Source organism: Pararhizobium antarcticum, assembly GCF_001885585.1.
Taxonomy (GTDB): Bacteria; Pseudomonadota; Alphaproteobacteria; order Rhizobiales; family Rhizobiaceae; genus Pararhizobium; species Pararhizobium antarcticum.
Genome location: NZ_LSRP01000095.1, coordinates 1 through 50,338, shown reverse-complemented (window position 1 = coordinate 50,338; position 50,338 = coordinate 1). Strand labels below are relative to the sequence as shown.

General features: G+C 59.1%; 46 protein-coding genes and 2 tRNA genes. 37 read left to right on the top strand and 11 right to left on the bottom strand.

Features of this window, described 5'->3' with window-relative positions:
* From AX760_RS15515 to AX760_RS15485, 7 genes are all read left to right on the top strand, one after another.
* Positions 1 to 333 (top strand): chemotaxis protein CheW (locus AX760_RS15515; RefSeq protein WP_175552075.1); only part of this gene is annotated, 333 nt, incomplete at its 5' end.
* 17 nt (positions 334 to 350) lie between these two features.
* On the top strand, positions 351 to 2,051 hold the full coding sequence (locus tag AX760_RS15510) for a methyl-accepting chemotaxis protein (RefSeq protein WP_071833827.1): 1,701 nt from the start codon (positions 351 to 353) through the stop codon (positions 2,049 to 2,051).
* A gap of 195 nt (positions 2,052 to 2,246) precedes the next feature.
* Positions 2,247 to 4,190: a methyl-accepting chemotaxis protein gene (locus tag AX760_RS15505; RefSeq protein ID WP_071833826.1), complete on the top strand. Its 1,944-nt coding sequence runs from the start codon at positions 2,247 to 2,249 to the stop codon at positions 4,188 to 4,190.
* 2 nt (positions 4,191 to 4,192) lie between these two features.
* Positions 4,193 to 4,687 carry a chemotaxis protein CheW gene (locus AX760_RS15500; RefSeq protein ID WP_071833825.1) on the top strand — a complete coding sequence of 165 codons (495 nt, stop codon included), beginning with the start codon at positions 4,193 to 4,195 and terminating at the stop codon, positions 4,685 to 4,687.
* A gap of 14 nt (positions 4,688 to 4,701) precedes the next feature.
* Positions 4,702 to 5,553 (top strand): CheR family methyltransferase, encoded by an 852-nt coding sequence (locus AX760_RS15495; RefSeq protein WP_071833824.1) that lies wholly within the window; start codon positions 4,702 to 4,704, stop codon positions 5,551 to 5,553.
* Between the two features lie 9 nt (positions 5,554 to 5,562).
* Positions 5,563 to 6,642, top strand: coding sequence for a protein-glutamate methylesterase/protein-glutamine glutaminase (locus AX760_RS15490; protein ID WP_071833823.1), 1,080 nt, complete (start codon positions 5,563 to 5,565; stop codon positions 6,640 to 6,642).
* 191 nt (positions 6,643 to 6,833) lie between these two features.
* On the top strand, positions 6,834 to 7,556 hold the full coding sequence (locus AX760_RS15485; protein WP_071833822.1) for a ParA family protein: 723 nt from the start codon (positions 6,834 to 6,836) through the stop codon (positions 7,554 to 7,556).
* 214 nt (positions 7,557 to 7,770) lie between these two features.
* Here AX760_RS15485 and AX760_RS15480 read toward each other — a convergent pair whose 3' ends face one another.
* Positions 7,771 to 8,178: a type 2 periplasmic-binding domain-containing protein gene (locus AX760_RS15480; RefSeq protein ID WP_175552074.1), complete on the bottom strand. Its 408-nt coding sequence runs from the start codon at positions 8,176 to 8,178 to the stop codon at positions 7,771 to 7,773.
* A 1,049-nt stretch (positions 8,179 to 9,227) separates the two neighbouring features.
* Between AX760_RS15480 and AX760_RS15475 the strand changes: the two genes are divergently transcribed.
* On the top strand, positions 9,228 to 11,147 hold the full coding sequence (locus tag AX760_RS15475) for a methyl-accepting chemotaxis protein (RefSeq protein WP_071833820.1): 1,920 nt from the start codon (positions 9,228 to 9,230) through the stop codon (positions 11,145 to 11,147).
* 178 nt (positions 11,148 to 11,325) lie between these two features.
* On the opposite strand, the gene AX760_RS15470 is transcribed toward AX760_RS15475, so the two are convergent.
* Positions 11,326 to 11,400, bottom strand: a tRNA-Thr gene (locus AX760_RS15470).
* A gap of 192 nt (positions 11,401 to 11,592) precedes the next feature.
* Here AX760_RS15470 and AX760_RS15465 point away from each other — a divergent pair.
* The 10 genes from AX760_RS15465 to AX760_RS15420 all read left to right on the top strand — a co-directional run bounded on the left by AX760_RS15465 (position 11,593) and on the right by AX760_RS15420 (position 17,594).
* A complete protein-coding gene (locus AX760_RS15465) occupies positions 11,593 to 11,787 on the top strand; it encodes a hypothetical protein (protein WP_139276093.1) in 195 nt (64 codons plus the stop codon).
* Positions 11,788 to 11,932: 145 nt separating this feature from the next.
* A complete protein-coding gene (gene murA, locus AX760_RS15460) occupies positions 11,933 to 13,225 on the top strand; it encodes a UDP-N-acetylglucosamine 1-carboxyvinyltransferase (RefSeq protein WP_071833818.1) in 1,293 nt (430 codons plus the stop codon).
* A 105-nt stretch (positions 13,226 to 13,330) separates the two neighbouring features.
* Complete coding sequence (locus AX760_RS15455) at positions 13,331 to 13,771, top strand: DUF2948 family protein (protein ID WP_071833817.1); 441 nt, start codon at positions 13,331 to 13,333, stop codon at positions 13,769 to 13,771.
* A 65-nt stretch (positions 13,772 to 13,836) separates the two neighbouring features.
* Positions 13,837 to 15,141 carry a histidinol dehydrogenase gene (gene hisD, locus AX760_RS15450; protein ID WP_071833836.1) on the top strand — a complete coding sequence of 435 codons (1,305 nt, stop codon included), beginning with the start codon at positions 13,837 to 13,839 and terminating at the stop codon, positions 15,139 to 15,141.
* A complete protein-coding gene (locus AX760_RS15445; RefSeq protein ID WP_071833816.1) occupies positions 15,138 to 15,608 on the top strand; it encodes a UPF0262 family protein in 471 nt (156 codons plus the stop codon). Before hisD ends, AX760_RS15445 begins: the two co-directional genes overlap by 4 nt.
* Before the next feature lie 5 nt (positions 15,609 to 15,613).
* A complete protein-coding gene (locus tag AX760_RS15440) occupies positions 15,614 to 16,090 on the top strand; it encodes an arsenate-mycothiol transferase ArsC (RefSeq protein ID WP_071833815.1) in 477 nt (158 codons plus the stop codon).
* Positions 16,091 to 16,233: 143 nt separating this feature from the next.
* Positions 16,234 to 16,452 (top strand): translation initiation factor IF-1, encoded by a 219-nt coding sequence (infA, locus tag AX760_RS15435; protein WP_004435948.1) that lies wholly within the window; start codon positions 16,234 to 16,236, stop codon positions 16,450 to 16,452.
* A gap of 54 nt (positions 16,453 to 16,506) precedes the next feature.
* A complete protein-coding gene (locus AX760_RS15430; protein ID WP_071833814.1) occupies positions 16,507 to 17,127 on the top strand; it encodes a Maf-like protein in 621 nt (206 codons plus the stop codon).
* Positions 17,128 to 17,132: 5 nt separating this feature from the next.
* Entirely contained in the window at positions 17,133 to 17,342 is a 210-nt protein-coding gene (gene yacG / locus AX760_RS15425; RefSeq protein ID WP_071833835.1) for a DNA gyrase inhibitor YacG, read from the top strand.
* A gap of 176 nt (positions 17,343 to 17,518) precedes the next feature.
* Positions 17,519 to 17,594 (top strand) — tRNA-Phe (locus AX760_RS15420).
* A 240-nt stretch (positions 17,595 to 17,834) separates the two neighbouring features.
* On the opposite strand, the gene AX760_RS28210 is transcribed toward AX760_RS15420, so the two are convergent.
* Positions 17,835 to 18,035 (bottom strand): KTSC domain-containing protein, encoded by a 201-nt coding sequence (locus AX760_RS28210; protein ID WP_425348865.1) that lies wholly within the window; start codon positions 18,033 to 18,035, stop codon positions 17,835 to 17,837.
* Between the two features lie 650 nt (positions 18,036 to 18,685).
* Here AX760_RS28210 and AX760_RS15410 point away from each other — a divergent pair.
* Genes AX760_RS15410 through AX760_RS15400 form a run of 3 tightly spaced genes read left to right on the top strand, consistent with a single transcriptional unit; the run spans position 18,686 to position 22,562 of the window.
* Entirely contained in the window at positions 18,686 to 19,195 is a 510-nt protein-coding gene (locus tag AX760_RS15410; protein WP_245295032.1) for a putative pterin-binding protein, read from the top strand.
* 59 nt (positions 19,196 to 19,254) lie between these two features.
* Positions 19,255 to 21,390 (top strand): ATP-binding protein, encoded by a 2,136-nt coding sequence (locus AX760_RS15405; protein ID WP_139276095.1) that lies wholly within the window; start codon positions 19,255 to 19,257, stop codon positions 21,388 to 21,390.
* 11 nt (positions 21,391 to 21,401) lie between these two features.
* Positions 21,402 to 22,562 carry an HD domain-containing phosphohydrolase gene (locus AX760_RS15400; protein ID WP_083531206.1) on the top strand — a complete coding sequence of 387 codons (1,161 nt, stop codon included), beginning with the start codon at positions 21,402 to 21,404 and terminating at the stop codon, positions 22,560 to 22,562.
* A 115-nt stretch (positions 22,563 to 22,677) separates the two neighbouring features.
* Here the strand turns inward: AX760_RS15400 and AX760_RS15395 are convergent, their stop codons facing one another.
* Positions 22,678 to 25,608 carry a DUF4838 domain-containing protein gene (locus AX760_RS15395; protein WP_071833811.1) on the bottom strand — a complete coding sequence of 977 codons (2,931 nt, stop codon included), beginning with the start codon at positions 25,606 to 25,608 and terminating at the stop codon, positions 22,678 to 22,680.
* 196 nt (positions 25,609 to 25,804) lie between these two features.
* On the opposite strand from AX760_RS15395, the gene AX760_RS15390 reads away from it, so the two are divergent.
* On the top strand, positions 25,805 to 26,776 hold the full coding sequence (locus AX760_RS15390) for a hypothetical protein (RefSeq protein WP_071833810.1): 972 nt from the start codon (positions 25,805 to 25,807) through the stop codon (positions 26,774 to 26,776).
* Between the two features lie 8 nt (positions 26,777 to 26,784).
* Here the strand turns inward: AX760_RS15390 and AX760_RS15385 are convergent, their stop codons facing one another.
* Positions 26,785 to 27,687 carry a polysaccharide pyruvyl transferase family protein gene (locus AX760_RS15385; protein WP_083531204.1) on the bottom strand — a complete coding sequence of 301 codons (903 nt, stop codon included), beginning with the start codon at positions 27,685 to 27,687 and terminating at the stop codon, positions 26,785 to 26,787.
* Between the two features lie 72 nt (positions 27,688 to 27,759).
* Positions 27,760 to 29,229 carry a lipopolysaccharide biosynthesis protein gene (locus AX760_RS15380; protein ID WP_071833809.1) on the bottom strand — a complete coding sequence of 490 codons (1,470 nt, stop codon included), beginning with the start codon at positions 29,227 to 29,229 and terminating at the stop codon, positions 27,760 to 27,762.
* Between the two features lie 357 nt (positions 29,230 to 29,586).
* On the opposite strand from AX760_RS15380, the gene AX760_RS15375 reads away from it, so the two are divergent.
* The 15 genes from AX760_RS15375 to AX760_RS15305 all read left to right on the top strand — a co-directional run bounded on the left by AX760_RS15375 (position 29,587) and on the right by AX760_RS15305 (position 46,479).
* Positions 29,587 to 30,798, top strand: coding sequence for a glycosyltransferase family 4 protein (locus AX760_RS15375; RefSeq protein ID WP_071833808.1), 1,212 nt, complete (start codon positions 29,587 to 29,589; stop codon positions 30,796 to 30,798).
* Between the two features lie 15 nt (positions 30,799 to 30,813).
* Positions 30,814 to 31,662, top strand: coding sequence for a glycosyltransferase family 2 protein (locus tag AX760_RS15370; protein ID WP_071833807.1), 849 nt, complete (start codon positions 30,814 to 30,816; stop codon positions 31,660 to 31,662).
* 11 nt (positions 31,663 to 31,673) lie between these two features.
* On the top strand, positions 31,674 to 32,705 hold the full coding sequence (locus AX760_RS15365; protein ID WP_139276098.1) for a glycosyltransferase family 4 protein: 1,032 nt from the start codon (positions 31,674 to 31,676) through the stop codon (positions 32,703 to 32,705).
* Between the two features lie 31 nt (positions 32,706 to 32,736).
* Positions 32,737 to 33,624 carry a glycosyltransferase family 2 protein gene (locus tag AX760_RS15360; RefSeq protein ID WP_071833806.1) on the top strand — a complete coding sequence of 296 codons (888 nt, stop codon included), beginning with the start codon at positions 32,737 to 32,739 and terminating at the stop codon, positions 33,622 to 33,624.
* A 27-nt stretch (positions 33,625 to 33,651) separates the two neighbouring features.
* Entirely contained in the window at positions 33,652 to 34,224 is a 573-nt protein-coding gene (rfbC, locus tag AX760_RS15355; protein ID WP_071833805.1) for a dTDP-4-dehydrorhamnose 3,5-epimerase, read from the top strand.
* A 46-nt stretch (positions 34,225 to 34,270) separates the two neighbouring features.
* The gene (gene rfbB, locus AX760_RS15350) at positions 34,271 to 35,335 is read left to right on the top strand and encodes a dTDP-glucose 4,6-dehydratase (protein ID WP_071833831.1); all 1,065 of its coding nucleotides are present in this window, start codon (positions 34,271 to 34,273) and stop codon (positions 35,333 to 35,335) included.
* The gene (gene rfbD / locus AX760_RS15345; protein WP_071833804.1) at positions 35,332 to 36,234 is read left to right on the top strand and encodes a dTDP-4-dehydrorhamnose reductase; all 903 of its coding nucleotides are present in this window, start codon (positions 35,332 to 35,334) and stop codon (positions 36,232 to 36,234) included. The genes rfbB and rfbD overlap by 4 nt, the downstream gene beginning before the upstream one ends.
* Positions 36,235 to 36,267: 33 nt before the next feature.
* Positions 36,268 to 37,131, top strand: coding sequence for a glucose-1-phosphate thymidylyltransferase RfbA (gene rfbA, locus AX760_RS15340; RefSeq protein WP_071833830.1), 864 nt, complete (start codon positions 36,268 to 36,270; stop codon positions 37,129 to 37,131).
* A gap of 210 nt (positions 37,132 to 37,341) precedes the next feature.
* Positions 37,342 to 38,502, top strand: a complete 1,161-nt coding sequence (locus tag AX760_RS15335) for a hypothetical protein (RefSeq protein WP_175552073.1) — start codon at positions 37,342 to 37,344, stop codon at positions 38,500 to 38,502.
* A gap of 146 nt (positions 38,503 to 38,648) precedes the next feature.
* Entirely contained in the window at positions 38,649 to 40,088 is a 1,440-nt protein-coding gene (locus AX760_RS15330; RefSeq protein WP_342587500.1) for an O-antigen ligase family protein, read from the top strand.
* A 228-nt stretch (positions 40,089 to 40,316) separates the two neighbouring features.
* The gene (locus AX760_RS15325) at positions 40,317 to 41,516 is read left to right on the top strand and encodes a polysaccharide biosynthesis/export family protein (protein ID WP_071833802.1); all 1,200 of its coding nucleotides are present in this window, start codon (positions 40,317 to 40,319) and stop codon (positions 41,514 to 41,516) included.
* Positions 41,517 to 41,611: 95 nt separating this feature from the next.
* Positions 41,612 to 42,376 carry a hypothetical protein gene (locus tag AX760_RS27245; protein WP_071833801.1) on the top strand — a complete coding sequence of 255 codons (765 nt, stop codon included), beginning with the start codon at positions 41,612 to 41,614 and terminating at the stop codon, positions 42,374 to 42,376.
* Between the two features lie 86 nt (positions 42,377 to 42,462).
* Positions 42,463 to 44,727: a polysaccharide biosynthesis tyrosine autokinase gene (locus AX760_RS15315; RefSeq protein WP_245295033.1), complete on the top strand. Its 2,265-nt coding sequence runs from the start codon at positions 42,463 to 42,465 to the stop codon at positions 44,725 to 44,727.
* A gap of 44 nt (positions 44,728 to 44,771) precedes the next feature.
* Positions 44,772 to 45,428 (top strand): hypothetical protein, encoded by a 657-nt coding sequence (locus AX760_RS15310; RefSeq protein ID WP_071833800.1) that lies wholly within the window; start codon positions 44,772 to 44,774, stop codon positions 45,426 to 45,428.
* A gap of 277 nt (positions 45,429 to 45,705) precedes the next feature.
* Complete coding sequence (locus tag AX760_RS15305; RefSeq protein WP_071833799.1) at positions 45,706 to 46,479, top strand: metallophosphoesterase family protein; 774 nt, start codon at positions 45,706 to 45,708, stop codon at positions 46,477 to 46,479.
* Positions 46,480 to 46,554: 75 nt separating this feature from the next.
* On the opposite strand, the gene AX760_RS27240 is transcribed toward AX760_RS15305, so the two are convergent.
* The 5 genes from AX760_RS27240 to dctP all read right to left on the bottom strand — a co-directional run bounded on the left by AX760_RS27240 (position 46,555) and on the right by dctP (position 50,121).
* Positions 46,555 to 46,707: a hypothetical protein gene (locus tag AX760_RS27240; RefSeq protein ID WP_175552072.1), complete on the bottom strand. Its 153-nt coding sequence runs from the start codon at positions 46,705 to 46,707 to the stop codon at positions 46,555 to 46,557.
* Between the two features lie 62 nt (positions 46,708 to 46,769).
* On the bottom strand, positions 46,770 to 47,216 hold the full coding sequence (locus tag AX760_RS15300; protein ID WP_071833798.1) for a type II 3-dehydroquinate dehydratase: 447 nt from the start codon (positions 47,214 to 47,216) through the stop codon (positions 46,770 to 46,772).
* A gap of 10 nt (positions 47,217 to 47,226) precedes the next feature.
* Positions 47,227 to 48,528: a TRAP transporter large permease gene (locus tag AX760_RS15295; RefSeq protein WP_071833797.1), complete on the bottom strand. Its 1,302-nt coding sequence runs from the start codon at positions 48,526 to 48,528 to the stop codon at positions 47,227 to 47,229.
* Positions 48,525 to 49,043 (bottom strand): TRAP transporter small permease, encoded by a 519-nt coding sequence (locus tag AX760_RS15290; RefSeq protein WP_071833796.1) that lies wholly within the window; start codon positions 49,041 to 49,043, stop codon positions 48,525 to 48,527. The genes AX760_RS15295 and AX760_RS15290 overlap by 4 nt, the downstream gene beginning before the upstream one ends.
* A 94-nt stretch (positions 49,044 to 49,137) precedes the next feature.
* A complete protein-coding gene (gene dctP / locus AX760_RS15285) occupies positions 49,138 to 50,121 on the bottom strand; it encodes a TRAP transporter substrate-binding protein DctP (protein ID WP_071833795.1) in 984 nt (327 codons plus the stop codon).
* Positions 50,122 to 50,338 lie beyond the last annotated feature (217 nt).

Sequence of the window (50,338 nt, the reverse complement as noted above, 5' to 3'; positions counted from 1 at the left end):
AATTTCCGCGGCAAGGTCATTCCCCTTGCCGATATTCGCCTTGCCTTCGGCATGGAAGCGACCGGCGCCACCATCGACAGCCGCATCATCGTTATCCAGATGGATCTTGACGGTGAGGCGACGCTGATCGGCCTGCGCACCGACAAGGTCTACGAAGTTACAACGCTGGCCCGCGCCGCCGGCGAAGCGCCCCCGAGCGTTGGTATGCGTTGGCGCGCTGACTACATCAACTGCCTGGTCAAGCGCGGAGGCGAGTTCATCATCCTCCCGAACCTCCAGGCGATTTTTTCATCCCGACGAGAACGTCCGACCAGTTCCGCCGCAGCGATTTGACGGTCAGGAGAGAACCCATGCGATTTACCATCAAGCTCAAACTGATTCTGGCATTTGGCTTTATCATGGCCATGCTGGTTGCAACCGCCGCCTACGGCATTTTCAGCCTCGGCGGTCTCAACACGACCCTCGGAAACGTTCTCGCCGGACCCGTCACCCGTTTGAAACTGGCCGAAAAGCTGAACATCATGCAACTGCAGCAGATCCGCCAGCAGAAAAACATGCTGTCGGCCACCAGTGCGACAGAGATCGACAGATATGTCGGCATGAGCGACAGCGCGCGGGCCAGCTTCGACAAAACATTCACGGACGTGGAAGCCAAGGCCACCGAACAGGGCAAGGTGATGTGGGCCAAACTTCACGGGTTCACGGTTGAATTCCGTCGCGAGGATGACCGGGTGAGAGCCCTGATGCGCGCAGGCGACAGTGCTGGTGCGCTGCGGGTATCAACAACCGATGCACGTCAGGTTACCAGCGAGATCGACCAGCTTCTCGAAGAGGTCGTCAAACTCGAGGAAGGCCGTCTCGCCGAGGCCGATGCCGCTGCCGAGCAACAATATTCAAGCACGCGAACCGTCATGGTTGCCGTCGCATCGCTTGCGCTCCTGATTGCAACCATTGCCACCTTCTGGATCATTATGACGATTAACCGCGGCCTCCGCCGTGCGGTGGTCAGCGTTCAGAACGTTGCGGACGGAGATCTCACCAATTTCGCCGAGATCACCAACAAGGATGAAATCGGCCAACTGCTTGGTCATGTCAACACAATGATCGAGCGTTTGCGTGGCATCGTCGGCGATGCGCTGTCGGCTTCCGACAATGTCTCCTCCGGCAGCCAGGAACTCTCCTCCAGCTCGGAACAGCTGAGCCAGGGCGCCACCGAACAGGCCGCCGCCGCCGAGGAAGCCTCTGCATCGATGGAAGAAATGGCTTCCAACATCAAGCAGAACGCCGACAACGCTGCCCAGACCGAAAAGATCGCCCGCCAGTCGTCCAAGGATGCCGAAGCCAGCGGCGAGGCCGTCGGCCGGGCCGTTGCCGCCATGCGCACGATCGCCGAAAAGATCTCGATCGTCCAGGAAATCGCCCGCCAGACCGACCTGCTTGCCTTGAACGCGGCGGTGGAAGCCGCGCGTGCCGGCGAACACGGCAAGGGCTTTGCGGTTGTTGCCTCGGAGGTGCGCAAGCTGGCTGAACGCAGCCAGGCGGCTGCCGCCGAAATCAGCGCGCTCTCCGGATCGACGGTCACGGTCGCGACGGAAGCCGGCGATATGCTGACCCGTCTCGTTCCAGACATCCGCAAGACGGCCGAGCTGATCTCCGAAATCTCGGCCGCCTGCCGCGAACAGGACATCGGCGCCAGCCAGATCAACGAGGCCATCCAGCAGCTCGACAAGGTGACCCAGCAGAACGCCGGCGCCTCCGAACAGATGTCGGCAACGTCCGAAGAACTTGCCGCCCAGGCGGAAGAGCTTCAGGCCAGCATCGCCTTCTTCCGCGTCGACACCAATGGCCGCAGGGACCAGGTCGTCGCCAAGAAGACGGCGGTCGTTGCTTCGAAGCCGGGCATCAAGCCTGCCCAAAAGCGCGTCGCTCCCATGGCTGGCCGTTCGGACCATTCGGTATCGGCACAGCAGGCTCGCGCCAACGGCTTCGCGCTCGATATGTCGATGGGCGGACCGGATGCCGACGACCGCGATTTCAGGCAGAGCGCATAAAACGATGTTTCCAAGGGACGGTGGACGAACAATCCACCGTCCTTCGGCAGAATTCCCAACGTGTGTAGGCGTTGGCTTGACGATCCTGTCAGTCTCACGGCGGTGAATGCCGTCGCCGCCAGTGAGAGCCGCATTTTGACGCGCCGTTCAAGACGCTCCGTCATTGCTGCCAACTCGGAAATTTTGGGGAATAACATGCGCCTTACCATCAAGATGAAACTCGGCCTGGTTTTTGCGATTGTTATCGCACTCACCTGTGCGATGGCAGCCATCGCTATTGTCAACCTGTCGTCCCTCAATGCCGAAATAACGAAGATGGTGGAAGGGCCGGTTGTCAACCTCAGGGAGTCAAGTGATCTCTCGGATGCTTTTCTGCACGCGATCCGAGCCGAGAAGGATAGCATCATCACCACCGATGCTTCCAAGATCATCGGATATGTCAACGAGATCGCCGAGCAGCGAACGATCATCGCAGAGCAGCAGTCAAAACTTGAAGCGTCGGACGACCCGGATATCACCGACAGGATGAATCAGCTTTCAAAGCTCTATGTGAGGTGGGCGACCTTGCAGGACAACATCATGGCACTGGCTCAGCAGAACACGCCGGAATCGACTATGCGGGCAGGTGCCATCTCCATGGGCGAAGGCCAGCAGATCGTGGTGCAGATTCTGGAGAATCTCGCGCAAATCAACGATACGATCAAGAGCAATGTCGAGGAAACGGATGCATCGACCGACGCGCAATATGCGAACGCGCGGACCCTCCTGATCGGCATGGCTATCGGTGTCGGCGTCCTGTCATCCGCCTTCGCCATCTGGATTGTCCTTAACATTTCGCGCGGCCTTTCCCGTGCCGTCAAGCTCGCCGATGCCGTCAGCCTCGGTGATCTCAATCAGGACATCCTATACAAAGGTAATGATGAAATCGGCGATCTCGTCAGCTCGATGAAGCGCATGACGGACAATCTGCGCAACACCTCGGGTGTTGCCGACCAGATTGCCGAGGGCGATCTGTCGAGCGATGCAAAGCCGCTCTCTGACAAGGACGTCCTTAGTTTCGCCATGCAGCGGATGATCACCAACCTGCGTGTTACCGCAAGCGTTGCAGGTCAGATCGCCAATGGCGACCTGACCGTCTCGCCGAAGCCGCAATCGAGCAAGGATACACTGGGTCTCGCCTTGGAAAGCATGGTCGAGCGTTTGCGTGGCATCGTCGGCGATGCGCTGTCGGCTTCCGACAATGTCTCCTCCGGCAGCCAGGAACTCTCCTCCAGCTCGGAACAGCTGAGCCAGGGCGCCACCGAGCAGGCTTCGTCCGCTGAAGAGGCATCCGCGTCGATGGAACAGATGGCAGCCAACATCAAGCAGAACGCCGACAATGCCGCCCAGACCGAAAAGATCGCCCGCCAGTCGTCCAAGGATGCCGAAGCCAGCGGCGAGGCCGTCGGCCGGGCGGTTGCCGCCATGCGCACGATCGCCGAAAAGATCTCGATCGTCCAGGAAATCGCCCGCCAGACCGACCTGCTTGCCTTGAACGCGGCGGTGGAAGCCGCGCGTGCCGGCGAACACGGCAAGGGCTTTGCGGTTGTTGCCTCGGAGGTGCGCAAGCTGGCTGAACGCAGCCAGGCGGCTGCCGCCGAAATCAGCGCGCTCTCCGGATCGACGGTCACGGTCGCGACGGAAGCCGGCGATATGCTGACCCGTCTCGTTCCAGACATCCGCAAGACGGCCGAGCTGATCTCCGAAATCTCGGCCGCCTGCCGCGAACAGGACATCGGCGCCAGCCAGATCAACGAGGCCATCCAGCAGCTCGACAAGGTGACCCAGCAGAACGCCGGCGCCTCCGAACAGATGTCGGCGACGTCGGAAGAACTTGCCGCCCAGGCGGAAGAGCTTCAGGCCAGCATCGCCTTCTTCCGCGTCGACACCAGTGGCCGCAGGCAACAGGCCGTCGCGACGAAACCGTTCGCCCAAGGTTCCAAGGCGATGGGAACACCTGCCCACAGGCAGCCAGCGCCAACGGCCCGCCGTCCCGACCACTCGGTTAACGGACAGCAGTCGCGCGTCAAGGGCTTTGCCATCGACATGTCGATGGGTGGGCCGGACGCAGATGATGCAGACTTCAGGGAAAGCGCTTGATCATGACGACACCCGCATCGGAATCCCAGTTCGTTACGTTCTGCCTCGGCGATGAAATCTTCGCCGTGCCGGTGGAAGTCGTACGCGAAATCCTCGATCACGAAGACGCCTTCAAGATTCCCCATGGCCCCGACTATCTGCTGGGGCTGAGGGATGTGCGCGGCCAGGGCGTGCCCGTCATCGATCTCCGTCTTCGCCTCGGCATGACGAAGACGGAGAAGACGCCGCACACGCGCATTCTCGTTCTGGACGTGCCGATGAACAGCCGCATGCTGACACTCGGCCTCGTTGCTGACCGGGTGTTCGAGGTCGTGCCGTTCCGTCGCGAGGAAATCGAGGGCGCGCCGGACATCGGCGTCCGCTGGCAGTCCGACTATATTTCCGGCGTCGTGCGCCGGAACGGCGGCTTCGTCGTCATCGTCGATCTTGCCCGGCTGTTTTCCAGCTCGGAAAGCGCCTTGACCGGTGTTGGCGCCCAATCCCTCGAATTTGCCTGACGGAGACATCACCTGTGGGAGCAGTATTGACGGCGCAGGCTGCGGATGACCGGTTGAGCAACCGGAATTTCGAGGCACTGGCGCGCTATATCTACGATTACAGCGGCATCAAGATGCCGGCCAGCAAGTTGACGATGCTGGAAGGGCGCCTTCGCCGGCGTCTGCGGGCAACCGGCATCGAAACCTTCAACGACTATTGCGACTTTCTGTTCAGGCACGGCGGGATCGAAACGGAATCGATTTATCTGATAGATGCCGTGACCACCAACAAGACTGATTTCTTCCGCGAGCCCAAGCATTTCGAGCACTTGCAGCAGATCGGGCTGCCGGAACTCTACGCCGCCGGCCACAAACGCATGCGGTTCTGGAGTTCGGCCTGTTCGACCGGTGCCGAACCCTATACGATGGCAATGGTACTGGCCGAGTTCGCCGTTGAAAACCGTGACTTCGAATACAAGATCCTGGCAACCGATCTGTCCACCGACGTCCTTCAGGTTGCCCGGCGCGGCATCTATCCCCAGGAGATGATGGGTCCCGTTCCCGCGCCGTTGAAGAAGAAATACGTCATGATGGCCCGGGACGCGGAGCGCAGGGATGCCCGTGTGGTACCGAAATTGCGCGCGACCGTCGGCTTTGCGCGGATGAACCTGATGGACGATGCCTACAAGGTGGGCGACCCCATGCACGTGATCTTCTGCCGCAACGTTCTGATCTATTTCGACAAGCCAACCCAGGCCGCGGTCTTGTCGCGGCTTTGCGACTGCCTTCTGCCCGGCGGATACCTCCTGATCGGCCATTCCGAGACAGTGACGGGCATCGACCTGCCGATCCGGCAGGTTGCCAACACAGTTTTCAAGAAAGTCTGACAGCGGCCGATGGCGAAAAAGATCCGTGTCCTCATTGTTGACGATTCAGCCAGCATCCGGCAGGTCCTCACCCGAATTCTCGAGCAGGATCCGGACATTGAGGTCATGGGGGCAGCCTCGGATCCTTTCATGGCCGCCAAAAAGATCCAGGAAGAAATACCCGACGTCATCACCCTCGATGTCGAGATGCCGCGCATGGACGGCATCACGTTCCTGCGCAAGCTGATGTCGCAGCGGCCGATTCCGGTGGTCATGTGCTCGTCGCTGACCGAGGCGGGCTCCGAGACCCTGTTGCAGGCGCTCGAAGCCGGCGCCGTCGACGTCATTCTCAAGCCGAAGATCGGCGCTGCCGATCATCTGGCGGAAGCCGGCATGCAGATCCGCGAAGCCGTGAAAGGTGCAGCGCAGGCGCGCATGGGGGCATTGAGGCGCACGTCCGCAACGGATGCGCCCACGGCCAAGTTGACCGCCGATGCGGTCTTGCCGCCGCCCAGCGGCCGGGCGATGGCCAAAACCACGGAAATGGTCGTCTGCGTTGGCGCCTCTACCGGCGGCACGGAAGCGCTCCGGGTCTTGCTCGAGCAACTTCCGGCCAATTCTCCCGGCATGGTCATCGTCCAGCACATGCCGGAAAAATTCACGGCAGCCTTTGCCAAGCGGCTGAACGGCCTCTGCGAGGTCGAGGTCAAGGAGGCGGAAGACGGCGATCCCGTCCTGCGCGGTCATGTGCTGATTGCACCGGGCGACCGTCACATGATGCTGGAGCGTCAGGGCGCACGCTATCACGTTTCCGTCCGCGCGGGGCCGCTTGTCTCGCGCCACCGCCCGTCTGTCGATGTCCTGTTTCGCTCTGCCGCGCGAGCCGCAGGCGGCAATGCCATGGGCGTCATCATGACGGGCATGGGGGACGACGGTGCGCGCGGCATGCAGGAAATGCACGTAGCCGGTGCCTTCACCGTGGCACAGGACGAAGCGACGTCGGTGGTTTTCGGCATGCCCAAGGAGGCCATCGCCCATGGGGGCGTCGAGAGAATTGTCCCGCTTGAACAGATCGCCCGTGAAATTCTTATGGCGGACAAGCGGCACTGACATGCCGGTCCGGACGTCCGCCATGGTTTGGAGGTTCCGCAAGGCATGGCAATCGACCCGGACATGGCGATCGACCGGGCTGATTTTACGATTTGTTAACCATAATTGGGAAAGATGATCGCGGCGCACCATGCAGTCGAGGCGCGTTCCAGAGCGATGATCCGGCTCAAGAACCCTGTCGAGGATCGACTATGCCCGTCATTACATTCGCCAACACCAAGGGCGGCGCCGGCAAGACCACCGCGGTTCTGTTGGTGGCGACCGAATTGCTGCGCCAAGGGTTCAGGGTAGCCATTCTCGACGCCGATCCGCAACACTGGATCACGCAATGGTACGAGAAATCGAATGCAGCGACGCTGGCGGGATTGTCGGTGGTTTCCTATGTCACACACAGCACCATCGACAAGCATGTGCGCGATTACCGTGACACGGTCGACTATGTGCTGGTCGATTTGCCGGGCGCCCGCAACACCCTTCTGGCGAAAGCCATCGGCTATTCGGATCACGTGATCATCCCCGTCCAGGGCTCTGCCATGGACGCACAAGGCGGCGCGCACGTCATCGAACTGCTGCAGTATCTCAAGATGAAGGGTGATATCCGCATTGCCCATTCCGTCGTTCTCACCCGCGTCAATTCGATGGTGACGACGCGGGCGCTACAATCCGTCAAGGAATTGCTGGCAGCACGGCACGTCAACGTTCTGGACACGCCGATCATCGAACGCTCTGCTTTTCGTGATATCTTCGGCTGTGGCGGCACGCTCTACACCATGGACACGCGCAAGGTCAGCAATCTCGACAAGGCCCGCGAAAACGCCGAGACCCTGGCACGGGAAATCATACGTCTGGTCCCGGCAAAGACCGTGGCAGCCGTCGCCAGTCAGGACAAGCTCTGCCTGCAGAGCGCCGCTTGAAGGCCGCCGCTTGACCGTGCGCGGTCGCCGAACGTCATTTCTGTTAGACAAGCAGGTTGAAGACGCAAGCACGGGGAACTTGCGACCCGAGCGGTTCGCAGAGATGTTACCCGAAAATGTCAAACCGTCGCGACGAGAGGTGGCATCCGGCAACGACAATGCCGAACGCTGTTGCTTCAGTTGCGTGGAATTTCTGACAATATCGTCGGTTCTTCTAAATTGAGCTAATTTCCTGTCCACCATAATGTCTCCGGACAAGCCGCTGTGGGCGGCGGCCGGGAGAGGCGCGGGCAGGTTGCCGCGTTCTCCGGGAGGAGACGATATCATCGTCACCGCCGTATTTCGCGGCATGTTCATGGAGGCCTTTGACAAAAAGGACTGGCCGGCGGCCATCCCCAAGCCTCAGGTCAAGGTCGACCAGTTCCTGGTTGATGTCTGTCGGTTCATTCGTGCCGTCGAGACGGATTTCCACGTCGGAATGTTGATCGAGAAACACGCTCAATCGAGGCCGCAGCCACCTGTTGGAGAGGGTCGGCACGGCGCGGATGGTCAACGTCTCCACCGACCGAAAGCCCCTGATCTTGCCGGTGGCCCTTTCAATATGTTCGATCTGGTCGGCCATCATAGAGATGTAACGCTCGCCGTCCTCCGTCAGGGCAATGCCGCGGCCCGCCTATGCCCGCAGCGTTATCCCAACCGAACTTCAAGAACCTGGATCTGCTGACTGACGGCTGACGGCTGACGGCGTGACGCTAAGCGCCTCAGCTGCCCGCGATAAACCGCCGCATCACGCAATGCTGCAATGCAAAAATCGCGTTTCAGACCTGCGAGAGCGTCAGGCATGATGCGGGACGTGTAGAGACGAGGAATGTTGTGATGAAGCCAATTCAGCAATCGAAATTCGCTATGTTCCGCCAGAAGATGTGGGTCGCAATGGTAGCCTCGCGCGAGCGCGAGGTCCGACGTGTTCTGAGAGCGCGCGGTCTCGACACCTGAGACGGATTTTGCGACTGACGATCGCGCCGCTGCGACTTTGACCACTGCCGCTGACCAGCGTGCTTGCGGAGCCATTGAGCCTCTAGACGGCATTTGGGTCGCCAAGGCTGCAGAAACGTCGGCTCAACGACGAGGTCGAAGTGATACAATGACGGTCAATGTCCTCGCCGGGTTGGTGGTGGTGCTAACCCGTTGCAAGCGCGACAGCGTGCCTGCCTCCTCTTTCCCGATTATCGGCTGTAGCGGCGCAGTTTGTTGAGATCGCTCTCGATAGGATGCATCTTGATGGAAGCAAGTTCCGGTCAATCGTTCAAATCGCTCTCTGAACGGCGGGCTTTGCAAGTCTTCATTCCGGCTCCCGGCAACCCGTCATCCCATCATTGATGGGTCTGGTTCGGCCATGCAATCTTGGATATTACAGAGAGCGGATGCTCCGTTTTCGAATGGCACATTTTTGCGAGTTATTGTCTGTACCTGCAGCATTTGCTCACGACCATTAGGGGCTGCTTAACAGGTAAGCCTTTAAAGTCGATCGTAGCGGGGCCGGGAGCGACAGGGGACGTTTGAGATTTTACAGTCGTGCTACAAAGCGCAATTGGAAAAGGAAGAGCAGGCGTCAATGTTGCCTTCAATGGCTGCGAAGTCTTGAAACATTCTCACGGCTACAGAGGCATCATGTCCATACGCATTCGCCTACTCACCTGCATCTCGTTGCTGACAACCGTCATCGTCGTCATATCCTCCTTTGCCTTCTACGCCTTGCAAGAACAGTCAAAGCTCGCCAACGCCATTGTCGTTGATCGCGTCGAGCCCATGGAGCAGCTGAAGATCATCAGTGACAGCTACGCTGTCAACATTGTCGACACCGCCCACAAGGTTCGCAGTGGAGCCCTGACGCCGGAAATGGGCGTTTACAGCATCAACACGGCGCTGGCGGCTATCAACGAACAATGGACGATCTACCTCGCGACAACGCTGACGGCAGAAGAAAAGCAGATCGCGGATAGCTTCGATCTGGAGCGGCAAAAAGCAGATGCGGGCGTGCAGGAGCTTTTAAAGATCCTTTCGGCCAAGGATGCCGCCGCACTGGTAGGCTTTGTTGACTCCAAGCTGTATGCGACGATCGATCCGCTCGGCGGGGACATCTCCAAGCTTGTGGAACTGCAGATCCGGGTTGCCAAGGAGAAGCTGGACGAGGGCAACAGCCTGAAGAGCTTCCTGACAAACTTCATGTTGACGCTGTCGCTTGGCGCCGCTTTTGTTGCCATCTTCTCCGTATGGACAGTCATCGCCGGCGTCATACGCCCGGTCAATTCCATTTCCGGCGCCATGAGCAAGCTGGCAAATGGCAATCTGGATGTTGAAATCTACGGTGAAGGCCGGAAGGACGAAATCGGCACAATGGCGACGACCGTTGCGATTTTTCGCGACAATGCCCGCGAACGGGTCCAGCTCGAACAGGACGCCGCGTCCAATCGGAAGCTGTCGGAGAGCGAACGGGTCGAGCGTGAGCGCCTGCAGGTGCAGGAAGCTGCGGAGGTAAGGTTTGCCGTCGACAGCATCGGACATGCCCTTGGCCAGCTGGCAGATGGCAAGTTGAACTTCCGCATATCCGAAACCTTTGTCGAGCGTCTCGATTCGGTGCGTGCCAATTTCAATGAAGCCGTTTCCAAACTCGAAGACGCCATGCGCAGCGTCGGGCAGAACGCCCAGGCGATCGCTTCTGGCTCCAACCAGGTCCGCGCCGCGGCGGACGATCTGTCGAAGCGGACCGAACAGCAGGCCGCGTCCGTCGAGGAAACGGCCGCCGCCCTCGAACAGATCACAATCACCGTCTCCGATTCCAGCCGTCGCGCCGACGAAGCAGGCAGGCTGGTGATCCAGACCCGCCAATCGGCAGAGCATTCGGGTGAGATCGTCAGCCGCGCGGTGCATGCCATGCACGATATCAAGACCTCCTCCAACGAGATTTCCAACATCATTGGGGTGATCGATGAAATCGCCTTCCAGACCAACTTGCTCGCCCTCAATGCGGGCGTCGAGGCAGCGCGTGCGGGCGATGCCGGCAAGGGCTTTGCAGTCGTGGCCCAGGAGGTGCGGGAACTGGCGCAGCGGTCGGCAAATGCGGCCAAGGAGATCAAGGCACTGATCAGCAAGTCCGGCGAGCAGGTCAAGAATGGGGTTGATCTCGTCACGGAGACCGGCAAGGCGCTGGAAAAGATCGTGTCCCAGGTTCAGGCGGTCAGTCTCAATGTCAGCGCGATCGTCGAGAGTTCCAAGGAACAGGCAACCGGCCTCAAGGAAATCAATCATGCGGTGAACACGATGGACCAGGGAACCCAGCAGAATGCAGCGATGGTCGAGCAATCGACGGCCGCCAGTCACTCGCTGGCCAAGGAGGCTGAGGCGCTCTTCCACCTGCTCGGCCGGTTCGAGGTTGGCCGGGACCAGGCCGGCGCAGCAATGCGGAATGGTGCGGGCGGCGCAAGCCATCACGGCGCTCCAGCCTCGCCGGCACGCCGGTTGATCAATCGCGTTTCAGGTGCCTTCCAGGGAAACAATGCCCTGAAAACAGACCAATGGCAGGATTTCTGAACTGGTTAGCCTGCCCAATGCCATAAAAAGAGAGTGCCGCTCTTCCGCTTCTGTCACAGGACGCCGAAGGTGCGGCAATCGCAACGCTGAAACCCGGACATCAGTCGACCGGAAATGACGTCTGCAATGGCCGAGAAGCCAGACCCGAAGGCACTCTGTCGATATCAGTTCGGAAAAATGGTGCTGCTAGAGAGATTTGAACTCTCGGCCTCTCCCTTACCAAGGGAGTGCTCTACCCCTGAGCTATAGCAGCATCGTGCAGAAGCGGATCAGTGTCCGTTCCATGTGGAGCGAGGGCCTATTGCCATAGCTTTCCGGGGAGCGCAAGCAGCAAATCGCAGTTTCCATCATCATCGGGGGAAAACCGGAGACAGACTACCGGTGCCCGTGCATTTGCGCTATTTGACGGACCATGCAGCAGGATGACGACCAGACGGACAGATCAGTGAGCGCTTTGGCCGACGATGAGGGCATGAGCCCTGAGGTGCGCCGGCGCGCAGAGGAGCGCAAGGCCCGTGCGGCAAAGACGCTGCGCGACAATCTCATGCGGCGCAAGCAGCAGGGCCGCGCCCGTCGTGCCGGGGCGGCCGACGAGACCTTTGGCCTGCCTGCCGCAAAAACGGACGATTCTGCGGATTAGTCAAGCCAGGGTGGGGCGATCGCGCGCCACCTGTCGCGCCCCGCCTGTCGGCAAGGCTTCTATTTTCGCTGCGTATCCTTTAAGGAGGCGCACCTTCACATGCACGGACTGCTTAGGAAAGGCGGGCACGGCCCGTAGGAACCATATGGATCGTATCAGAATTACGGGCGGCAACGAGCTTCACGGCATCATTCCGATCTCCGGCGCGAAGAACGCAGCCCTGCCGCTGATGATTGCGTCGCTTTTGACCGACGACACGCTGACGTTGGAAAACGTGCCGCACCTGGCCGATGTCGAGCAGCTTTTGCGCATTCTCGGCAATCATGGCGTCGATGTCTCGGTCAATGGTCGCCGCGAGCGCCAGGGCGAAAGCTATTCGCGCACCATCCATTTCACCTGCCGCACGATCACCGATACGACGGCGCCCTACGAGCTGGTGTCGAAGATGCGCGCGAGCTTCTGGGTGATTGGCCCGCTACTGGCGCGCGAGGGCAGAGCCCGCGTGTCGCTGCCGGGCGGCTGTGCCATCGGCACCCGGCCGGTTGACCTGTTCATCGAAGCGCTGACGGCGCTCGGCGCCAATATCGAAATCGACAGCGGCTACATCAATGCAACGGCGCCGAAGGGCGGCCTTGTCGGCGCGCGCTATGTCTTTCCGAAGGTCTCGGTCGGCGCCACCCATGTGATGATGATGGCAGCGACCCTTGCCAATGGCCAGACCGTGATCGGCAATGCCGCCCGCGAGCCGGAGGTTGTCGATCTCGCCAACTGCCTGATCGCCATGGGTGCAAAGATCAGCGGCCACGGCACCAGCACGATCACCATCGAGGGCGTATCGTCGCTGTCGGGCGCGCGCCACCGCGTCCTGCCGGACCGCATCGAGACCGGCACCTATGCGATGGCCGTTGCCATGACCGGCGGCGATGTCGTGCTTGAAGGCACCGATGGTGCGCTGCTGGAAACGGCGCTCGAGGCGGTCCGCCGCGCCGGTGCGACGATCACCCAGACCGAAACCGGCCTGCGCGTTGTGCGCAATGGCGGCGCGATCAAGCCGGTCGATGTGGTGACGGATCCCTTTCCGGGCTTCCCGACCGATCTGCAGGCGCAGTTCATGGGCCTTATGACAATGTCCAACGGCGTGTCGCATATCACCGAGACGATTTTCGAAAACCGTTTCATGCATGTCCAGGAACTGGCCCGTCTGGGTGCCAAGATCTCGCTTTCGGGCCAGACGGCGAAGATCGAAGGTGTCTCGAAGCTCAAGGGCGCGCCGGTGATGGCAACCGACTTGCGCGCCTCGGTGTCGCTTGTGATCGCCGGCCTTGTGGCGGAAGGCGAGACCATGGTCTCGCGCGTCTACCATCTCGATCGTGGCTTCGAACGGCTGGAAGAAAAACTCAACGCCTGCGGTGCCAATGTTGAGCGCGTCAGCGACTGACCGGCATCCCTCCGGGTTTCGCTCCTGTTGCGGTTTGGTCCCTGGCGTCCTATCTCCTCTGGCAGATCGCGGCGCATTATCCGCCGAACAAGGAACAGGAAGAGCATGGACAATCTGAAGCTGATGGCGCTGGACGCCGAGGATCTGGGGGTTGTCTCCGCCCATGTCCAGGATGCGGTGCTGAAGGTTCCGGGGCTGGCCTATGATGGCCGCTCCGGCCAGTTTAGCGTCGTCGTCAACCGGTTCGTCTGGGAAACTGCAGAGCGCCGCGGCAATGCCTTCGAGCGTCGTCGCGCCGTGCTCTTGTTCAAACGCGTCCGCTCTGTCCGCTCCATCGGCTTCAGCCGCACCGATACGGAAAAGGTGCTGGCGCTCCTCGCGCTCCAGTTCGAACAGGCTGGCGATGGGCCGGAAGGCACGCTCGAACTCGTGCTGGCCGGCGAGGCCTCGATCCTCCTCGATGTGGAATGTATCGAGGTTCAGCTTGCGGATACCGGCGGAGCATGGGAAACCAGTTTCAAACCCCGGCACCCGACCGGCGATTGACAGACTGCCGGTGGCCGGGCCGTTCGCGGCGGCTTCCGGCTTTGGAAAGCAAGGACGTCACGGCATTGGCTATCAGGCTGGATTTTCTCGACGGCGACTTCGAAACGCGTTTCGCCGCCTTTCTCACCACCAAGCGTGAAGTGTCCGAGGACGTGAACGCAACCGTGCGCACGATCATCGACGATGTCCGCCTGCGCGGCGATGCGGCGCTTGCCGATTATTCCAAACGCTTCGACGGTATCGATTTTTCCGAAACCGCAATGGCCGTTACAGAGGCAGAGATCGATGCGGCGATCGCCCTTGTCGAGCCGGAGGTTCTCGGCGCGCTCAAGGTGGCGGCCGTTCGCATCGAGGCGCATCATCGCCGGCAATTGCCCAAGGACGATATCTACGAGGACGCGATGGGCGTCGGGCTTGGCTCGCGCTGGACGCCGATCGACGCCGTCGGCCTCTATGTGCCGGGTGGCACCGCCAGCTATCCGAGTTCGGTTCTGATGAACGCGCTGCCGGCCCGCGTTGCCGGCGTGCCGCGCATCGTCATGGTGGTCCCGGCGAAAGACGGCCAGATCAATCCGGCGGTGCTGGCCGCCGCCCGCATGGCCGGCGTCGAGGAAATCTACCGCATCGGCGGTGCGCAGGCGATCGCAGCGCTTGCCTATGGCACGGAAACGATCGCGCCGGTCGCCAAGATCATGGGCCCGGGCAATGCCTATGTGGCGGCCGCCAAGCGCCATGTGTTCGGCACCGTCGGCATCGACATGATCGCCGGCCCGTCCGAAGTGCTTGTCATCGCCGATGGCAGCAATGATCCCGACTGGATCGCTGCCGATCTTCTCGCCCAGGCCGAGCACGATACCGGTGCCCAGTCAATCCTGATCACAAACGATGCCGGCTTTGCCACCGCCGTCGAAAACGCCGTCGAGCGCCAGTTGAAGACCTTGCCGCGCGCGCACACGGCAAGCGCCAGCTGGCGCGATTTCGGCGCCGTCATTCTCGTCCCCGACCTTGAGGATGCCGTACCGCTGGCCAATCGCATTGCCGCCGAACATCTGGAGCTGGCGCTCGACGATGCCGATGCGATGATCCCGAAGATCCGCAATGCCGGCGCCATCTTCGTCGGACGCCACACGCCGGAGGTCATCGGCGATTATGTCGGCGGCTCAAACCATGTGCTGCCGACGGCGCGCTCGGCACGGTTTTCCTCCGGTCTCGGCGTGCTCGACTATATGAAGCGCACCTCGATCCTGCGGCTGGGCGTCGAGCAGCTGCGCACGCTTGGGCCGGCGGCCATTGCCCTTGCCCGGTCCGAGGGGCTGGAAGCCCATGCGCGCTCGGTCGCCATCCGCCTCAATCTCGGGGATGAAGGATGAGCGGAAGCCATCGTCTTTGCGATGTCGTGCTGGACGAGACGATCGGGCGTTCGACGCCGGACGTCGAGCACGAACGGGCAGTGGCGATCTTCGATCTCATCGAGGAAAACAGTTTCGAGCCTGCCGGCCACCCCGGCGGCCCCTATCGGCTGAACCTTTCGCTGATCGAGAAACGGCTGGTTTTTGCCATCACGACGGAGACGGGCGAGGCTGTGGCGACCCACATCCTGTCGCTGACGCCGTTCCGGCGGATCGTGAAGGACTATTTCATGATCTGCGAAAGTTATTACGAGGCGATCCGCGCCTCTACGCCAAGCCAGATCGAAGCCATCGACATGGGTCGGCGGGGCATTCACAACGAGGGATCGCAGACGCTGATGGACCGGCTTTCCGGCAAGATCAAACTCGATTTTGATACGGCACGCCGTCTCTTCACACTCGTCTGTGTCCTCTACTGGCGCGGATAGAGGCGATGATGGCGCCCTTCGCAAACCCGGCTGAGGAAAGGAAGGCGCCCCGTTCCGTGCTGTTCATGTGCGGCATGAATGCGATCCGCTCGCCGATGGCCGAGGCGCTGGCCAAGGCGATGATGCCGGCTGGAACCTATGTCGCTTCGGCCGGCGTTCGACCGGGCGAGCGTGATCCCTTCGTCGATGTCGTCCTGGAAGAGATCGGCTTGACGGTCGGTCGCCACCAGCCGCACACGCTGGACGAACTGGAAGACGACTATTTCGACCTGATCGTCACACTGGCGCCGGAGGCGCATCATGCGGCGCTGGAACTGACACGATCAATGGCAATCGATGTGGTCTATTGGCCGACCCCCGATCCGACGGTCGCGACCGGCACGCGCGAACAGATCGTTTCGGCCTATCGTGAGGTCAGAAATCACCTTGCTCTGCTGCTCAAGCATCGTTTGCTTGGACAAATGCCGGAGAAGATGGCATAGCGCCCTGACAAAACCGGCAAATGTGACAAAACCGGAAAAACGGATCGCTGCTGTTCACAAAACCGCGGCGATTGTGTAGTTTCCGCCAAATTTTTCAAGGACGCTTTGGCGTCCGTACCGAAGCACAGAAAGACATATCCTAGATGGCGAAAGAAGAAGTCCTCGAATTCCCGGGCGTCGTGACCGAATTGCTGCCCAATGCGACATTCCGCGTCAAGCTCGAGAATGAACACGAAATCATCGCGCATACCGCGGGCCGCATGCGCAAGAACCGCATCCGCGTGCTTGCTGGCGACAAGGTTCTCGTCGAAATGACGCCCTACGACCTGACCAAGGGCCGCATCACCTATCGCTTCAAGTAAGCCGGGTTTCGCGCTGCTTTTCTCGTTGCATTCCGATTGGACGGTCCGGCTGACATGGCGTTGACACAAAAGCTCATCCTGGCATCCGGCTCGCCGCGGCGCGTGGAACTGCTGGCGCAGGCCGGCATCGAGCCGACGCGGCTGATGCCGATGGATCTGGACGAGACACCGAAGCGCGCGGAGCATCCTCGCTCGCTGGCCTGGAGGCTGTCGGCCGAAAAGGCTCGTGCGGCGCAGGCGGCGGTCAAGGGCGAACCTGCCTTTGCCGGGTGCTACATCCTGGCCGCCGATACGGTGGTCAGCGTCGGTCGTCGTATCCTGCCCAAGCCGGATCTTGTCAGCGAAGCCTCGAGCGCGCTGCATCTCCTGTCCGGCCGCAGCCACCGTGTCTATACCGGCGTCTGCCTGATCACGCCCGATGGCAAGCTGCGTCAGAAGATCGTCGATACCAAGGTCCGCTTCAAACGCCTGTCCGGGGCGGATATCGAAAGTTATCTCGCCTCCGGCCAGTGGCGCGGCAAGGCGGGTGCCTACGGGATCCAGGGCATTGCCGGCAGCTTCGTCGTCAAGCTGGTGGGCTCCTACACCAATGTCGTCGGCCTGCCGCTCTACGAGACCGTCAATCTTCTCGGCGGCGAGGGCTACAACATCCATGACAGCTGGCTGGAAGGTTGATCGTCATGACTGCTGACAAGAAACAGCCGGGCTCCAATGTGGAACCTTTGCGCAAGGCGCGTCCCTGTGCCGAATGCGGGCGGCCCTCGCATCGCGATCATTATCCCTTCTGTTCGGATCGCTGCCGCAACATCGATCTCAACCGCTGGCTGAGCGGTTCCTATGCCATCCCCGTGGCCGACGACGAAGCGAAGGCGGATGGCGGCGACCCCTGAAATTGACGGAAATGCCGGAGAGTCGGATGTGTGCGCTTTCTGGAAATTTCCTGTCAAAAAAAGGTCATTTGGTGCTGGACACCGTCCGACAAGATGTTATAACCCCGCTCGCTTCCGGGGCAAAACCAAAGCCCCGCGGTTCCTGAAAGGGAACAGACTGCTGTCAAAGCAGAGTTGCCCGGATAGCTCAGTTGGTAGAGCAGCGGATTGAAAATCCGCGTGTCGGTGGTTCAAATCCGCCTCCGGGCACCATTTTTTTCAGCAATTACAGATTATTGGTAAATGGTTCAGCCTGTCGCTTGACGTTGCGTGTGCCGATGTCGAGCATGGCTCATGTTCGAGCGCGCCTCCGACGGGCGAAGATCCCGGCCTTTACGGGGATGGCGGGATTGGCAGCGGTCAGGTGAACGACAGCCCAAGCTCTGCGGCGCCGGGAAGAAAGGCGCTCTTTGGCGCCGCGCCGGGATGCTCCCGATTTTCACCGGGCCGCCTTCAGTCGGCGGACAGATATTGGCCCCGTATATTGTCCATGTAAAATCGACCGGCAGATCGGGCCCTCACGAGATTCTCGAAAACGCTGGTGGGCACGCTTGAGAACTCTCGGATCTGTCCATTGCACATGTGAATGCGAAGGTCTTGGGATTCTGCGTCGTAAACGACGGATTCGATCAGCTTTGATTGGAGTTTCACCATCATCTTGGCTCTCGCGTTGCAGCAAAATTATATTGCGTTGCAATGTTAAAATGCAACCCTTGACGTGCTGTTTCGGAAATTATCGGTTCAAACCCTGACTGGCTTTGCAGCATAAGCTGCCAGCGTGTCACAAGCGTGTCACAAGCGTGGCCAAGCGAAAGATGAAGACGGGTGCAGGCTACAGCGCTTGCCGTCGAATGCGTGATTGTCCATCAAAGCGCCGGTTGGGCAGGGGGCCAATGCAGGCCTGTATTGCAGGCTCCAACGCCTCGGGTGGCTGCCGCTTTCGATCATCAGCCGCCCGAAAGATCATGCCGCCTTTTCAATGCACTATCGACATCCAATGAGCGCCACACAAGCAGCGCCGGGGTGCAGGGCAGCGATTACGGTCTTCCGGTTTGGGGACGGTTCCCCGGAAACGTGCATCTCGTTCAATTCTCCCTTTTAGATTCATCTAATATCAATGTTGCTACTCCATATTTGGGGTGTCCACGGTGTTTACACGAAGTCGGCATGACGCCGATCCGGGCTACTGCGCCAGACTGGTTCATTCCAGCGCGCCTTGTCCCTGCGGATGCTGGCCCCAGAGGCAATCCCTTTCCGACAGTCCCGCCACGCTTTCCGTGATCGGCTCGCCCATGGAGTTTCCAGTGAACGCCCGTATCCTTCCTGCAGTGCTTGCACTGGCCGCAGTTCTCCTGCCTCTTCCTGCCGGGGCGCTTGATTTGCCAAAGGGCGAAGTTATCCTCACGGTGACTGCGACGCGGCTCGATCATCCGAATGTCGATGGCACGGCACAGTTCGATTTGGCGATGCTCGAAACGCTCGCCGGCCGTGTTGGCGAGATGGAGACACCCTGGACCGAAGGCAAGGTCAAGTTTTCCGGCCCATTGCTGCGGTCTGTTCTCGACGCTGCAGGTGCGCATGGCACCTCGCTCAAGGTCGTCGCGCTGAACGACTATGAAGCCGATGTGCCGATGGAAGATGCAACAACATTGGACACCATGCTTGCCACCCGCATAGACGGCAAGCCCATGTCGGTCCGTGACAAGGGGCCACTCTTTCTCGTCTATCCGTTCGACCAAAACGCCGATCTCTTCAATGAAAAGTATTTTTCCCGTTCGGTCTGGCAGATCAAGAGCATCAAGGTTGCAGAGTGATATCTTCGGCTCACAAAAGCGGCAATATTATTCGCAGGGCCAGCAAGGCGACCGTCGTTTTGCAAGCCTTTGCAGTGCTGTTGCTGGTCGGCCTGATTTTTCTTTTCGTGGATATCTCCAGAAAATACTCCGCATTGCAGGATGGTATCCGCGAAAATGCGTTGTGGTCTGTTTACCAGCTTGACCGCGAGGCGCGACGATTGCACGAGACGCTCCATATCATGCTCGCGGAAAATGACCTGTCTACCAAGCAGGTAAAGGCACTCGTGACGCGATACGATATCCTTTATTCGCGCATGACAATCATCGAGAAGAGTTCGTTCGAGCGGAAGTTCAGATTGGACGCCACCGTAGCCGAACAGGTCGCGGCAATACGCGATATTGTCTTCGGCAGAGAAAAAACGTTCGACAGGATTGTCGCGAGTGGTGTCGTTGATCCGTCCGAGTTGCGGGCGACCGATGACGACTTCGAGGAGCTCGTTCACAACACCGAAAAACTGTTGATCTATTCCAACAACACGGTCAGCACCGAGCGCGCAGAGGCCCGCAATGCCGTGATGTCGCTGCAAACAAAGTCGGCTGCCCTGATCATCCTTCTGGTGGTATGTGTGGTCTTTCTGATCCTGACGCTAAGACGGCAGTTGAAGTCCGTTCGCCTGGCTGGCTTGAGCCTGGAATCCCTCTCCAACGCGTTGGAGCAAGCCTATCACGATGTGGAGGCAGGCAATCGTGCGAAATCACAGTTCATGGCGACGATGGGCCATGAAATCCGGACACCGCTGAATGCGATCCTCGGAACGGCCGAACTCCTCGAGCTTTCGCACTTGCCGCCCTCGGTCGCAACCGGTGTGCAGACGATCCGGCGCTCCGGCGAGGCGCTCCTCGAGATCATCAACGAAATTCTGGATTTCGCAAAAATCGAACACGGCAATCTTGATGTCGAGATCAGGCCGGTCGACCTGCGGGCCGTTGTCTCTGCAACCGTCGTGATTATCCGGGATCGGGCCACCGAGCATGGCAACCGCATAGCGCTTGAAATGCCTGTTGCCTTCGAGGCCCCCTTCATATCGTCCGATCCGACGCGCCTGAGGCAGGTTCTTCTCAACCTGTTGAGCAATGCCATCAAATTTACCAAGAACGGTCTCGTGACGTTGCGTGTCAGCGAGATGCGCGCGCAGGATCAGGCGGTCCTCCGCTTTGAAATCATCGATACCGGCATTGGCATCGATGGAGATGGTCTGTGCAAGCTGTTCAGGCCGTTTTCGCAGGTCGACGCTTCGATCAGCCGGAAATATGGCGGGACCGGCCTCGGCCTCACCATCTGCAAGCAGATCGTCGAGGTGCTCGGCGGCAGGATCGGTGTCGACAGCGTCAAGGGACGCGGCAGCACGTTCTGGTTTGAAATTCCCGCGGTCCCCGCCGAACGTTTGTCCGATGATGCGGACGTTGACGAGCGTGATGAAGACCAGGTGCTTCCGAGGCTCCACATTCTTCTCGTCGAAGACAATCGCGTCAACCAGCAGGTGGCTGCCGGACTGTTGGCCCACATCGGACAGACAGTGACGATTGCCAGTGATGGTCTCGAGGCCTTCGATACTGCCAGGACCATGCACTTCGATCTGATTCTCATGGATATGCAGATGCCACGGCAGGACGGGATCGAGGCGACCAAGCGGATCCGCAATTCGGATGGTCCCTGCAAGACGGTGCCGATTATTGCCATGACCGCGAATGCATCGGAAGACGACCGTCTCTTGTGCGAAAAAGCGGGAATGACCGGCTTTCAGTCGAAGCCGGTCAACATGAAGCAGCTGCGGAGGATCGTTCGGTCAATTGGCTGTGTGGACGATGGCGATCACAACGAGGCCGCAGACAACGCGCCATTGGGAACCACGTTCGAGAGCAGACGTGCCGAGGTGGTCGAAGCGCTTGGAGAGGATGCCTTCGCCGAACTGCTGACGAGCTTCTTCGATGACGCGTCAACGCTGCTGAGAGAGCTTCATGGCGCCTTGGCCGCCAACGATTCCCGAAGCCCGGACCGTCTTCTGCACACGCTGAAAGGCGCCGCCAGCAGCGTCGGCCTTCAGGATGTCGCTGACCATTCCGAAGCACTGCGCCAGCAGTCCCTTACGGATAATGGCCTGCGAGAACTTCAAGATATTGTCACCCAATACAAGCAGCGCCTTGCCGCATAAGGAACGTATACATGCGCATTCTCCTGGTCGACGACAACAAGACGAACCTTTCGTTTCTGACGAAGCTGGTCGAGACGCTTTCGGACTGCAAGGCCCTTCCCTTCCTCCAGCCGGAAGATGTACTGGCGGCGGCGCCCGGCCTTGATTTCGACATTGCCCTCATCGATTTCCAGATGCCCGTCTATAGCGGCATCGAACTGCTGACCGAACTTGTCCGCTTCGAAAAATACCGCGACAAGCCGGTTGTCTTCGTGACGGCCAATACGGACACGGCAACGCGCATGGCCGCATTGAACGCCGGCGCCATCGACTTCCTGACCAAGCCGGTCAATCCGCTCGAATTTCAGGCCCGCATCAAAAATCTGGTTGCCCTCGTCGATGCCCGCAACAAGCTTGCAGACAAGGCCGAATGGCTGCGCATCGAGGTAGACAAAGCCGTTGTGGAACTGCGCGCCCGGGAAGAGGAGATCATTGATCGCCTGACCATCGCCGCAAGCTACAAGGATCTCGAGACCGCGCGGCACACCCGGCGCGTCGGTCTCTATTCGGAGGCCATCGCGCGCGCCTATGGAATGGAACCGCGTCTCTGTTCCGACATTCGCCTGGCTTCGCCGATGCATGACATCGGCAAGGTCGCGATCCCGGACGCCGTTCTGCTGAAAAGCGGAAAGTTGACCGAGCAGGAATTTGCCACCATGCAAAAGCATACGATTGTCGGCTGCGACATCCTGCGGGAATCAAAGTCCAGTCTGCTGCAACTGGCGGCAGAGATCGCAGGCAGCCATCACGAGCGCTGGGATGGCCAGGGATACCCGTTCCGCCTGGCCGGAGAGGCGATCCCTGTGTCGGGCCGCATCGTCGCGATCGCCGACAATTTCGATGCCTTGACCACGGCGCGCCCCTATAAGGACGCCTGGAGCGTCGAACGCACGGTGGCCCATATCCGCGACAAGGCAGGGAGCCATTTTGATCCGCAATGCGTGGCTGCCTTCGAAAATGCTTTGCCAGGTCTCGTTGCCATTATGGAGGCGGATCGCAGGGAATGTCTCTCGGCGGCGCAGGACAACTATACGCCCATCCATGTCGGCGCTTCGCCATCTGCAAAATCCGACGCGTTCAGCCGTGGTACCAGCGGCGCGCTCGGCACGGAAAATGCCCGCGTCGTCGCCTGACCCCGAACCGGTTCTGACGTGACGGTCCCGATCTCATCAAGAGACCGGGACCGTCGTTCTGACCCATAGGCCACTGCTTCCTACCGGCGGAGTTGCCGCCTGGGCCGGTGTGCTGTCAGCACGGCCCGGCAGGCGCAACGCCGGCCGCCCTTGCGGGAAGCGCGATGATCCTGTCGATAAATATCTTCGAGCCTTCGGGGCCTGCGATCGGTTCCAGATAGATGCTGCGTGCATGGTCGGTCGAGTAGCTGAACGGACCGGCAGGCACTTCAAACCAGCTGTACTGGCCAGCTGTGGCCGGGCTGTTTGCGATGGTGACAGCGCAACTCATCGGTGGTGCCGATCCGAGTTTGGCAATGCCCGCCCCCTGTTGTCCTCCAGCCTCCACGCGAAGGGCGGCGTAGAGCCACCATTGGCCGGTCTTCGGCAGCTTGTCGAATTTCAGCTGCATGGTCCAGCCTGGCTGGCTTCGATCGAGCGCGACCGCCGCGCCATCGGAGGCGAGGGGATCGGCAACGATTGCGCTTTTTGCGCCGGCAAATCGCTGGAAGGACATATCCTGTATGTCTGCCCAGTCCGCCAGGCCCTCCGCAAGAGTAGGTTTTTGAGGCGCGCGCCTTTCGATCTGCAAAACAGAGGCCAGCGCATCGATCTTGTCGCCCTGGATATAGTGACTGACCTTGGACGCCTGGACCGCAGCCCAGAATCGCGCGGAACGCTGCGGCAGGTTTGCCTTGACGTCGAAGCCGATCTGATCCCGCTGGCGGGAATACTCCTCCCGACGCAGGAGGATGACGTAATCCACCGGCATTCTGGCTTCCTGCACACGGGCTTCATAGGCCGTTCCGCGCACCGACGTCTCCGCCGTGTCGAACAGCGCATCGGCGCGCTTGACGAATTCGGCGTCGAACATATCCATGTCGACGGTCGTCTTTTCGGCCAGGACATCGTCGGTGCGGCCGATCTTGTCGTGATAGAAGCGGATATACTCCTTGATGGCCGGTGCGGCTGGACCGTAATAGAGGTTGCAGAATTCATCGACCAGAGCGTTGACATCCTGCTGCGGATCCCAGAGCAGGCGCGAGATCATCCATGCCCGCAGCGCTGAAAATTCGGCCCCTGGCGTGTTGAAGCTTCCTTCTCCCATATAGCCGTTGACATGCTCCAGTGTGGAGAGCCAGCGGATCGACTGGCCGATCGGGAAGATGTTGGGTGTGGGCTGTATGTAGCCTGCAAAGTTGGTCACGTGATCCCACACGAGCACATTGCGCGCGATCGCGTTCCAGCCGGCGATGTCGCGGCCGAGCGCCGCATTGGCGGTCCCGTTCAGGGGGTCGCGGTAGTTGACATGGATCGTCATGGGATAGACGAGAATGTGGTCGGGCACCGTCATGCCCTCCGGCGGGGTGAAGCTCCAGTGATAGGCGTTGAAGGCCAGGCGCGCACCGGGCAGCTCGGCGCGGACGCGCTCGGCGATGTCGATCATCATGTCCAGCCGCGGTGCGGAGGGGTCCCCGCCATGTTGCGCTGCAAATGCGGCGCTGGCGGCGTCCATGTCCCAGCCCCAGTCGTTATCGTGAATCGAAAACCAGACGCTTTTGTAGTCCGGCAAGGCCCGCAGCTTCTGGATGACGACGCGCGCCATTTCTGCGCGCATGCCCGTGTTCATCATGGCCAGCTGGCCACCGGCATACCATTCCGGGTGGGCGGCCGCGTAGGTTGCTTGGGGCAGCAGCTGGTAGAAACTCAGGATGGTGTTCTGGCTCGCCCAGCTGCGGTTCCAGCTGTCGATGCCAAAGGGCGTCGGCAGATAGGAAGGGCCGTGCGATTCACCGTTCATCAGGTTGCGCTGGCGCCACACCTTGTTTTCGGCCTCGACGCTCAGGACTTCGCGGAAAGCGAAACGCGGCACATGCCTTTCGCGCAGGGCGGGCAGGGTGATGTCAGGCCTGCTTGGCCAATGCGTTACGGTCGGCGACAGCCAGCGGATGCCGAGCTTGCGGTCGAGAAACCAGTTGACGCCGTACATGGTACCGCGCGGCGTGCGCCCGGCAATCGCGATGTGCGGACCCGACGCGCGGATGAGAAAGCCGTCATCGCCGAGATCCTGGAAATCGGCATCGGTGAAGACGCGCCTGGCCAGGGCGTTGTTGCGGCCGACGGCGACAAGCGCCTGTTCGGCAACAGCCGCGTCGGTCGAGAGATAGGCCGGTGCCGTTGCACCGGCGACCCGGGCGGAGAGGCTGGAAAGATCGATGGCCGACTGCAGCGTCATGATGTCCTCGTCCTGGCCGACATGGACGCGCATTGCCATCGCGCCCGCCACGGCCAGCTTGTACTGGCCGTTTGATGGCGCGGCACGCGTCAGCTGCTGATTCAGCAGTGCTGTGTTGGCTGTGGGCTCTGCGGCAACCGGCAGGTGCTGTGCTGCGAGGGCGAGACGCGCGGCGTCGCGGAGCGAGGTCGGCGGATCATCCGTCTGCGTCACCGAAACGCCGGTAAAGGCCGCTGCACCGGGCGTGCAGGCTGCCTTGCGGAGGTAGAGGATCATCTGGTCGGCGTTTGCCGGGGCGGTGAAGACAATGGAGTGGGAACGCCACGCGGCCTCTCCGCCGCCGGTCACAAGCGCTGCCTTTTCGGTCCGGGGAGAAGGCGCTGCGGTGCAATTGCCGTCGCTGCGCCCGTCGAGCGTGACGGTTGAAGGCCCCTGCCAGTTGCCGGCAACACCGGGACCACGAAAGCTCATCTGCACATAGACGCTGCCGGCATCGGTGGCTTCGCTGCGAATGTTCATCGACAGCCGGTAGTTGCGGCTGCCCGAGACCCCGATGCGTTCCTGCACAACCATGCCGGATGGAACGAGCGCTGCGTTGCGACCGTCCACGGCCTGGACACGCACGGTCGCACCCTGTTTCCACCAGGGCGAAAAACCTCCGGCAAAGGACCCGTTGACGACGAGATCGCCCTGCTGGGCGACGGCCACCAAGGGAGCGAGAGACAGGACCGCCGAAAGGCAGGCGGCGGACAGATATCGGATTCTCTTCATCATCAATTCCTCGCAGGCATGGGGTGATGGGACTATACGCACGGACCGATTGTGCGGTGCAATAGCGGCGCGGGGTAGGCGCGGGGCTGATTTTGCTGATCTTGCTTGCGATTTTCCATTCGGCATCCCCCGCAATCCCCGTCGTGCCCGGGCTTTCCGGCAGGATTAGAGTGCAGGAAACCCAAGGAGACATGCCATGCTTTCGCTCTCGCTCGACATTACCAGGCGCCCCCATTCCTTTTATGTCACGATCGCCATCACCTCCGGCGGCGGGTATTCCGGATCGACCTACCGGGCGAGTCGCCCCGGCGGCCAGTGGTTTGCCGATGGCATCGCGGTGGCGGGTGCGACGGCCACGGAGTGGATCATGACAGGCCCGGCCGAAGGCGCCGCGATCAGCTATCGCATCGGTGCGCAGGTCAGCAATGTCATCGAGATGTGGATGCCGGGAGATCTGCCGGCGAGCCTGCGGACCCAGGGTGGCTGGTGGGATCCGAAACGTGCCGTGACAACGACAGGCGGCAAGGTCACCGCCATTGCCGACCAGTTCGGGGTGCGGCCGATGCTGCAGGCCAATGCCGTCAACCAGCCCGACTATGCCGCAAGCCTTGCCGATGGCGGCCCGGCGATGGTTTGGCCGGATACCGCCAACAATCGCTTCGTCGCGCCAACCGCAGCCTTTGCCCCGGCCTACTGGATGCTGGTCCTGCGGTATCGTTCGGGCGCGATCACAACCTTTCCCAACGAGGGCGCCTCGCCGGAAGGCGATTATCCCTCGCTTCTCTCCTCCGGTGCCAGCCCCAACCGCGTCATGGGCGACCGGGGAACCGGAAATCTCTTTCCCGCCAGCGTCTGGACCGCAACGGCGTCGCGAAATGCAGCGCCGTATGCGGCCAGCCTCCTGCCCCTTTCGAAAAGCCTCGTGGAACTGCAGGGCACCCCCGCATCCGCAATATGGTCGTTGGGGCGGAGTGGCCCTCAGATCGAAGGTGATCCTGCTTTTGCGCGGGCTTGGAGAGGCCCCATTTTTGAAGCACTCGCCCTGGGTGGTCTTCCCGACTCAACTCAGCGGGACTGTGCGCAGGGATGTTTCGCGTGGAGAAACGGCACTCAAGAAAGTTTGCCGTTGCTCCACCCGTACAAAGACCACGCGCCCCGATTGAGATAGGCCAGAGTTTAGCTCCAGACGTCATAAGGGAACGCCGACTCCAAAGGCCCAGTGTCATAGGTCAGAGGGGGAGTTGGCTCTTGATCCAAAGCTTCCTTGATGGTCCGGGAAAAAATAAGGCGTCTACCGGTCCCCTCGTAGTAATCTTCGTATTTGAGCAAGCCTTCATGGTCGGTCAGCCGGACATACTTAGATGGTATTCCATAAGTATCCGCTAGAACCAGGCCGTGAAGAGAGCTTGAGATGATGTATTTACATTCAAGGATCTTCTCCACAACACTATTCCAACTCCCGGTCGGATCGACTAGGTGAATGTTTTTGAAAGGGGCGAGGAGGTTGTTCTTTTTAATCAGAGCCATATCGAACATGTTTGGAACAATGCCGACTGCGTGTTTTTCCGTTGGTTCGAAACGTGAACCCGTCAAGCGTTTGGTGAGAAGCGCTGGATCACCATAAACTTCAGGGACGGTGATACCTCTCGCTTTAAGAAATTGCCGCGTGAGCGGCCCCCTTACGGCCCTAACATCGATGTTTCTGTACTTGTGGTCATTGACGGGGACGCTGCCATTCACGCCGCTTCCCCAGATCACGTCGCCGTCATTTGCGAAGTGAAGTATCGAACCAATTGACAGGATGCCGCGCGGAGTATGCACGCTATCAAAAACAGTGTGACCCCGCCGGCCCAGCATAAGCTCGACGATGGTGCGCCCAAGTTCGTCGCCGAAGTTCACTCCGTTATGGGGGCGCCAATAGACAATTTCCGCTGTGGGGTATGGCATCTTCGGCCACCCTCTTATGTCAGGGTCGGGCGGAGAAGGCAGAAGAACGTTCTTAATTTTGCTCAAAGCTCGCCTTGCGAGCGGCCGCTCACTAGGATCTTTAGGGAGGTTGATCTCAAAAACGCGTTCCATGCGAGTGTGCCTACCTTATGAAGTTAGTTTGTAAAAAAGCTGCAAAAAGCAAATGTCTTTGTAAGCTAGGTGTCAAAATTGCTTATCAGGACGTCTGCGCGAAATTTTTGATATCATCGCCTTAAGCCGCCTCGGTGCGAGAATGGCCAGCAGGACGAACCAGGCGAGTGCAAAGAGCGTTCCAAGCGCCATGCCCTGCCAGAAGCTCGATAGCTGAAACGATCCGAGATAGGGCCGGGCGAGCTGGACGATAAAGAAGCCGGCCGCACCATTTGCGACGGCCGGCCACAATTCTTTGAGAACCGAAGCGATGGTCAGGCCCAGTTCGCGCACCGCGAAATAAAAGGTCACCGGCGTTGCCGCCAGCATGCTGAGTACGAAGACGATTGTCATCGACTGGACGTCGGAACTTGGAATGAGAAGCAGCGCGGTGATTGCCGAGATGGATTTCGTGATGCCTGCGATCAGGATGAACTCCGGCCGTCCCCGGGCGGAGATGAACGGGCCATTGATGAACTGCACGCATTGCAGCGCGCCCAGCAGCATCAGGGGCGCCACGACGCCCTCGACGCCAGTCCACTTGTCGCCGAGCAGCACATCGGTCACCTCCGGCGCCAAAGCCGCCACGACGACGAAGACAGGCGTGATGAAGGTTGCCGCAAGGCCGATGGTTTTCAGATAGGCCTGCGCCATGCGTTCGCGATCGCTGGAAATCTTCGAGAGGACGGTCAGCGAGACATCGTAGAGCGCGCCCTGCAGCAATTGCATCATCGTCAGGTAGATGCGCGAGCCGATCGCATACAGGCCATAGGCGGCCAGCCCGAACTGGCTGACAATGATGATGTCGATCGTCTTTGTTCCGGCAAAATCCACCAGCCGCTGGAAGACGACCGGCATGCCGAAGCGTGTCATCTGGAAAAAGGCCCGCCCGTCCATGGTCAGGCTCGGTTTCCATTCCGGCCGCCACCAGAGCCATGCAACGCTGATCAGGCCTGCGACGTAGCTCTGCACCACGAAGCTCCAGATGCCGAAGCCGGCAAATGCGCAGGCAATGGCAGCCACGCCGCCTGCGATATTGGCAAGGAAGGTCCTCAGCGCCAGCGACTTGAACTTCATGTGGCGCTTGTACATCGCCTCCTGGAACATCGATGGCGCCGTAAACAGCAGCACGCCCGAGGCAACGACGATGTAGATCGACTGACCCGGAATATCGAGTTTGACACTCAGCCGGTCCGCCATCAGGATCACGCAGACGAACATCACGACAACGACGCCGATGGAAATCAGGAAGGGCAGGTTGATGTCCGATGGCTTCAGGTCGCGCCGCTGCATGATGGCATCGCCAAAGCCGAACTCGGCAATCATCGGCACGAGCAAAAGGATCAGCGCCACAGCCGAGGCGGTGCCGAAATCCTCGGGCGAAAGAAGCCTGGCCAGCACGATCGACAGCAGGAAGGTAAAGACCTTGCCGCCCCAGTTCTGGATGATCGACCACTTCACCCCATGGGCAGCGTCGTGGTGCAGCGAGATCTTTTTGTCCATTCCAGCGCCAGTTTTCGAGCGCCTCCCGAGCCGGAGACTACACGAAGGATTCGAGTGGAGGGAAGCCTTCAAACGATTTGATTTCGCCGCCCTGGGCGTTAACCTTTATGCGGCATGAATACCGGATTTTGTGTGCAATGCAATATTTTGATTGATTTCACCTGTCAGTCGTCTACAAATAGCGTCAGTGTAAACGTTAATTCTAGTGTTTTTCAGGGCCGCCTGTGTAGTGTCGGCCTGTTTTTAAAATGATTGCCGCATCGGCGCAATATCTAAGCCCTGGCTGCGGGGTCCCGATCTGGGACATTTTATGTAATGGCTCTGAATTGCGCTGATATTTGTCCATTGGGACTTTGAATGAAGATCGCTTTTATTTCACCTATTCCGGTCGTGCCAGCATTTGAGGGCAACAGCAGCCGTATCCTCAATCTGTGCCGGGCTGTTCGCGCGCTGGGGCATGACGTCTATTTCATTCATCCGCAATCCGGTTCGTCCAGCGGTCTGGATCGCGAAGGGCATATCGCGGAATTCGGTGCCGACAGGTTCATTGTGCTCGTGTCCAGCCCGCTGGAAAAGATGCTGCACTTTGCCAAGCGCACGTTCTGGGCGATGCGCCGCCGTATAGGCCGCAAGCTGAAATCCGACATGGGTTTTTACTTCGCGCTCGATGAATTCTACCGAATCGGCTTTGGCCGCAAATATCGGGCGCTTCAGGAGCAGCACGGTTTCGATGTCGTGGTTTGCGAGTATGTGTTCCAGTCCGCAGCACTCGAGGCTTTCCCTGCCGATGTCCGCAAGATCCTCGATACGCATGATTCCTTCGCCGATCGGCACAAGCTGTTCGGAAATGACAACTACTGGTATTCGCTGCCTTCAGATGAAGAGGTGCGTGGTTTTACACGCGCCGACGCGATCGTTGCTATCCAGCAGGAGGAGGCTGACCGCTTTCGCCGGCAGATCGACCAGGACGACCCCGAAGTCGCCGTTGTCAGCCACTTTCTCGATCTGTCGCACAGGGTTTCGGATTACACATCTGCCAATGCTGTCTTTCTGGGCTCGTCCTATGTCGCCAATGTGCGCTCCCTGACGTTTTTTATCGAAAGCATCCTGCCAAAAATTGTGGCGGAGATACCCGAATTTCGTCTGGTGGTGGCCGGCAGCATCTGCAAGATGATTGGCGATAACCCTCACGTCGACAAGCTGGGCTTTGTCGATCACGTCGCCGATGCGTACAAGCGCGCGCAGATCTCGGTCAATCCCACGCTCATTGGCACGGGGATCAATATCAAGCTTCTGGATGCCATGTCCGCAGGCGTTCCGACCGTCGCGTCGCGGACCGGGCTGCGCGGTCTTCCGGTGTGCTACAGGGGCGGTGCGGTCGAGGTGCCGGACGAGGATGCCGGGGCCTTTGCCCGCGAGGTTATAAATCTTTCGCGAAACGCGCATATGAGGGCTGAACGCGGGGAGGCGGCCTATGCCGCAGCGCAGGCATGGAATGCCGACCAGATGTCTTCACTTGCGCGGCTGCTGGGTGACAACCCGCCGCAAGCGCTTGCAGCAGCCCAATAGGAAAGTCGCCAATCCATGCGTATCTCTCTCGTCACGACAACCATGAACCGCGCCCGCGAGGTGGGCGAGCTTTTGGATTGTCTGGAACTGCAGACGCGCAAGGCCGACGAGATCGTGATCGTCGACCAGAGCGCTGACGATGCCACGCAGGTGGTGGTCGCGCGCTATAGCGACCGGTTGCCGATTACCTATGTCAGGGACAGCCGGAAGGGCGGCGCGCGGGGTCGCAACCTCGGCTACAGCAAGATAACCGGCGACATCATCGGATATCCCGATGACGACTGCGTCTTTCGTCCCGACACCCTGGAGCGGGTGTATCAGGCCTTTGCCGGCGATCCCGGGCTTGGCATTTTCTGCGGCATGAGCGTGACGCCGAAGGGCGTGCCGTCGCAGGGACGCTGGTCCGGCGCCAAATGCACGATCGATCGCTACAATGTGTGGATCACCCAGACCATGTACACCACCTTCTACCGGGCGGAGACCTTCCGCCAGGCGGGCCTGTTCAACGAGGATCTCGGGGTTGGCGCCGGTACGGTCTGGGGATCGGGCGAGGAAACCGAACTGATGCTTCGGGCGCTGCGAAATGGCGCCAAGGGCCTCTATGATCCCACCTTTCAGATATCCCATCCGGAGCCGCTTGCGGTGATCGACCATGCGACGCTGGATCGCGGGCGCCGCTACAACAGGGGGTTTGGCCGGGTCATGCGCATGGAGGGCTATCCGCTCTGGTTCGTCGCCTATATGTCGGCGCGACCGCTTCTGGGGGCAGCCGCATCCCTCGTCAAGGGCCAGTTCGGCCAGGCGCGCTATCGGGCCATCGCGTTCAGCCAGCGTCTGCGCGGCTGGTCCGATCGCCTTCAGTGAGAGGTCGCCCCGTGGATAGCAGAATTCTGGAAACGCAAGCAATCACCACGACGATCTTCGCCGACCGGCGCTGGCCGCCGGAAACCGGGATCGGCAAGGTCCAGGCGGAGCTGGAGGCGCGTCTGCCGGCAGATCTGAAAATCGTCGACATCGCCGTTAGCGGTCGCATTGGCTCGCCGGTTTCGCCGTTGTCCATCAGCCGTGCCCTGTCGGGGCGCGGTCGCAGGGGCGTGTTCTTCAGCGCCGGTTTCGTGCCACCGCTGTTTTCGCAGCTTCCGTCCGTCGTCATCGTCCATGACCTGACCCATCGCCGTTTCTACGGCGCCGCGAAACGCGCCTACTACGATCTCGTCTACAAGCCGCTCTACCGGCGTTGCAGCGCGGTGATCTGCGTCTCGGAATTCACGCGGCAGGAGTTTCTCGACTGGTCCGGCATGGCGCCGGAAAAGGTCCACCTCGTCTATAACGGCTACGAGGCCTGCTTCCGGGAAGACGGGCCGGCCCATGCGCCGGGTTACCCCTACGTTCTGTATGGTGGCAATCACCGTTCCTATAAAAATCTCGACAGGCTCATTCGGGCTTTCGCGGCCTCAACTTTGCCCAACCGTGGCATTAAGCTTGTCCTGACGGGAAATCGGAATGCTGAACTTGCCACATTGGCTGATCATCTCTCCGTGGGCCAGCATGTCGTTTTTGCCGGGCGGTTGCCTTCCGAGGCCATTCCGTCATTTTACCGTGGTGCATTGGCTGTAGCCTATGTTTCCCTGTTCGAGGGGTTCGGACTGCCGATCGTCGAGGCCTATGCCTGCGGCGTGCCGGTGTTGACCTCGAACGTCTCTGCAATGCCCGAAGTCGCCGGGGAGGGCGCGCTTCTGGTCAATCCGGAATTGGTGGAGGAGATCACACAGGGGCTCGATCGGATAACATCCGACGAGGACCTGAGAGCACGATTGACAGCAGGTGGCCGGCGAAGACGGGAGGACTTCGATTGGGACACATCGGCGCAACGCCTTTGGCAACTGGTCAAGGACGCGGCGGCGTAAGCTGTAATCCACAACCTGAAAGCATAGACCTATGGCCGACAGACAGAGACTTCATGTCATCCTTGTCAACTTCCGCACCCCGTCCTTGACGATCCGAAGCGTGGGTTCGCTGCGCAAGCGCGGCATCGCGGGGCCCGAAAACATCACGGTTGTCGAGAATTGCTCGGGCGATGATTCCCTGGCGAAAATGACGGCGGCCATGCCGGACGTTAGAATCAAGGTGTCGCCGGTCAACGGTGGTTTCGGCGCCGGCGTCAATTTCGGGGCCGAGGGGATCGATGCCGACTATCTTCTGGTGTTGAACCCGGACACCTATTTCGATTCCGACACGGTGACCCCTGTCCTCGACCAGATGGATGCGATGCACGACATCGGCATCGCCGGCCTCGATCTGGTAAACCCTGACGGTAGCCGCCAGTACGGCGCGCGCCGCTTCTATTCCCTCCTCGATATCGCCGCGCGGCGCCTCAAGGGTTTTGGGGCCGTCATGGCGCGGCGCGTTGCCCGCCACCTGATGGTGGAAGAGACCGAAATAGGCGCTCCCTTCGATGCCGAATGGGTGATGGGCACCGGCTTCATCGTCCGGCGGGATCTGTATGCCCGTCTGGGAGGCATGGAGGAAAGCTATTTCCTCTACATGGAGGACGTCGACCTTTGCGCGCGGACCTGGATGAGCGGCCGGCGCGTGGTCTACTTCCCGGGTTTCCCGCTGGTGCACGATCACCAGCGGCAGAGTGCTGCAAGCCCCCTCAGTTTCGCCGGGCGTGCGCATATCCGCAGTCTTTTGCTGTTTGCCCGCCGTTTCAGGTTGCCGCTCTTCAAATCCCCGGGGGTGGCGTCTGTTGTCGATAGCGGACGAGGCAAGCGGTGGTCTGGCACTGTCGATGCGACGGCGGTTTCCACCAAAACCATATCCTGAGCCGGCACGGCTGAAGAGGGAAACAATATGCAATTCGAAAGACTGGACATTGCGGACGTGGTGCTGCTGAAACCGAAGAAGTTCGGTGATGCCCGCGGCTATTTCATGGAAACCTTCCGCCGCAACCTGTTCGAGGAGATGGTCGGACCCTATCAGTTCGTGCAGGACAATCAGTCTCTCTCCGCCGATGTTGGCACGATCCGTGGGCTGCATTTCCAGTTGGAACCGCGCGCGCAGGGCAAGCTTGTGTCCTGCATCGCGGGGGCGATCCTGGATGTTGCCGTCGACATCCGTTCGGGCTCCCCAACCTATGGCCGCCACGTTGCAGCCGAGCTCACGGCAGAAAACGGCCATATGCTTTGGGTGCCCCCGGGGTTCGCCCATGCGTTCTGCACGCTCGTCGCAGATACCAAGGTCAGTTATAAGGTGACGGACTACTACAGTCCCGAACACGATCGCGGCCTCGCCTTCGATGATCCTGACATCGGTATCGAATGGCCAATGCCGACCGGCCAGGCCGTCCTGTCCGGCAAGGACAAGCAGCAGCCCAAATTGCGTGATCTTGGAACTGCATTCACATTTTCATCAGCGGCCAGCTGAGTATCAGATTAAGGCCAGCTGCGTTTCAAATAAAGGATTGGCGACCATGCGTGTTTTGGTAACCGGAGGTGCGGGCTTCATAGGATCGGCGGTGGTGCGCCACCTCGTTATTGTAAAGGGCTATGACGTCCTGACTGTGGACAAGCTGACCTATGCCGGAACGCTCACCTCCATCAAGGAGGTCGAGAACAGGCCGAACCACCGGTTTCTGAAGGCCGATATTTGCGATCGTTCCGCCATTACCGATGCTTTTGCGAGCTTTCGCCCTGACCGCGTGATGCATCTGGCCGCCGAAAGTCATGTCGACCGGTCGATCACCGGCGCAAGGGATTTCGTCGAGACGAATGTGATGGGCACGTTCAATATGCTGGAGTGCGCCCGGGAATTCTGGTCGCGGCTGCCGCCTGCCGAGAAAGAGGCCTTCCGGTTTCTCCATGTCTCGACCGACGAAGTCTATGGATCCCTCGGCGACGAGGGGCTCTTTACGGAAGAGACGCCTTACGATCCGAGTTCGCCCTATTCAGCTTCGAAGGCGTCGTCCGATCACCTCGCCAAGGCCTGGGTTCGCACATACGGGCTGCCTGTCGTCGTGTCGAACTGCTCCAACAATTACGGCCCCTATCACTTTCCCGAAAAGCTCATCCCGCTGATGATCCTCAACGCGCTGGAAGCCAAGCCGCTTCCGGTTTATGGCAATGGCGCAAACATCCGGGATTGGCTCTACGTCGAGGATCATGCGCGCGCCCTGGATCTCATCGCCGAACGCGGTCGGATTGGCGAGACCTATAATGTGGGCGGGCGCAACGAGCGGCGCAACATCGAGGTTGTCGAGCGAATCTGCACGCTGATGGATACGCTTCATCCCACAGGCGCGCCGCATTCGCGGCTCATCACCCATGTCACCGATCGCCCGGGCCATGATGCGCGATATGCCATCGACGCCACCAAGCTCGAAACCGAACTTGGCTGGAAAGCCCAGGAAGACTTTGATTCCGGCATCTCGAAGACCGTTGCCTGGTATCTTGAAAATCGCTGGTGGTGGGAGCCGCTGCGCGAGGGCTATTCCGGTGGCCGTCTCGGACTTGTCGAGCCGCAGAAGGTGACGGCATGACCCGTCAACGGTTGGTCGTGACAGGCTTGAATGGACAGGTGGTGACCGCGCTGATCGAGCGGGGCGCCCTGAGGCCGGACATGGAGATCATTGCGATCGGGCGTCCCGATCTGGATCTTGCTCAACCGGAGAGCGTTGCGGCGGCCATCGAGGCGGCGCGACCCGATCTCGTCGTTTCCGCTGCAGCCCATACGGCGGTGGATCAGGCGGAAAGCGAGGAAGAACTCGCCACACGAATGAACGGCACGTCTGCGGGCGAGATCGCCAAGGCCGCCGCAAAGCTCGGGGTTCCGATCATCCATATCTCGACGGACTATGTGTTTGACGGATCGAAATCGACGCCGTATCGGGAGGATGATCCCGTAGCACCGCTGGGAGCCTATGGTCGCTCCAAGCTTGCGGGTGAGCTGGCCGTCCGAAACGCGACCGACAACCATGCAATTCTGCGGACCGCCTGGGTCTATAGTCCCTTCGGGAAGAATTTTCTCAAGACCATGCTGAGGCTTGCGGAAAGTCGAGATGGTCTTTCCGTGGTCAATGACCAGATCGGCAATCCGACGTCGGCGCTCGATATCGCCGACGGGATATTGGCGATCGCCGCAAACCTTTCATCGGACAAGGCCGCAGGTCTGCGGGGAACATTCCACATGACGGCGCAGGGAGAGGCAAGCTGGGCCGACTTCGCCGAAGAGATCTTTTCCTGCGCGCAGTCCAAAGGTGCGGGTTTCGCAGCAGTCACCGGCATTCCGTCGAGCGCCTATCCGACGCCGGCAAGGCGCCCGGCAAATTCGCGGCTCGACTGCACCTCGCTTGAAAAAGTTCACGGCGTCATCTTGCCGCCCTGGCAAGCCTCTACTGCCAGCACGGTCGAACGCCTTGTCAGCAAAGCCTCGGCTTAACAGAATTTCTGCAAACGAATGGAGACGCAGATCATGAAGGGTATTATTCTCGCGGGTGGCAGCGGCACGCGCCTTCATCCGATGACGTCGGTTCTGTCAAAGCAACTCATGCCGATTTACGACAAGCCGATGATTTTTTACCCGCTGTCCATGCTCATGCTTGCAGGGATCCGGGACATTCTGATTATCTCGACGCCGCGCGACCTGCCCAATTTTCAGGCGCTGTTGGGTGACGGTTCCCGACTGGGAATCTCGCTGAGCTATGCTGTACAGCCCTCGCCGGACGGGCTTGCCCAGGCCTTTGTCATCGGTGCCGATTTCATCGGCTCCTCGTCGTGCTGCCTGGTGCTTGGCGACAACATCTTTTACGGGCACGGCATCACCGATCTCCTTAAGAATGCGGCTTTGCGGCCGGATGGCGCAACGGTGTTTGCTTACCATGTCAGTGATCCTGAACGCTACGGCGTGGTTCAGTTTGATTCGGACATGAAGGCAGTATCGATCGAGGAGAAACCAGAGGTCGCGAAGTCGAACTGGGCCGTCACCGGGCTGTATTTCTATGATTCCGACGTTGTCGATATCGCAGCAAACCTCAAACCCTCCCCACGCGGCGAGCTTGAGATCACGGATGTGAACAAGGCTTACCTGGAACGGGGCACGCTAAACGTGGAGTTGATGGGCCGCGGCTATGCATGGCTCGACACCGGGACACCGGACAGTCTCCTGGAAGCCAGCGAATTCGTAGCGACGCTGGAGCGCCGTCAGGGTTTCAAGATTTGCTGCCCCGAGGAAATCGCGTTCCGGATGGGTCTGATCGATGAAGCCGGTTTTCGGGTTCTTGCACAGGAATACGGAAAGAGCAGCTATGGACGCTATCTCCTGAAATTGCTCGGCTAGGGGCTAATCGTGTCATTTGCGACCGGTCCCTTCCGATCGGGCGCAAATGTCATAATCCTGAAAAACCAGTTCCGGGCGTTTTGGGAGTGCCATAAAGTTCGCGCGCGTGTGAAAAATCGCGTCAGCCCATCTGTGAGACGCGCGAAGGCTTGACCATTCGGCTGCGGCCAAACATACGATGACGCTGGATGGCATTGGAGAGGCGAGTTGGTGAATTCAATCTACGAGCGACATGTTGCTGTGGGTATGCATTCGCAAGACGTCGCGGGACGCTCGAAGATTCGCTGGAAAGACCCAGAGGAATTGGTGCTCTTGTTTGGGTTGCTTCTGCTGCCCTTTCAGGCCGTGAAACTGTCGATCGCCCAACCGGCGCATCTATGGGTTCTTTTCGCCCTGGCGATGATGTTGCTGTATCGCAGTGTCAAGATTTCAGTTGCTGAGCTTGTCGTCTATATTGCGTTCCTTTATTTCGCTTTTACGCTGACATTTTTCCAGGACTACCCAAGGATCAAGGAATACGAGCAGTTAATCAAGTTCGCCTTGTTCTATCCGTCCTTTTATTTGGTGGGGCGATGGCTCGGCGGTCGTTACGCAAACCGGGATTTCCCACTCGGCTACGGTTTCCTGTTCCTGTTTCTTGCTTTTCAATATGTTACCCAGGCGCTGGAACTTCCGGTTATCTTTGAGGCGCTCGATTTTGGCCAGGGCGCATTGCACGGCACCTTCAGAGAAAGAAACTGGCTGGCGGTCTATTTTCTTCTGTTTTCCTACATTCTGGTTCTCCGAGACAAGACAACCAAAGGCTTTGTGCTATTCATCGTCTTCAATGCCATCGTCATGCTGCTGTCCGGCTCGAAAACCACCTTCATTGCCGCCGGCATAGCCTTTCTCCTGCATTCCCGCTTGCCGATTTGGATCAGGATTTTCCCGACACTGATCGGCGCCGTTTTCTATATTTCGCTCTTTTCTGATGAACTGTCGGGAGACAAGCTTGCCGTGAAGCTCGAGGAGGAGCGCGGACTGGCGCTTTTGACGAGTTTGGACCTGTTGAAAGACAATCCGCTGGGCTTTGGCTGGGGGTTTGTGGAGGCGTTTTTCTCGAACAGCTGGATCGTGGTGAAGGGGCTGGGTGAAGGTACAAATTCAGTCTTTTCCGTGCCTCTTGACCTCTGGATCATCGCCGGGCCAATCGGCTTTCTGATGTGGCTCGTTATTTTTGTCGGCGTTGGAAATTCGTCCATAAAGATTCTGGCGCCAATTGCCGCCTTGTCATTCCTCAATCCACTGCATCAATCGGAATTGGTTTATTTCTTTATTGGCGTTCTTGTATCCTACGCGAAGTTCTCTCGGCCCCGTCTCAGCACGCATTAAGAACGGGTCGGGTCGCATTTGCGTTTTTCCTCTGAATTATGAAGATTGTTCGAATATTCAATTTGTATTAGCACCTGCTTTGGAGTCGTATTAATGGATCTGAGATCTCCCTTTGGATCGTACCGGCGTAATGAGGCTTGGTCGACGTGCATGGCATAAACCGGATAGTTCCAGGCGATGCTGGCCTGCTGGCCAATCGTGCGATCGTGGCTGTGTATATCGCCGGGCTTTTATGTTTGCTGTTCTCTTTCGGTGGGGTCACAGATCTCCCGAAAGCCATCGGATACGGACTGATTGCCATTTCGGGAGCGTTCGCAGTCCTCATTAAAGGCGTGCCGGCGCACACGAAAAACATCTTCAATTCGGCTTTGATCATCGTCTCGATCCTCAGTGTTTGGATTTTCGCTCAAACCCTCCCGAGCGATCTCCTCGGAAACTCCGTTTGGGATTCCGCCAGAGCGCTTGGCGTTGACGGCACCAAAACCATCTCTGTTGCCAGCGGCGATACGTTCAATTCGATCCTCAACGTGAGCGGACCGTTCATAACCTTTCTGGCGGTATTGATTATTTTTCCAAATGACGAGGACGTAAGGCGTGCATTGCGGATTGCGGCCTATTTTCTGAGCGTATTGGTTTTGTTCGGCCTTATTCAATATGGGCTCTTCCCAGATGCGCTCTTGTTCTCTCAAAAGAGCGCATATGTCGGTAGTCTGACGAGCGTTTTTGTGAACAGGAACACCGCCGGAACTTTCCTGGGGCTGGTCGCACTGGTTTTTGTCGTCTGGTTTTGCGAGGTGGCAAGGCTATGCAGGCTCAGATACAATCTGGATCGCTTCGCAAACGGTGTACCCCTGAATCTGGGTCGCGCTCATCTCGAGTTGCTGGCCGCGGCCATCATGTTTTTGCTTGCCGTTCTGTCGCTGCTCCTGACCCAGTCCCGGGGTGCCATGGCGTCGTTCGTCCTCGCCGTTGCCTGTTTCATCGTTCTGGCTGCATTTTATCCGGTCGACATTGCAGGCAGCGGAATGGAGCGCCGGCGCGTTTCGCTCGCAGGAAGGTTCCTTCGCCTTGCAATCATCCTGGGCATTGCAGTCGCTGGTCTAGCGCTGTTTGGTGGGCGCACGGTTCTGAGGGCTCAAGTGGCAGGCGGTGAAGATGCGCGCTTCTGCGTTCTTCCGGGGCTTCTGGAGATGGCCGATGACAGATGGCTGACGGGGTGGGGGTTCGGAACCTTTCGCGTCGCGTTTTCCGCATACAGAGATCCGCATTGTGGTCTCTATGGCGCCTGGGTCAGGGCGCATAACGTCTACCTGGAAGGCTATGCCGGACTGGGCATACTATTCTGGCCGCTTGTGGTGGTGGGCGTTGGTGTTTGCGGTGTTGCTTTCTGGCGGGGTATCCGCAATCGGCGGTCGATGCGGCTCTACGCGCATCTCGGCCTGTGCGGAATGATTCTGACGCTCCTGCATTCGGCGATCGATTTTTCGTTGCAGATACCCGGCTATGCCGCAACCTTTGCCTCTTTTTTAGCCTTGATGATCGCTGTCTCGGCAGGCAAGGCGGTGAAAAAAAGACGTTTTTCGTGAAGAGCCATAAGCGACTGTTAAATTATATGCAGGAAGATTCACGTATGCTTGCAAGCAGACGCCGGTTGGGTTAACCACTATTGAAATTATGGAATAATTCTGTGGCTTAGATGACGCACTATGTGGTTAAGTAAAAAATAATTCTGGTAAAAATTATGTTTTCTGGTGTGCCGTCATGGGGAATGACGAATTGTACCTGGGGATTTTTGAATACGGATCGGGGACTTAATGTCTGGACGTTTTTTATTGAGTGTGCCGTTGCTCGCTGCCGGCCTTGTGCTGACGTCCTGCACGTCATTGCCGCGCGCTGGCGCAGATGATGCCGCCATCGAAGCCGGTGCTGCTGTCACTGTCAGTGCAAAAGACCACAAGGTCGGCATCGACTATGCGCTGGTCGATGTGAACGAGACGACGCTAGCCTACTTGGGGAAAGCTGAATCCGCGTCGCTTCTGGGTGGTTTCGGCGGTGGACGCGGCGGTCCTCCGGAGTTGCCGCTTGGGATTGGCGACGTGGTCCAGGTGGCTATCTTTGAATCGCAGTCCGGCGGTTTGTTCATTCCTGCCGATGCCGGTAGTCGCCCCGGTAACTTCATTACGCTTCCGGAGCAGACCGTCGATCGCGGGGGTACAATCAGTGTGCCCTATGCGGGTCGCGTCAGGGCGGATGGACGGTCCGTGGAGGCGGTGCAGCGTGATATCGAAGACACACTGGCCAGCCGAGCGATTGAACCGCAGGTCCTGATCACCACGGTCCGGAGCCGTTCCACTCAGGTGGCTGTGCTCGGTGACGTGCGCTCGCCTTCGAAAATCGAGTTGAGCCCCGCCGGCGAACGCATATTGGATGTCATTTCTCAGGCGGGCGGCCTTAGTTCTCCTGGCATAGAGACATATGTATCGCTTCAGCGTCGCGGGAAGACTGCGACGGTGCTCTACGACCATCTCGCCAATACCCCGGCAGAAAACATTTATGTCGCCCCGGGCGACACCATTCTGGTCAATCGTGAGCGCCGGACCTATCTGGCCTTCGGTGCCGCTGGTCTGAATGGTCGTTTCGACTTTGAAGAATCGGATCTGTCTCTCGGTGAAGCGCTTGGCAAGGCCGGTGGTCTGCTTGACGGACGCGCTGATCCGAAACAAGTGGTTCTCTATCGCGTCGTTCCCAAGGAGCTTCTGAACAAGCTCGGCGTTCACACGGACAAGTTCCCGAAAAATGAAGTCCCCGTGATTTTCCGGGCGAACCTGCGTGATCCTGCAGGGCTGTTCGCTGCTCAGCAATTCGCAATGCACGACAAGGACATCATCTATGTTTCCAACTCGGACTCTGTCGAACTCTTGAAGTTCCTCAACATCGTCAATTCGGTCACCTCAACAGCTGCAGGTGTATCGTCAGACGTCGTCGAGACACGGGATGCGATAAGGGCGATGTAGTCGCAACGGGGCCACAGTTTCGGTGCACGGCACCTCTGTGGCCTTAAAATGAAACTGATTAGAACGAAAATATTTCACCGCTCAGGAGGCGAAAAATGTCTGGCAAATCGTTTACAGTAAAAGTCGGAATCGTCGTCGGCATGGCAAGTTCGGCTTTGTTCCTTGGCGATATGGCTGTGGCACAGGAAGCTGCGAACACGGCTCCACCAGCGGTCACTGCAGGTGAAGCGCAGTCCGCAACGACCACGCCGCCTGCAGAGGCTGCGGCGGAAACGGCCGCTGAAACCCCGCTGGCGCCATCCCCTGCCGAAACGGCATGTTTTTCCGGTCCGGCTAAGCTTTCAGAGCTGGAAGTTCAGGCGTTTTTGAGTGCCCCCGCAGGGCTGCTGACGGACTTCCCGTCCGGTGGTCTGCCGCTTTCGACCCGCGTTCGCTCGCTGGCCGGTTCGGACGCCGCGACGCTCGACCCGATTCTCGGCCTCGTACCCAACGCCAGCTCGATGCAGGTTGCTGCCATCGGATCGGGTCTCGCCCGTGTGGCCAAGGCCTGCGAGAAGAGCAACCCGGAATATGCAGCGACCATCCAGGAAAAGATTGCTTTGCTTGGAGATGGCGCCCTTGAACTCGCATTCGCGACGGCGCTGAACGAAGTACAGACAGCAGCACTTGGCCAGGCAGGTGGCGCAGGCGCCGGCGCCGGAGGCGCAGCCGGTATTGGTGGAACGGGCACAGCAGGCGGCGGTGCCAACGGGGTGAACGGCACGTCGGCTTCGACTGTGACGCAGAGTGGAACATTCGCGGTCAACAATGCTGGCAGCACCTTCGGCGACGTCATTGAAGATGTGAGCCCGACCAACTAACCGAGCGACTGGTGCGTTTTTTGCGTGCAAGTCCATTCTCGACCTTTTGAGGTAAGATTTTGCAGCTGTACACAAGGGCATCCGACATTCGAGAACGGCGCGATTTTAGCGCCGAAGAGCAGAATCAAACTGTCGACTTCGACAAGTTGCTCGGCGCTGCTCGGCGACAGTGGAAAATAGTCTTGGTTGCCGCTGTCGTCGCTGTTCTGCTCGGCGCGGCCTATGCACTGTCTGCCGTGCCGCTCTACACGGCATCGTCGACCGTTCTTATCGACAGACAAAACAGTGCGGTTGTCGATCAGTTGTCGACCATCGCCGGCGGTGTCGATGACGAGGCCTCCGTGCTGAGCCAAATCGAACTGTTGAAATCCGATACGATCGGTCTGGCTGTCGTCGATAAATTGGGGCTCGTGGATAATCCGGAATTCAACGCATCCACGGAATCGCCGCTTGGAACAGTGCTGTCGGTGTTCAAGTCGATTGTGAATGTTCCAGGATGGTTTGCATCGTCGTCGACCGATATTGCCGATATAAACGAGCTCAAAAGGCGGTCAGCCTTGTCGACGGTTTTGGGCAATGTCGGTGTCAGCCGCGTTGGACGCACCTACGTTATCTCGATATCCTATACTTCCGCATCGCCGACCTTGTCCGCCAGTATCGCCGGCGGCATCGCTGACGCTTACCTGACAGACAAGCTGGACTCGAAATATGACGCCACGCGCCGGGCCAGCACCTGGCTTCAGGACCGCATCGAAGAGTTGAAGCAGAAGTCGCTGGAATCCGATCTGGCAGTCCAGAAATTTCGCACATCCAGCGGATTGCTCACCAGTGACGGCCGCCTCGTCAGCGACCAGCAACTGACAGAACTGAACAGCGCGATGATTGTTGCGCAAGCAGACACCGCAAAGGCGCAAGCCAAGTTTGACCGTATCCGGTCGATTATTGCCAATGGACAGAACGACGCGATCGTCTCTGAAGTTCTCGACAGTTCGATTTCCAACAATCTGCGCGAAAAATACCTCGAGGCGTCCAAACGCGAAGCGGAAATCGCCGATCGGCTCGGCACCAACCATTCACAGGCTGTCAGGCTACGCGGCGAAATGCGCGAATATGAACGGCTGATGTTTGAGGAACTCAATCGTATCGCCGAGAGCTATCAGAGCGAACTGGATGTTTCGAAATCGCGCGAAAAAAGTCTGGCATCCAGCGTCGCCCTGGCATCGGGCGTCAGCGCCTTGGCGGGCGAGACGCAGGTGCAGTTGCGCGAACTTGAGCGTTCGGCTGAAACCTACAAAAACCTCTATCAGACGTTTCTTCAACGCTACCAGGAAGCGATCCAGCAGCAATCCTTTCCGATCACCGAAGCCCGCATAATTTCGCGCGCAACGCCTCCGCAGGGGCCGAGCCATCCGAGAAAATCCCTTATCCTCGCTCTGTCGTTGATCATGGGCTGCGCGGCAGGTGCGGGCATCGGTGCCTTCAGGGAATTCAGAGACCGGTTTTTCCGGACGGGCGAACAGGTCCGTGAGGTTCTTGGTGTCGAATATCTCGGGCATGCACCGCTGGTCGCTTCGACTGACCGGAAGGCTGCCGAGATCGACGCGGAGTCGACACATCCCCGATCCATTCGCAAAGCCAGCCCAATTTACAATCATGCGATCGATCACCCGCTGTCGGCTTTTGCCGAGACTTTGCGCAGCGCAAAAATTGCCGCGGATCTGAACCTTCCGGGCAAGGGATCGAAGATCATCGGGGTTGTCTCCATCCTTCCGGGTGAGGGAAAATCGACGGTTTCAATCAACTTCGCTGAGCTTCTGGCAAACCAGGGTGCACGCACCGTCCTGATCGATGCTGACCTTCGAAATCCCGGCGCAACGCGTGCCCTTGGAAAACATGCGGATGCAGGCCTGCTTGAAGCGGTGCTGGAACAGCGTCCGGTTCGCGACATGCTGCTGATGAATGCAAAGACCAAACTCGCATTCCTGCCCGCGGTGGTGAAGCGGCGTATTCCGCATTCGTCGGAATTGTTGTCCTCGCTGGCGATGTCGCAGGTCCTTTCAGAAGTGTCAGCGAATGCCGATTACGTCGTCGTGGATTTGCCGCCGCTTGGTCCGGTAGTCGATGCACGCGCCATTGCGTCGAAGATCGATGGCTTCATCTTTGTTGTCGAGTGGGGCAGGACGGCCAGAAGTATCGTCAAGCAAACGCTGGAAAACGAGCCGCTGATCGCTGCTAAATGCCTCGGCGTCATCCTGAACAAGGTCGACGAAGACAAGCTGAAACTCTATAAATCCTATGGCTCCAGCGAGTATTATTACTCGCGATATTCAGCCTATTATCGCGAGGGTTAGGTGTGGCCCTCGCTGCCGGGACGGTGCGGAAATTTTGTCTTTTCATGCCTTTTGCGATTACGATCGCGCTTAGTATCCACACGATCGTCAACACGCTGCAGGCTGCGCCTGCGCTTGCAGCCGCCAAGCTGATTGAGGACGGTGCGCCTGTTTCGTCGGCGGCCCTTGCGGCGTTGCCCGAATCATTTTTTGTCACGAACGGTTGTTACACGCCCGCCAAGCGGGCTGCCGTGACATTGACGCTGACGCTCGCGGATCAGCAGAATATTGCTGCAGACTATGACGCCTGGGCCGCAGCAGTCTCGAGAGCAGAAGCTGCAGTCATCAGCGCCCTTTCGTGTTCGCCAGCGGATGGAAATCTCTGGTTGCGCCTTGCCATGACGCGTCTTGCCGCAGGTGAAAATCCGACGGAACAGGTTGCGCTGCTGTCCATGTCACAGCAGATGGAACCCAGCAGCGGTCGCATCATCACTGCGCGCCTGTCCCACTGGAAGCGGCTTTCGAATGCCACCTTGCTGGAGGGCGAAAGCATCGTCGGCGCGGATATCTCACTTGCGCTCAGATATCTCGATCCGAAGACGGTTCAGTCGCCAGCAACGCCGCGGACAGACGAATGGAAGCGCATCGTCCTGTCGCGCATCGCACTTCTGCCGGAAGACAAACAGCGCGCGCTCTTGCCAAGTGTAAGCAATGGCTTATAAAAAATGGTCTTTTCAAGCGGATGTCGCCGTTCCCGACAACAAGCCCTCGCGTTCCAATTGATTTGCACGACCCTGAGGCCGGTCTCAGCCCTGCGGTGATTGTGATGCTTGATCGTCGTCAGGGCGCATGATTTGACGGGTTGACTTGGCAGCGATCACCTCACGGACAGGTCGATACGAAGTGCATGGGAACATCGTAAATCCAACGGTCCTGAAATCCGTCGAGACACACACATAGCGATTCACGTTTTGTGGTTGATGCTCTAGAAGGCCATCCATGAGAAAACTCATTCGCCTCCTTCTGGGGCAAACGAAAGCCACCGTGCCCGCGCTTCGCACGCGAACGAAACTCCTGGCAACCCGCGGACCGATCTATGCCATTGGTGACGTCCATGGCTGCATCGACCAGCTTCTGCATGCCGAACAGCGCATCCAGGAGGATTGCCAGCTACGCAACCAGAGTGCCACGGTCATTTACCTGGGCGATTTTGTTGATCGCGGCAAAGGCTCGGCAGCGGTGCTCGAACATCTTTCGCGCCGCCATACGGACGATCTTGTCCGCTTTGCCGTGTGTGGCAATCACGATGACGCATTTCTGGCCTTCATCAGGGACGGGGCGGGTGCACAGCATTGGCTGGACTTTGGCGGTATGGCGACACTGCAGTCCTACGGTATCGATGCCGACTACGTCCTGAAGACCACCGGCAGCATGAAGACCCTGGTCGCACTGGCGCGCGAAGCCGTACCACAACAGCATGTCGATTTCTTGCAGCGGTTGCCGGTCTCGATATCGATTGGACGCTATCTGTTTGTGCATGCCGGCATTCGGCCAGGCCTGGAACTGGACAATCAGACGGATGAAGACATGATGTGGATCCGGGAGCCGTTTCTTTCCGAGGGACCGAAACTCCCGATCACCGTCATCCATGGCCACACGATCGTCCCGGCGCCGGTTTTCCGCGACGGACGCATCGGCATTGATACCGGCTGCTATTCCACCGGTCTTCTCACCGTCCTGAAAGTAACGCCGGAGGCAACCGCGATCCTGTAGGGCTTGAATGACCTGCCAGCAGCGTCTTGGGCTGGCTGCGGCAAGACCGCGTCCATTGCGGGGCTGCGGCCGAAACTACGATGTCTGCTTCAGCACGCGCCAGGCACAGATGCAAGGCGAAGCCGAGACTGTCGCCTTCAGCCAGGCCGCCTCGAAGCTCAGCAATGCCCTGTCGTAGCTGATCTCGTCCGCCAGGGCATCTGCCTCCCGCAAGCGCCTGGCAGGCATCGATCAGACGCAAGACGATCGTCAAGGGGCGCTTCGGGCGCGCCCTGCGCCGGTCTTTGCTGTCATCGTTTTTTCGCGCGGATCAGCATCTCCATCGCCTCGACCGCCAGAGGATAACCGGCCGCGCCGAGGCCAGCCATGACCGTGGTCGCGGTCATGGAGACGTAGGAGCGATGATAGATCTGCTCGCGGCGGTGGATGTTGCTGATGTGGAATTCGATGATCGGACCGGTGAACATCTTCAGGGCATCGAGAAGGGCGAGCGACGTGAATGTGAAGGCTGCCGGGTTGATGATGATGCCGGCGCCTTCGTCGATGGCTTCGTGAACCCAGTCGATCAGCGTTTCCTCGCTATTGCTCTGTCGGAATTCGAGCGATCTGTCGCCCGCAGCCTTCCGGCACGACTGTTCGACTTCGGCAAGCGTCGTCGTCCCGTAGATCTCCGGCTCGCGGCGGCCCAACCGGTTGAGGTTGGGGCCATTGAGAATGTAGATCGGCTTGTTGCTCATGGTTTGCGTCTCAGCCTTTGTAGCCCATCAGGCGCGGCAGCCAGAGGACGATGTCGGGAATGAATGTAATGACGAGAAGACAGGCCACCATCCAGAAGATGAACGGCAAGGCATCCTTGACGATGGACTTCATCGGTGCTCCGGAAATCTTGGCAACGATGAACAGCAGCAGGCCATAGGGTGGCGTCACCAATCCGAGCATGATGTTGACGACGACGACGACACCGAAATGAACCAGGTCGATACCGAGGGCCTGTGCGGTCGGAATGAACACCGGCACGATGATCAGCAAAATGGCCGTGCCTTCCAAAACGCAGCCAAGCAGCAGAAGAATGACATTGACGAAGATCAGGAAACCGAGCGGCGACAACTCCCAGTTCGTGAGAATGACGCGGAGCGTGTCCGGTATGTTTTCGATCGTCACCACATAGTTGAAGACGAGCGAACCGGCGATCAGCATGCCGATCGATGTTGTCGTCTTCGCGCTGTTGAAAAGGGCGGCGTAGAAGGCCTTGGGACTGATGCTCCTGTAGATCGTTGCCGATACAAAAAGAGCATAGGCTGCAGCCAGCGCGGCGGCCTCCGTTGGCGTTGTGATCCCGCTATAGATGCAGCCGAGCAGGACCACGGGCATCATCAGCGCGGGCAGGGCTCTCCATGTGATGATCGGAAACGCGCGCAGCGGCACCGGCGGCTCCACCGGAAAATTGCGCCGTCGCGCGGTGATGCCCACTTGCAGCATCTGCAGCGCCGCCATCAGGAGGCCCGGAACCATGCCGGCGAGGAAAAGATAACCGATCGAGGCGTCGGAAACGAGCGCATAGACAACCATCGGTATGGATGGCGGAATAATGGGGCCGATGACGGAGGTGACGGCTGTCAGGGCGGCGGCGTAACTCGGCGTATACCGTCCGTTCCTCGTCATCATCGACTGCATCATCCCGCCCGTTCCGGCCGCGTCGGCGATGGCGGATCCCGACATGCCGGCAAAGATGATGCTTTGCGCGACATTGACCATCGCCAGCCCGCCGCGAAAGCGGCCGACAATCATATTGCAGAAACCGAGCAGGCGTTCGGTCATCGAACCGATATTCATGAACTCTGCGGCAAGCACGAAGAGTGGAACAGCGAGAATCACATAGTTGGAGTACATGCCGTTGAGGAACTGTTCGGCAACGGTGCCCATGTCCATGCCGGCCAGAAGCAGGTACAGGATCGACCCTGCCATCATCGAAAGCCCGATCGGCAGACCGAGAAAAGCCAGAAGTGTGATAGCGACGACGGCGATCGAGAAAGGGCTTGTCACGTTCATGCGTCGGTCCCCGGTGGCGTCTGTTCCGGTGTGGCATCAGGTTCGCCGCGGATTGCCGCAATCCCGAGCCAGATGTAGCGAATGATCATCGCCACGGCGAAGATCACATAGATGGAATAGAGATAGTCGAAACGGATTTTCAGGTAGGCGGTGCTTTCCACCTTCATGAACAGCACATAGTCGATGACCGCCGGCAACGATGCGCCGAACAGAATGATCAGCGCCATGGCGGCGATGAACTGCATCACGCGGCGCGACTTGTTGCTTGCCGACCCCCAGAACAGATCGAAGCGGATCTCGTCCCTTTCCCGCACGACAAAGGCCGATCCGAAAAGCACGATCCAGATCCACAGGACGACACTGATCTCATTGGTCCAGCCGATCGAAAGGTTGAGGACATAGCGGAAGACGATCTGCAGCAGGAACGCGACAAACATTGCAAGCAGCATCAGCGCGACGATGTTTTCGGCACGGCGCCGAAGCCACGCGCCGATTGCCACATATTTCGATATCATCGGAAGTCTCCAAAGCATGCAGACGGTCCGCCATGAGATGCCGGCCCGTCTGCTGCAATCGATGGCGCGAACCGGCCCATGGGCCGGGTCTGGATCAAAGAGCCGCTACTTTTTCCAGAATACCCGTCGGCCAGGACTGGGCGAGATCGGAATTCAGATACTTGTCCTGGGCGAACTTGCGGAAGGCGGCAATGTCCGGTTCGTATATGTCGAGCCCGGCCGCCTTGAACTCGTCAACCAGTGCCTTTTCCTGCGCAAGATGCTGCTCTTCGCTCCACTTCATGGCGCTGTCCGCGGCAGCCTGGAAGGCTTTCTGCTGTTCGGCGCTCATGGCCGCCCAGACGCTGCTGGAGACCGTGAGCAGGTCATACCCGACCAGGTGCGACGTCATGACGATCTGCGACATGACTTCGTAGAATTTCATGTTCTTGACGTTCGGCAGCGGATTGTCCTGCCCGTCGATCGCTCCGGTCTGCAGGCCCGTGTAAACCTCCGCATAGGCCATCGGCGTCGGATTGGCGCCCAGCGCCTCGCCGAGGAACTGCCAGGCGTCGCCGCCCGGCATGCGCAGCTTGATGCCGGCCAGGTCGGCGGGCGTCATGATCTTCTTCTGGGGCTTCAGTCCCACCTGGCGCGCACCGAAATAGGTGGGGCCGAGGATGCGGATCTGCAGCTTGTCCTCGGCCATCTTCTTGAATTCCTCGCCGGTCTCGCTGGCGAAGAAGGCGGAGACATGGGCTGCATCGCGGAAAAGATAGGCGGAGGTCAAAACCGACCATTCGGGGATCTGCTTGGAGACATCCTGGGGCGCGATGTTGCCCATCTGCAGATTGCCGCGCTGCAAGGCGACAAGTTCGGTGCCCTGCTTGAACAGCGTGCCCCCATAATAGGGCTCCAGTTTGAAGTCGTTGCCGATGCCCTCGGCAAACATTTTCATCATGTTGGCGCGAATGTCCTGTTCGGAGAACACGGCGGAAAACTTGAGAGCAGGCTTGTCCTGCGCGAAGGCTGGAAGTGCCATGGTGGCCGCCGCTATTGCGCCGCCCAGCAGATGGCGTCGGGTCAGATCGAATGTCATGGGGTGTCCTCCTCTGATGGAGCCGATCGCACCTGCGATGTGGCGCCTTTCAACTCAGGCCTTCCTCCTCGAAGACCTGTTGCGACGATAGTGTACGAAATGGTTCGTATAAGTCAAATGCGTGAAATCTCTGCTCTTTGAGCCCGAAGGCTACAGGAGAAAAATCTCCCGTCAAACCGTTTTTGTCCTATATTTTTATTTTTATCCTATAAACTGA

What these genes read in the sequence shown, in the direction of transcription:
- AX760_RS15480 (WP_175552074.1), bottom strand. Translation starts at nt 8,178, where the DNA reads ATGGCCGACCAGATCGAACATATTGAAAGGGCCACCGGCAAGATCAGG.
- AX760_RS15305 (WP_071833799.1), top strand. Translation starts at nt 45,706, where the DNA reads ATGAGAAAACTCATTCGCCTCCTTCTGGGGCAAACGAAAGCCACCGTG.
- AX760_RS15500 (WP_071833825.1), top strand. Translation starts at nt 4,193, where the DNA reads ATGACGACACCCGCATCGGAATCCCAGTTCGTTACGTTCTGCCTCGGC.
- AX760_RS15385 (WP_083531204.1), bottom strand. Translation starts at nt 27,687, where the DNA reads ATGGAACGCGTTTTTGAGATCAACCTCCCTAAAGATCCTAGTGAGCGG.
- AX760_RS15455 (WP_071833817.1), top strand. Translation starts at nt 13,331, where the DNA reads ATGGACAATCTGAAGCTGATGGCGCTGGACGCCGAGGATCTGGGGGTT.
- AX760_RS15440 (WP_071833815.1), top strand. Translation starts at nt 15,614, where the DNA reads ATGATGGCGCCCTTCGCAAACCCGGCTGAGGAAAGGAAGGCGCCCCGT.
- AX760_RS15475 (WP_071833820.1), top strand. Translation starts at nt 9,228, where the DNA reads ATGTCCATACGCATTCGCCTACTCACCTGCATCTCGTTGCTGACAACC.
- rfbA (WP_071833830.1), top strand. Translation starts at nt 36,268, where the DNA reads ATGAAGGGTATTATTCTCGCGGGTGGCAGCGGCACGCGCCTTCATCCG.
- AX760_RS15430 (WP_071833814.1), top strand. Translation starts at nt 16,507, where the DNA reads ATGGCGTTGACACAAAAGCTCATCCTGGCATCCGGCTCGCCGCGGCGC.
- AX760_RS15490 (WP_071833823.1), top strand. Translation starts at nt 5,563, where the DNA reads ATGGCGAAAAAGATCCGTGTCCTCATTGTTGACGATTCAGCCAGCATC.
- AX760_RS27240 (WP_175552072.1), bottom strand. Translation starts at nt 46,707, where the DNA reads ATGCCTGCCAGGCGCTTGCGGGAGGCAGATGCCCTGGCGGACGAGATC.
- AX760_RS15390 (WP_071833810.1), top strand. Translation starts at nt 25,805, where the DNA reads ATGCTTTCGCTCTCGCTCGACATTACCAGGCGCCCCCATTCCTTTTAT.
- AX760_RS27245 (WP_071833801.1), top strand. Translation starts at nt 41,612, where the DNA reads ATGTCTGGCAAATCGTTTACAGTAAAAGTCGGAATCGTCGTCGGCATG.
- AX760_RS15300 (WP_071833798.1), bottom strand. Translation starts at nt 47,216, where the DNA reads ATGAGCAACAAGCCGATCTACATTCTCAATGGCCCCAACCTCAACCGG.
- AX760_RS15485 (WP_071833822.1), top strand. Translation starts at nt 6,834, where the DNA reads ATGCCCGTCATTACATTCGCCAACACCAAGGGCGGCGCCGGCAAGACC.
- AX760_RS15505 (WP_071833826.1), top strand. Translation starts at nt 2,247, where the DNA reads ATGCGCCTTACCATCAAGATGAAACTCGGCCTGGTTTTTGCGATTGTT.
- AX760_RS15375 (WP_071833808.1), top strand. Translation starts at nt 29,587, where the DNA reads ATGAAGATCGCTTTTATTTCACCTATTCCGGTCGTGCCAGCATTTGAG.
- AX760_RS15380 (WP_071833809.1), bottom strand. Translation starts at nt 29,229, where the DNA reads ATGGACAAAAAGATCTCGCTGCACCACGACGCTGCCCATGGGGTGAAG.
- rfbB (WP_071833831.1), top strand. Translation starts at nt 34,271, where the DNA reads ATGCGTGTTTTGGTAACCGGAGGTGCGGGCTTCATAGGATCGGCGGTG.
- murA (WP_071833818.1), top strand. Translation starts at nt 11,933, where the DNA reads ATGGATCGTATCAGAATTACGGGCGGCAACGAGCTTCACGGCATCATT.
- AX760_RS15310 (WP_071833800.1), top strand. Translation starts at nt 44,772, where the DNA reads ATGCCTTTTGCGATTACGATCGCGCTTAGTATCCACACGATCGTCAAC.
- AX760_RS15370 (WP_071833807.1), top strand. Translation starts at nt 30,814, where the DNA reads ATGCGTATCTCTCTCGTCACGACAACCATGAACCGCGCCCGCGAGGTG.
- yacG (WP_071833835.1), top strand. Translation starts at nt 17,133, where the DNA reads ATGACTGCTGACAAGAAACAGCCGGGCTCCAATGTGGAACCTTTGCGC.
- dctP (WP_071833795.1), bottom strand. Translation starts at nt 50,121, where the DNA reads ATGACATTCGATCTGACCCGACGCCATCTGCTGGGCGGCGCAATAGCG.
- AX760_RS15510 (WP_071833827.1), top strand. Translation starts at nt 351, where the DNA reads ATGCGATTTACCATCAAGCTCAAACTGATTCTGGCATTTGGCTTTATC.
- rfbC (WP_071833805.1), top strand. Translation starts at nt 33,652, where the DNA reads ATGCAATTCGAAAGACTGGACATTGCGGACGTGGTGCTGCTGAAACCG.
- infA (WP_004435948.1), top strand. Translation starts at nt 16,234, where the DNA reads ATGGCGAAAGAAGAAGTCCTCGAATTCCCGGGCGTCGTGACCGAATTG.
- AX760_RS15360 (WP_071833806.1), top strand. Translation starts at nt 32,737, where the DNA reads ATGGCCGACAGACAGAGACTTCATGTCATCCTTGTCAACTTCCGCACC.
- AX760_RS15325 (WP_071833802.1), top strand. Translation starts at nt 40,317, where the DNA reads ATGTCTGGACGTTTTTTATTGAGTGTGCCGTTGCTCGCTGCCGGCCTT.
- AX760_RS15395 (WP_071833811.1), bottom strand. Translation starts at nt 25,608, where the DNA reads ATGAAGAGAATCCGATATCTGTCCGCCGCCTGCCTTTCGGCGGTCCTG.
- AX760_RS15400 (WP_083531206.1), top strand. Translation starts at nt 21,402, where the DNA reads ATGCGCATTCTCCTGGTCGACGACAACAAGACGAACCTTTCGTTTCTG.
- AX760_RS15290 (WP_071833796.1), bottom strand. Translation starts at nt 49,043, where the DNA reads ATGATATCGAAATATGTGGCAATCGGCGCGTGGCTTCGGCGCCGTGCC.
- AX760_RS15295 (WP_071833797.1), bottom strand. Translation starts at nt 48,528, where the DNA reads ATGAACGTGACAAGCCCTTTCTCGATCGCCGTCGTCGCTATCACACTT.
- AX760_RS15445 (WP_071833816.1), top strand. Translation starts at nt 15,138, where the DNA reads ATGAGCGGAAGCCATCGTCTTTGCGATGTCGTGCTGGACGAGACGATC.
- AX760_RS28210 (WP_425348865.1), bottom strand. Translation starts at nt 18,035, where the DNA reads ATGGTGAAACTCCAATCAAAGCTGATCGAATCCGTCGTTTACGACGCA.
- rfbD (WP_071833804.1), top strand. Translation starts at nt 35,332, where the DNA reads ATGACCCGTCAACGGTTGGTCGTGACAGGCTTGAATGGACAGGTGGTG.